Annotated in this window: 46 protein-coding genes, 3 tRNA genes and 3 pseudogenes (1 of these 52 running past the window's edge); 31 read left to right on the plus strand and 21 right to left on the minus strand. The window is 55.1% G+C overall.

The features are described from left to right. From dnaA to gyrB, 5 genes are all read left to right on the plus strand, one after another. Positions 1 to 1,680, plus strand: coding sequence for a chromosomal replication initiator protein DnaA (dnaA, locus tag ACXM2N_RS00005; RefSeq protein ID WP_458488836.1), 1,680 nt, complete (start codon positions 1 to 3; stop codon positions 1,678 to 1,680). A 791-nt stretch (positions 1,681 to 2,471) separates the two neighbouring features. Next, on the plus strand, positions 2,472 to 3,659 hold the full coding sequence (dnaN, locus tag ACXM2N_RS00010; RefSeq protein WP_458488838.1) for a DNA polymerase III subunit beta: 1,188 nt from the start codon (positions 2,472 to 2,474) through the stop codon (positions 3,657 to 3,659). Positions 3,660 to 3,696: 37 nt separating this feature from the next. Next, positions 3,697 to 4,902, plus strand: a complete 1,206-nt coding sequence (recF, locus tag ACXM2N_RS00015; RefSeq protein WP_458488840.1) for a DNA replication/repair protein RecF — start codon at positions 3,697 to 3,699, stop codon at positions 4,900 to 4,902. A 75-nt stretch (positions 4,903 to 4,977) separates the two neighbouring features. Then, positions 4,978 to 5,475 carry a DciA family protein gene (locus ACXM2N_RS00020; RefSeq protein WP_458491160.1) on the plus strand — a complete coding sequence of 166 codons (498 nt, stop codon included), beginning with the start codon at positions 4,978 to 4,980 and terminating at the stop codon, positions 5,473 to 5,475. A gap of 144 nt (positions 5,476 to 5,619) precedes the next feature. After that, a complete protein-coding gene (gene gyrB, locus ACXM2N_RS00025; RefSeq protein ID WP_458488842.1) occupies positions 5,620 to 7,677 on the plus strand; it encodes a DNA topoisomerase (ATP-hydrolyzing) subunit B in 2,058 nt (685 codons plus the stop codon). A gap of 59 nt (positions 7,678 to 7,736) precedes the next feature. Here the strand turns inward: gyrB and ACXM2N_RS00030 are convergent, their stop codons facing one another. After that, the gene (locus tag ACXM2N_RS00030; RefSeq protein WP_458488844.1) at positions 7,737 to 8,177 is read right to left on the minus strand and encodes a DUF6918 family protein; all 441 of its coding nucleotides are present in this window, start codon (positions 8,175 to 8,177) and stop codon (positions 7,737 to 7,739) included. Between the two features lie 674 nt (positions 8,178 to 8,851). Between ACXM2N_RS00030 and ACXM2N_RS00035 the strand changes: the two genes are divergently transcribed. Continuing rightward, entirely contained in the window at positions 8,852 to 9,022 is a 171-nt protein-coding gene (locus ACXM2N_RS00035; RefSeq protein WP_458488846.1) for a hypothetical protein, read from the plus strand. A gap of 140 nt (positions 9,023 to 9,162) precedes the next feature. Here ACXM2N_RS00035 and ACXM2N_RS00040 read toward each other — a convergent pair whose 3' ends face one another. Beyond that, positions 9,163 to 9,375 carry a CopG family transcriptional regulator gene (locus ACXM2N_RS00040; protein WP_458488848.1) on the minus strand — a complete coding sequence of 71 codons (213 nt, stop codon included), beginning with the start codon at positions 9,373 to 9,375 and terminating at the stop codon, positions 9,163 to 9,165. A 188-nt stretch (positions 9,376 to 9,563) separates the two neighbouring features. Between ACXM2N_RS00040 and gyrA the strand changes: the two genes are divergently transcribed. The 10 genes from gyrA (at position 9,564) to ACXM2N_RS00090 (ending at position 18,756) form a co-directional block, all read left to right on the plus strand. Beyond that, a complete protein-coding gene (gene gyrA / locus ACXM2N_RS00045) occupies positions 9,564 to 12,149 on the plus strand; it encodes a DNA gyrase subunit A (protein ID WP_458488850.1) in 2,586 nt (861 codons plus the stop codon). Continuing rightward, complete coding sequence (locus ACXM2N_RS00050; RefSeq protein ID WP_458488852.1) at positions 12,149 to 12,493, plus strand: DUF3566 domain-containing protein; 345 nt, start codon at positions 12,149 to 12,151, stop codon at positions 12,491 to 12,493. Before gyrA ends, ACXM2N_RS00050 begins: the two co-directional genes overlap by 1 nt. Positions 12,494 to 12,636: 143 nt before the next feature. Next, positions 12,637 to 12,710: transfer RNA gene (locus tag ACXM2N_RS00055), tRNA-Ile, on the plus strand. A gap of 10 nt (positions 12,711 to 12,720) precedes the next feature. After that, positions 12,721 to 12,793: transfer RNA gene (locus tag ACXM2N_RS00060), tRNA-Ala, on the plus strand. Positions 12,794 to 13,207: 414 nt separating this feature from the next. Then, entirely contained in the window at positions 13,208 to 13,363 is a 156-nt protein-coding gene (locus tag ACXM2N_RS00065) for a hypothetical protein (RefSeq protein ID WP_458488854.1), read from the plus strand. Positions 13,364 to 13,436: 73 nt separating this feature from the next. Next, a complete protein-coding gene (locus tag ACXM2N_RS00070; RefSeq protein ID WP_458488856.1) occupies positions 13,437 to 13,604 on the plus strand; it encodes a hypothetical protein in 168 nt (55 codons plus the stop codon). 421 nt (positions 13,605 to 14,025) lie between these two features. Continuing rightward, positions 14,026 to 14,098: transfer RNA gene (locus ACXM2N_RS00075), tRNA-Ala, on the plus strand. Between the two features lie 224 nt (positions 14,099 to 14,322). Next, positions 14,323 to 16,437, plus strand: a complete 2,115-nt coding sequence (locus ACXM2N_RS00080) for an oxidoreductase (protein ID WP_458488858.1) — start codon at positions 14,323 to 14,325, stop codon at positions 16,435 to 16,437. Between the two features lie 318 nt (positions 16,438 to 16,755). Next, positions 16,756 to 17,013 carry a hypothetical protein gene (locus ACXM2N_RS00085; protein WP_458488860.1) on the plus strand — a complete coding sequence of 86 codons (258 nt, stop codon included), beginning with the start codon at positions 16,756 to 16,758 and terminating at the stop codon, positions 17,011 to 17,013. A gap of 351 nt (positions 17,014 to 17,364) precedes the next feature. Further along, positions 17,365 to 18,756: an NAD-dependent succinate-semialdehyde dehydrogenase gene (locus tag ACXM2N_RS00090; RefSeq protein ID WP_458488862.1), complete on the plus strand. Its 1,392-nt coding sequence runs from the start codon at positions 17,365 to 17,367 to the stop codon at positions 18,754 to 18,756. A 202-nt stretch (positions 18,757 to 18,958) separates the two neighbouring features. Here the strand turns inward: ACXM2N_RS00090 and nadC are convergent, their stop codons facing one another. Continuing rightward, positions 18,959 to 19,840 carry a carboxylating nicotinate-nucleotide diphosphorylase gene (gene nadC, locus ACXM2N_RS00095; RefSeq protein ID WP_458488864.1) on the minus strand — a complete coding sequence of 294 codons (882 nt, stop codon included), beginning with the start codon at positions 19,838 to 19,840 and terminating at the stop codon, positions 18,959 to 18,961. Next, positions 19,840 to 20,808 carry a quinolinate synthase NadA gene (gene nadA, locus ACXM2N_RS00100; RefSeq protein ID WP_458488866.1) on the minus strand — a complete coding sequence of 323 codons (969 nt, stop codon included), beginning with the start codon at positions 20,806 to 20,808 and terminating at the stop codon, positions 19,840 to 19,842. The genes nadC and nadA overlap by 1 nt, the downstream gene beginning before the upstream one ends. Before the next feature lie 183 nt (positions 20,809 to 20,991). Here nadA and ACXM2N_RS00105 point away from each other — a divergent pair, with 183 nt between their 5' ends. The 4 genes from ACXM2N_RS00105 (at position 20,992) to ACXM2N_RS00120 (ending at position 25,870) form a co-directional block, all read left to right on the plus strand. Further along, on the plus strand, positions 20,992 to 22,446 hold the full coding sequence (locus tag ACXM2N_RS00105) for an L-aspartate oxidase (protein WP_458488868.1): 1,455 nt from the start codon (positions 20,992 to 20,994) through the stop codon (positions 22,444 to 22,446). 204 nt (positions 22,447 to 22,650) lie between these two features. Beyond that, positions 22,651 to 23,601, plus strand: coding sequence for an adenosylcobinamide-phosphate synthase CbiB (gene cbiB / locus ACXM2N_RS00110; protein WP_458488870.1), 951 nt, complete (start codon positions 22,651 to 22,653; stop codon positions 23,599 to 23,601). Positions 23,602 to 23,611: 10 nt separating this feature from the next. After that, a complete protein-coding gene (gene cobC / locus ACXM2N_RS00115) occupies positions 23,612 to 24,676 on the plus strand; it encodes an Rv2231c family pyridoxal phosphate-dependent protein CobC (RefSeq protein ID WP_458488872.1) in 1,065 nt (354 codons plus the stop codon). A 483-nt stretch (positions 24,677 to 25,159) separates the two neighbouring features. After that, positions 25,160 to 25,870, plus strand: coding sequence for an IS6 family transposase (locus ACXM2N_RS00120; RefSeq protein ID WP_458488874.1), 711 nt, complete (start codon positions 25,160 to 25,162; stop codon positions 25,868 to 25,870). A 78-nt stretch (positions 25,871 to 25,948) separates the two neighbouring features. On the opposite strand, the pseudogene ACXM2N_RS00125 reads toward ACXM2N_RS00120, so the two are convergent. The 5 genes and pseudogenes from ACXM2N_RS00125 to ACXM2N_RS00145 form a co-directional block, all read right to left on the minus strand. Then, positions 25,949 to 26,602 (minus strand): annotated as a pseudogene (locus tag ACXM2N_RS00125) (IS91-like element ISCR2 family transposase); the annotation flags it as partial. Between the two features lie 105 nt (positions 26,603 to 26,707). After that, positions 26,708 to 27,544, minus strand: coding sequence for an aminoglycoside O-phosphotransferase APH(6)-Id (locus ACXM2N_RS00130; RefSeq protein WP_000480968.1), 837 nt, complete (start codon positions 27,542 to 27,544; stop codon positions 26,708 to 26,710). Next, the gene (gene aph(3'')-Ib, locus ACXM2N_RS00135) at positions 27,544 to 28,347 is read right to left on the minus strand and encodes an aminoglycoside O-phosphotransferase APH(3'')-Ib (RefSeq protein ID WP_001082319.1); all 804 of its coding nucleotides are present in this window, start codon (positions 28,345 to 28,347) and stop codon (positions 27,544 to 27,546) included. Before aph(3'')-Ib ends, ACXM2N_RS00130 begins: the two co-directional genes overlap by 1 nt. Positions 28,348 to 28,446: 99 nt before the next feature. Then, a protein-coding gene (locus ACXM2N_RS00140) for an IS3 family transposase (protein WP_223672967.1) occupies positions 28,447 to 29,579 on the minus strand; the annotation gives its coding sequence in 2 pieces (ribosomal slippage) (positions 28,447 to 29,327 and positions 29,327 to 29,579; 1,134 coding nt in all). 118 nt (positions 29,580 to 29,697) lie between these two features. Continuing rightward, on the minus strand, positions 29,698 to 30,312 hold the full coding sequence (locus ACXM2N_RS00145) for a recombinase family protein (protein WP_000904906.1): 615 nt from the start codon (positions 30,310 to 30,312) through the stop codon (positions 29,698 to 29,700). Between the two features lie 125 nt (positions 30,313 to 30,437). On the opposite strand from ACXM2N_RS00145, the pseudogene ACXM2N_RS00150 reads away from it, so the two are divergent. Next, positions 30,438 to 33,322: pseudogene (locus tag ACXM2N_RS00150) on the plus strand (Tn3 family transposase). A gap of 33 nt (positions 33,323 to 33,355) precedes the next feature. On the opposite strand, the pseudogene ACXM2N_RS00155 reads toward ACXM2N_RS00150, so the two are convergent. Then, positions 33,356 to 33,913 (minus strand): annotated as a pseudogene (locus ACXM2N_RS00155) (transposase zinc-binding domain-containing protein); the annotation flags it as partial. A gap of 318 nt (positions 33,914 to 34,231) precedes the next feature. Here ACXM2N_RS00155 and ACXM2N_RS00160 point away from each other — a divergent pair. From ACXM2N_RS00160 to ACXM2N_RS00170, 3 genes are all read left to right on the plus strand, one after another. Further along, positions 34,232 to 34,885, plus strand: coding sequence for a S1 family peptidase (locus ACXM2N_RS00160; RefSeq protein WP_011117027.1), 654 nt, complete (start codon positions 34,232 to 34,234; stop codon positions 34,883 to 34,885). Between the two features lie 100 nt (positions 34,886 to 34,985). Next, the gene (locus ACXM2N_RS00165; RefSeq protein ID WP_458488877.1) at positions 34,986 to 35,255 is read left to right on the plus strand and encodes a hypothetical protein; all 270 of its coding nucleotides are present in this window, start codon (positions 34,986 to 34,988) and stop codon (positions 35,253 to 35,255) included. 8 nt (positions 35,256 to 35,263) lie between these two features. After that, positions 35,264 to 35,974: an IS6 family transposase gene (locus ACXM2N_RS00170; protein WP_458488874.1), complete on the plus strand. Its 711-nt coding sequence runs from the start codon at positions 35,264 to 35,266 to the stop codon at positions 35,972 to 35,974. A 783-nt stretch (positions 35,975 to 36,757) separates the two neighbouring features. Here ACXM2N_RS00170 and erm(56) read toward each other — a convergent pair. After that, the gene (erm(56), locus tag ACXM2N_RS00175; RefSeq protein WP_129546809.1) at positions 36,758 to 37,558 is read right to left on the minus strand and encodes a 23S rRNA (adenine(2058)-N(6))-methyltransferase Erm(56); all 801 of its coding nucleotides are present in this window, start codon (positions 37,556 to 37,558) and stop codon (positions 36,758 to 36,760) included. A 270-nt stretch (positions 37,559 to 37,828) separates the two neighbouring features. Then, a complete protein-coding gene (locus tag ACXM2N_RS00180) occupies positions 37,829 to 37,972 on the minus strand; it encodes a hypothetical protein (RefSeq protein WP_458488879.1) in 144 nt (47 codons plus the stop codon). Here ACXM2N_RS00180 and ACXM2N_RS00185 point away from each other — a divergent pair. Further along, positions 37,949 to 38,659 carry an IS6 family transposase gene (locus ACXM2N_RS00185; RefSeq protein WP_458488874.1) on the plus strand — a complete coding sequence of 237 codons (711 nt, stop codon included), beginning with the start codon at positions 37,949 to 37,951 and terminating at the stop codon, positions 38,657 to 38,659. The two genes, ACXM2N_RS00180 and ACXM2N_RS00185, sit on opposite strands and share 24 nt — an antisense overlap. Positions 38,660 to 38,793: 134 nt before the next feature. Here ACXM2N_RS00185 and ACXM2N_RS00190 read toward each other — a convergent pair whose 3' ends face one another. The 4 genes from ACXM2N_RS00190 to ACXM2N_RS00205 form a co-directional block, all read right to left on the minus strand. Next, the gene (locus tag ACXM2N_RS00190; protein WP_458488881.1) at positions 38,794 to 39,543 is read right to left on the minus strand and encodes an ABC transporter ATP-binding protein; all 750 of its coding nucleotides are present in this window, start codon (positions 39,541 to 39,543) and stop codon (positions 38,794 to 38,796) included. Then, the gene (locus tag ACXM2N_RS00195; protein ID WP_458488883.1) at positions 39,536 to 40,615 is read right to left on the minus strand and encodes a FecCD family ABC transporter permease; all 1,080 of its coding nucleotides are present in this window, start codon (positions 40,613 to 40,615) and stop codon (positions 39,536 to 39,538) included. Before ACXM2N_RS00195 ends, ACXM2N_RS00190 begins: the two co-directional genes overlap by 8 nt. Positions 40,616 to 40,682: 67 nt before the next feature. Further along, the gene (locus tag ACXM2N_RS00200) at positions 40,683 to 41,774 is read right to left on the minus strand and encodes an ABC transporter substrate-binding protein (protein ID WP_458488886.1); all 1,092 of its coding nucleotides are present in this window, start codon (positions 41,772 to 41,774) and stop codon (positions 40,683 to 40,685) included. A gap of 109 nt (positions 41,775 to 41,883) precedes the next feature. Continuing rightward, positions 41,884 to 42,594, minus strand: a complete 711-nt coding sequence (locus ACXM2N_RS00205) for an IS6 family transposase (RefSeq protein WP_458488874.1) — start codon at positions 42,592 to 42,594, stop codon at positions 41,884 to 41,886. A gap of 68 nt (positions 42,595 to 42,662) precedes the next feature. Between ACXM2N_RS00205 and ACXM2N_RS00210 the strand changes: the two genes are divergently transcribed. Further along, a complete protein-coding gene (locus tag ACXM2N_RS00210; RefSeq protein WP_458488888.1) occupies positions 42,663 to 43,220 on the plus strand; it encodes a hypothetical protein in 558 nt (185 codons plus the stop codon). An 8-nt stretch (positions 43,221 to 43,228) separates the two neighbouring features. After that, positions 43,229 to 43,900: a hypothetical protein gene (locus ACXM2N_RS00215; RefSeq protein ID WP_458488890.1), complete on the plus strand. Its 672-nt coding sequence runs from the start codon at positions 43,229 to 43,231 to the stop codon at positions 43,898 to 43,900. Positions 43,901 to 43,912: 12 nt separating this feature from the next. Here the strand turns inward: ACXM2N_RS00215 and katG are convergent, their stop codons facing one another. Continuing rightward, positions 43,913 to 46,138: a catalase/peroxidase HPI gene (gene katG / locus ACXM2N_RS00220; RefSeq protein WP_458488892.1), complete on the minus strand. Its 2,226-nt coding sequence runs from the start codon at positions 46,136 to 46,138 to the stop codon at positions 43,913 to 43,915. A gap of 663 nt (positions 46,139 to 46,801) precedes the next feature. Here katG and ACXM2N_RS00225 point away from each other — a divergent pair. Continuing rightward, positions 46,802 to 47,899 (plus strand): glutathione S-transferase C-terminal domain-containing protein, encoded by a 1,098-nt coding sequence (locus tag ACXM2N_RS00225; protein ID WP_458488894.1) that lies wholly within the window; start codon positions 46,802 to 46,804, stop codon positions 47,897 to 47,899. A 60-nt stretch (positions 47,900 to 47,959) separates the two neighbouring features. Here ACXM2N_RS00225 and ACXM2N_RS00230 read toward each other — a convergent pair whose 3' ends face one another. After that, positions 47,960 to 48,949 (minus strand): bile acid:sodium symporter family protein, encoded by a 990-nt coding sequence (locus tag ACXM2N_RS00230; protein ID WP_458488896.1) that lies wholly within the window; start codon positions 48,947 to 48,949, stop codon positions 47,960 to 47,962. A gap of 203 nt (positions 48,950 to 49,152) precedes the next feature. Here ACXM2N_RS00230 and ACXM2N_RS00235 point away from each other — a divergent pair, with 203 nt between their 5' ends. The 3 genes from ACXM2N_RS00235 to ACXM2N_RS00245 all read left to right on the plus strand — a co-directional run bounded on the left by ACXM2N_RS00235 (position 49,153) and on the right by ACXM2N_RS00245 (position 52,562). Next, the gene (locus ACXM2N_RS00235) at positions 49,153 to 50,319 is read left to right on the plus strand and encodes a glucose-1-phosphate adenylyltransferase family protein (RefSeq protein WP_458488898.1); all 1,167 of its coding nucleotides are present in this window, start codon (positions 49,153 to 49,155) and stop codon (positions 50,317 to 50,319) included. A 79-nt stretch (positions 50,320 to 50,398) separates the two neighbouring features. Continuing rightward, the gene (locus tag ACXM2N_RS00240) at positions 50,399 to 51,937 is read left to right on the plus strand and encodes a cryptochrome/photolyase family protein (protein ID WP_458488900.1); all 1,539 of its coding nucleotides are present in this window, start codon (positions 50,399 to 50,401) and stop codon (positions 51,935 to 51,937) included. 67 nt (positions 51,938 to 52,004) lie between these two features. Further along, the gene (locus ACXM2N_RS00245; RefSeq protein WP_458488902.1) at positions 52,005 to 52,562 is read left to right on the plus strand and encodes a GNAT family N-acetyltransferase; all 558 of its coding nucleotides are present in this window, start codon (positions 52,005 to 52,007) and stop codon (positions 52,560 to 52,562) included. Positions 52,563 to 52,632: 70 nt separating this feature from the next. On the opposite strand, the gene ACXM2N_RS00250 is transcribed toward ACXM2N_RS00245, so the two are convergent. The 3 genes from ACXM2N_RS00250 to ACXM2N_RS00260 all read right to left on the minus strand — a co-directional run. Next, the gene (locus ACXM2N_RS00250; RefSeq protein ID WP_458488904.1) at positions 52,633 to 53,109 is read right to left on the minus strand and encodes a cupin domain-containing protein; all 477 of its coding nucleotides are present in this window, start codon (positions 53,107 to 53,109) and stop codon (positions 52,633 to 52,635) included. A 512-nt stretch (positions 53,110 to 53,621) separates the two neighbouring features. Then, positions 53,622 to 57,389 carry a phosphoribosylformylglycinamidine synthase gene (locus ACXM2N_RS00255; protein WP_458488906.1) on the minus strand — a complete coding sequence of 1,256 codons (3,768 nt, stop codon included), beginning with the start codon at positions 57,387 to 57,389 and terminating at the stop codon, positions 53,622 to 53,624. A gap of 253 nt (positions 57,390 to 57,642) precedes the next feature. After that, on the minus strand, positions 57,643 to 57,671 hold the 3' end of the coding sequence (locus ACXM2N_RS00260; RefSeq protein ID WP_458488908.1) for a hypothetical protein. 469 nt of this gene lie beyond the right edge of the window; the window shows 29 of its 498 coding nt (coding positions 470–498); the start codon falls outside the window, past its right edge; its stop codon occupies positions 57,643 to 57,645.

Consider the following 57,671-nt stretch of genomic DNA (forward strand, 5'->3'; position numbering starts at 1 on the left):
GTGTCTGAATATCAACCACCGCTTCACGAAACCTGGCGAAAGGTCGTCGATGAGCTCGTGAAACTTACGCAGGCACCGGATAGCAATCTCGATTCACTGTCACACCAGGAGCGGGCATATCTGAATTTGGCAAAACCTGTCGCGCTCGTGGAGGGTGTCGCGGTTCTTGCTGTTCCTCACGCAAAATCGAAGGAATTTATCGAAACCAAGCTGGGTGAAGCTATCAAGTCTGCTCTCGGCCAGCGTATGGGCCGTTCCATTACTCTTGCGGTTACTGTCGATGCCTCTGCAGCAAACCAGCTGGAACCAGAGCCCGCACCACCAGCACAACCCATTCAATCACCGCATGTGCAGCAACCAAACCAGCCATATTCGCAGGCATACCAGCAGCCTTTCCAGGAAGTGCACACTCAGCACGATCAACCCTCTCAGCATGCCGCTCCTGCTCCGCAACCTCAGCAACCGAACATTCATCCGCGCACTGCGGCCGAGTTTGCGCATGCTGAAACCACAGTTCAGCAGCCACATGTAGACAATAATCAGGGATGGCAGACCACTCATCACCACGCTGATGTTGAGGTGGGTTTCAAGCGTAATCAGTCCAACCCTGCAACACGTGGTCAGGGAAATTCTGATCTGGTCAGCACCCTAAATCCGTCGCATACATTCGACAACTACGTGGTTTCGGATTCCAACAAACTTCCAGCCTCCGCTGCTATTGCGGTGGCAGAGCGTCCGGCTCGAGCATATAATCCTTTGTTCATTTGGGGTGACTCCGGCTTGGGCAAAACACACCTCATGCACGCGATCGGTAATTACGCCCATCAGCTGCATCCACAGATGAAGATCAAGTACGTCTCTAGTGAGGAATTCACTAATGACTACATCAATTCCGTTCGTGATGACCGCCAAGAATCCTTCAAGCGCCGGTACCGCGATGTGGACATTTTGATGGTGGATGACATTCAGTTTCTGCAGGGTAAAGAAGGTACTCAGGAAGAGTTCTTCCACACTTTCAATGCTCTGGAGCAGGGTGGCAAGCAGATTGTCTTGAGCTCAGACCGTCCGCCAAAACAGCTCACCACGTTGGAGGATCGTCTACGCACTCGTTTCCAAGCTGGCTTGATCGCGGACATTTATCCGCCTGACTTGGAAACTCGTATCGCTATCTTGTCTAAGAAAGCCAAAGAGGAGCATGTGGAGATTTCTCCGGAAATCTTGGCCATGATCGCCAGCCGTTTTGATACGTCCATCCGCGAGCTTGAGGGTGCCTTCATTTCTGTAATTGCGCACGTTTCCCTCAATAACCTTGAACCGGAGCCACATGTAGTGGAGGAAGCCTTGCGCAAGCTGGGTTCTAATTCAACAGATGTGGAGTTCACACCAGAGGCTATCCTGAACTGCACCGCTGATCATTTCCAGGTTAAGGCTAAGGACCTCAAGGGAACGAGCAAGACTCGAAACATCGCTCACGCACGGCAAATTGCGATGTACCTGTGCCGTGAACTGACTACCTTGTCTTATCCAAAGATCGGCGAAAGCTTCGGCGGTAAGGACCACACCACGGTTATGTACGCCGAACGCAAGATTCGTAAGGAAATGAAGGAAAAGCACGATACGTTCGATGAGATCCAGCAGATCACGAATCAGCTGAAGACCAAAGGTCAGTCTGGTTCTTAACGACGTTCACAGGTCCCAGTGCCTCACCGTTTCACGGTGAGGCACTTTTTGTTGCCTCGGCACTCAGGGGGATAAATGACATGTTTTCTACACAGCCGAAAAACCTGTTATTTGCTGCCGCGGCTTCTCAGCCACACGCCCACAAGCTGGGGATTGGGGATAGCTTCAAAGTAGTCCACAGAGTTATTCACAGCTGTGTAATTACATCTTTGTAATTTGGTGATCTCTGTCACTCATGGGTGAAATGGTGAGCATTCAACGAGGCTGTGAGTAATTACAAGAAATCTGTGCACAAATTGAGGCTGTCCTGGGGAAGAATTGTGAGTAATTCAGGAGGGTTGAAATTTATCCACAGAACCTAAAAGTTATCCACAAGAATCCAACAGCTGCACGCACAGCCCAAAAATATGTCATTACCGTGAGAAATGGGGCCTTTTCCACAGTTCTCACAGGACTTATTGTTGTTACCATCTTTTAACTAAAGAAAATAGTTAGTAGAAATAGGGGGCTGGGGAATAACAAGAATTCGAAGGCTTGGGTGACAAGCCAAGCCGCTGATTTATGAACCTTTGGAACTCGTCGTGAGTTTCCAATGTCGCTCCTTCGCGGTACGTTAGGTTTTGTAATTTCAAGAAGTTGCCGAACTTTCCACGCCTGACATGAATTCATGTAATTCATGGACGGACTTCGGTACCTTCAAGGCAAGAAGTAACCCATTGCTATGTGCTTTGGCTCCCCAGCCCAAAGTGCGAGGATATGTAATTTCACAAACCAAGGAGCTGGATTTGAGCATGGATTCCGTAGGAGTGTCTTTCCAGGTAGCAAAAGAAGACCTGGCAAGCGCAGTGAGCTGGGTGGCTCGTAACCTTTCTTCGAAGCCAACCCAACCAGTTCTGCGAGCAATGCTGATCACCGCAGACGATGATGGCTTGGAGTTCGCAGGATTCGACTACGAGGTATCCACCAAGGTTCGTGTCTCCGCAGAGGTAACCCAGCCCGGCCGCATTGCGGTAGCTGGCAAACTGATCGCAGACATCACGTCCACTCTGCCAAACAAGCCAGTAGAGGTTTTCGTAGAGGGCTCCCAAGTTCAGCTCAAGTGCGGAACTTCTCGATTCGAGCTCCCCACAATTCCGCTCGATGACTACCCAACCCTGCCAACGCTGCCGGCACCTACTGGCTCCATCAACCCTGCACTCTTCGTCGATGCAGTCACCCAAGTTGCTGTAGCAGCTGGTAAGGATGATGCTCTCGCCATGCTTACTGGCGTCCACATGGAGATTGACGGAGAAGAAGTCACCCTGACCGCAACGGACCGATTCCGCCTAGCACTGCGTAAGTTCAACTGGGCACCATCGGTAGCTGATGCTGAAGCAAAGCTTCTCATTCCGGCCAAGAATCTTTTAGAAAATGCTCGTACGCTGGACACTCACTCCCAGGATCCAGTAGAGATCGCTGTTGGTGCAGGTGAAAACATTGGCGCAGAAGGCCTGTTTGGCATTCACGTGAATGACCGTCAGACCACCACTCGCATGTTGGAAGCTGATTTCCCTAACGTGGCTCCACTTCTGCCAAAGACGCATAAAGCAATGGCAAGCGTAGAGATTGCTCCTTTGTTAGACGCGATTCGCCGTGTGAGCCTTGTTGCTGAACGTAATGCTCAGATCCGCATGGCTTTCTCCGAGGGCAATCTGCAGCTTTCTGCTGGTGGTACGGACTCTGGTCATGCTGAGGAATCAATTCCGTGTGCCTACAGTGGCGCTAGCGAACTGGTTATCGCATTCAATCCGACCTACCTGCGTGATGGCCTCAATGTCGTTCGTACAGATCGTGTAGTTTTCGGCTTCAACGAGCCATCTCGCCCTGCAATCATGATTCCGGAACCAGCGGAAATGCCGGTAGCTGATGAAGATGGAAACTTCCCAACGCCAGAAACCGACTTCACCTACCTGCTGATGCCGGTGCGCCTGCCGGGTTAAACATTTATTGGATCGAGTACTCGTGGGAAGGATGTAGTTGTTCATTCGCGAACTGGACCTGAGGGATTTTCGCTCATGGCCCGAACTGTCAGTCAGCCTTGAACCAGGTGTGACAGTGTTCGTTGGACGCAATGGCTTCGGCAAGACAAACATTGTCGAGGCCATAGGCTACGTCGCGCACCTCTCGTCCCACCGTGTTAGTACGGATGCACCGCTGATTAGACAGGGCCAAAAATCTGCACGTGTATCCGTAACTGCAGTCAACAATGACAGAGAGCTGACAGCTCACCTGCTTATTAAAGCTCAAGGCAGCAATCAGGCTCAGATTAATCGCACTCGGTTAAATTCCCCTCGGGAGCTTTTAGGTGTAGTGCGTACAGTACTGTTTTCCCCAGAAGACCTGGCACTTGTTCGTGGCGAACCAGAGCAACGCAGAAAGTTTATTGATAACTTATTGGCTACTCGTTACCCGCGAATGGCTGGTGTCAAGGCAGATTATGACAAGGTTTTGAGGCAACGGAACTCCCTGTTGAAGACAGCCGGAGCATCTCTGCGTAAGGGTTACGGGCATGGTGAATCAGCAGAGTCAGCGCTTGCAACGCTTGATGTCTGGGACGGGCAGTTAGCTAATTATGGAGCTCAACTCATCGCTGCTCGTCTTGGCTTAGTCGCTGAGATCAACCCAGTTATTCATGATTCTTATGCGCGCATCGCTCCGGAATCTCGGCCAGCATCGGTTGAGTACAAATCAACTGTCAACCTCGACGTACTTTCTGCTCTGGATGATAATTCAACGCAGAAACAACTGATTGAGGTTCTTGAAGCATCCATGCTGATGGAGCTCGGCCATGTAAGGCAGAAGGAGATAGATCGCGGTGTCAGTCTGGTTGGTCCACACCGTGATGATTTAGATGTCATTCTGGGTAATTACCCTGCGAAAGGTTTCGCAAGCCACGGCGAGACCTGGTCAATGGCGTTGGCGATGCGTCTGGCAGAGTACACCCTTCTCAAAAGCGATGGCACCGACCCGATCCTGATACTCGATGACGTCTTTGCTGAGCTTGATGCAAAGCGTCGTGAAAAACTCGTGGGTATTGCTGCGGAAGCTGAGCAGGTCATTATCACAGCCGCAGTTGATGGTGATCTCCCTGAAAATCTTGAAGATGCGGTGGTAGTCCGGCATGTCGTTACCGTCAGAGATACTGATGAAGGACGGATTTCTCTCCTAGATGAGGAGGCTTAGGTGGCCGAAGATAATCCTCAGAACGAGAAGAATACGCAGCCAGAATTAGACCCGGTAGCTCAAGCTTTTGCAGCAATGCGGACGGAGGCGATGAAGCGTAACGGGCGAGTACCGGATCTAAGCCGGCAGTTATCGCGATCTCGCGCTCCAAAAAAGAATAAGGGACCATGCACTCTTGGACGACCTACTGGGCCTGATGGGCGGAGATTACCTCCTCGGGACCGAGTAGAAGGTCTGGGGTCTGTCCTGGGCGCTGAGATATCGCGTCGTGGCTGGAAAAAAGACATTTCTGGTGGCTGGATCATGGCCAATTGGAGTGCTCTGGTAGGTGAGAAGATCGCTGCACACACGAAGATTGAAATGCTTAAAGATAAGAAGCTTTTCATTACCTGTGATTCCACTGCGTGGGCTACAAATCTACGCATGATGCAACGCGATATTCTCCAGACGATCGCAAGTAAAGTCGGGCCTGACGTGGTGGAGCAACTACGTATCTTTGGCCCCAAGGCTCCAAGCTGGCGTCATGGCCCCCTTCACGTCAAGGGACGTGGGCCTAGAGACACATACGGATAGGCCAAAAAAGCGTCGTTTTTCCGAGATTGTGTAAATATCGCTCCTGTGGCCCGCTAAAGCCTCGAGTCTAAGGGGTTAGTAGGGGGCTAGGCAGTGTAGAATGGAAAAGTCTTAGACCATTTCAAGCAAGGAGTGCTAGTTCACGTGGCAACCGCTGAACACGAATACGGCGCCTCATCGATCACGATCCTCGAAGGCCTCGAGGCAGTTCGTAAGCGTCCAGGTATGTACATCGGCTCTACCGGTGAGCGCGGCCTGCACCACCTCGTGTGGGAGGTCGTCGACAACTCTGTCGACGAAGCAATGGCAGGTTACGCGTCCAAGGTTGAGGTCACAATCTTGGAAGACGGCGGCATCGAGGTAATCGATGATGGTCGTGGTATCCCAGTAGAAATGCACCCAAGTGGTGCACCAACCGTCCAGGTTGTCATGACTCAGCTGCACGCCGGCGGTAAGTTTGACTCTGATTCATACGCCGTTTCTGGTGGCCTTCACGGTGTGGGTATTTCTGTGGTGAACGCGCTGTCCACTCGAGTTGAAGCAGACATCAAGCGTGATGGAAAGCACTGGTACCAGAATTTCACCAACGCTAATCCTGATGAACTCGTCGAGGGTGGGAATGCCCGAGGTACGGGTACTACCATCCGTTTCTGGCCAGATCCAGAGATCTTTGAAACCACTGAGTTCAAGTTTGAGACTATTGCGCGACGTTTGCAGGAGATGGCATTCCTGAATAAGGGATTGACTATCACCCTTACCGATAAGCGTGCGACGGTCGAAGAGGTCGAGCTAGACGAGCTTGCAGAGTCCGCCGACGCTGCCGAGGTAGCATCCACGGAAACTACTTCTCTTGATGCTGTCGATGAAATGGTCGACTCTGATGACAGCAAGGCTAAGACTAAGACGGAAAAGAAGAAGACCTTCTACTACCCAAATGGTCTTGTTGATTACGTCACTCACTTGAACAAATCCAAGACTCCAATTCACCCTTCCACCATCTCTTTCGATGCCAAGGGTGATGACCACGAGGTTGAGGTAGCACTTCAGTGGAATTCCGGTTACGCCCAGAGTGTTCACACGTTTGCTAACACCATCAATACCTTCGAAGGTGGCACGCATGAGGAGGGCTTCCGCGCTGCTCTTACTACCTTGATGAACAGCTATGCCAAAGAGCACAAGCTGATCAAGGAGAAAGATGGCCGTTTGACTGGCGACGACTGTCGCGAGGGCCTCGCAGCTGTCATCTCGGTTCGAGTTGGTGATCCTCAGTTCGAAGGTCAGACGAAGACCAAGCTCGGCAACACCGAGGTTAAGGGTTTCGTTCAACGCATGGTGAACGAACATGTCACCGAATGGTTCGATGCAAACCCTGCTGAAGCTAAAGCGATTGTAGGTAAGGCTGTTTCTTCTGCGCACGCACGTGTTGCAGCTCGTAAGGCGCGTGACCTAGTTCGCCGTAAGTCCGCGACTGACCTTGGCGGTTTGCCGGGCAAGCTTGCTGATTGCCGTTCCAAGGATCCAGTAAAGTCTGAGCTTTACATCGTGGAGGGTGACTCCGCAGGTGGTTCCGCAAAGGCTGGCCGCGACTCGATGTACCAGGCAATCCTTCCGCTACGAGGCAAGATCCTCAATGTTGAGAAAGCACGCTTGGATAAGGTCCTGAAGAATGCTGAAGTCCAAGCCATCATTACCGCCTTGGGCACAGGCATCCATGACGAGTTCGATATCAACAAGCTGCGCTACCACAAGGTAGTTTTGATGGCCGACGCCGATGTCGATGGCCAGCACATCGCAACTTTGCTTCTGACCCTGCTGTTCCGTTTCATGCCACAGCTGATCGAAGAAGGCCACGTTTTCTTGGCTCAACCACCTTTGTACAAGCTTAAGTGGCAGGGCAAGGGCGAACCTGGATTTGCTTACTCCGACGCGGAACGTGACAAGCTCCTTGAAGAAGGTCTAGCTCAGGGCCGCAAGATCAATAAGGATGACGGTATCCAGCGCTACAAGGGTCTGGGCGAGATGAATGCATCCGAGCTATGGGAAACAACTTTGGATCCAGATTTCCGCACTCTGCGTCGCGTTGATATTCAAGACGCGCAGCGCGCTGATGAATTGTTCTCGATTCTGATGGGCGATGACGTCGCTGCACGACGATCCTTCATTACCCGCAAGGCGAAGGACGTTCGATTCCTGGACGTCTAACATGCGTAATAAATACCCGCTACCTCATTACTTAAGGTAGCGGGTATTTTTTGGCCTAATTACGCCGTCATGTGCTTCTGGATGATGTTTCCGATGGCAGGAATCTGAGGCTTTATCATTCCTGCAGCCTTGCCACGCAGAGTCTTATATGTCTTCGCTAGAGCTGGAACACTGATTGCTTCAGCGTTACGGTCAGCTACTACAAGGATGGAGTCTGCAACTTCATCCTGGCGACCGCTGAGGAAAGCACCGAAATCCGTCTCACCGGAGGTCTGGAAAGCTTCCCACTGTGGGCTCAGCGCCTCAATGAGCTCAGGAAGCATCGTGTTGATGCCCTTAGTCACAATCTGGGCGTCAATTTTTTCGGCAGTTGCTACAGCACCCTTGAGTGCGATGCCCGTCAAGCCTTTCTGAGATGAGATGGTGGTGTTTATGATTTGCTCTACATCAGCTACAACAGCTGGGCGTGGTTGTCCAAGTAAGTCTTGAAGGTTAGCCATTTTCTCTATCTTTTCTGTACAGATTCCTTTTGCCTTCACCTAAGTTTATCGTTTTCCCGATTTCGTCTTTCTCTAAATAGGAGATAGAAAGGCGGCGTTGAAGTGTAAGAGGCAATTGATAGAGCAGCGGAAGCTGAAGGAGATGAATCAAGCAATTTGCGTCACGTTACGATTTAATCTCTACCTGATAATCGGAATATTTAATATCAAAGTAGAGTTTTTCTCTTGACCCAAGAAATGCTGACCTAAGAAGAAATGTCATAAAAAAGATAAAGCGATCCCCATTGTTGAGTACACCCAAGATAAATGTATTCAACGACGAAGATCGCTATGTTGCTACTCTTCCACCGCAGTAAAACCGAAATTAGGGACAGAGTGTTACCTCTGGAGTCACTGCAGTAACAACATTGGCAACTTTACCTGAGCGGAAAAGTGCAACGCAAAAAACTTTGAAAAGTTTTCTTACATTTGAGTGTCGCTGATCCTGCGAAAATAGTCAATAGGTTATGTGCAAGCTAACTAGATTGCTTAAAAACTACGAATGACCAGCGGAAATGTAAAGTCAAACCCTCAAGTAAAGCATGAGTGTTTGGGGGCATTAATGGGGTAATTGAGTCGACTGATTACTAAAGAGAATTTTGTTAACTATTGGGGTAGGTAACCTGCAAAAAAATTTGCAAGAACGTGTATCAGCGGAGGTAGTCAGCGTTCAGTGTGAGGAGGGTCTGCTTAATGGTGGCCGCAAGGATATCGTTGCGGCTGACAAGCGGTTCAAGGCTGATGACAGCGTCATAGGCGGATTGCGCCTGACTCTCGGGGTCCTGGTGTACGGGAACGCCATGTAGACGCGCAGTGCTAGTGGCAGCTACAGCACACAGTGCTGAGAAACTGCGAATTCTGTCCGGAAACCGTAAGCAAAGCTCATCTGCAATGAGCAGGACTTGTTCGGCTGATAATCCCCGAAGCTGATGTTGTTTAGTTTTCATTAGCTATTGCCACGTTCGAGCCGACTCTGCATAACTAAATAATCATCAAGAACCTCGGTGGCGATCTCGCGGACTTGGTTGTCGGCAAGGGTACGGGCCGCAGTAGACACAATGGCGCGTATAGCCGCTTCTTGTTTGCTAGATCCTTGGGCTTGGGCGAGTAGCGTCAACGCGCGGTCCTGCTCGGCTGTGAGTCTGAGTGTCATGGCCATGATAAAAATCCTAATACTGGTATCAATTTGATACCAAGGAAGGGTAAAAGACTTGCTGAGGGGTCTTATAGGGCTTTATCAGAGTAGGATGGCAAGCGTTGGTGCGCCTATAGGCCTGAAGTGAGAATCTTTAGGCTCCCGCCGGAAGGCAGATGGGCGCGATATTTACGAGTAACTAAAGGTGACACATGAGTGACGATCTCTTGAGCGGAGATGGCTACGACCGCATTCGCCCGATTGACCTTAATGAGGAGATGCAGACCTCCTACATCGATTACGCAATGAGCGTCATCGTTGGTCGTGCTCTCCCGGAGGTGCGTGACGGGCTGAAGCCGGTTCACCGCCGAATCCTGTACGCGATGTACGATTCCGGCTACCGCCCAGACCGTGGCTACGTAAAGTCTGCGCGTCCAGTATCTGACACGATGGGTCAGTTCCACCCTCACGGCGATTCCGCTATTTATGACACTCTGGTTCGCTTGGCCCAGGACTGGAATATGCGCTACCCGCTTGTCGATGGCCAAGGTAACTTTGGATCGCGCGGCAACGATGGTCCAGCAGCTATGCGTTACACCGAGTGTCGTCTCACGCCGCTGGCGATGGAGATGGTTCGTGATATCCGTGAAAATACGGTCAACTTCTCGCCAAACTACGATGGCAAGACCCAAGAGCCGGATGTTCTGCCATCCCGCGTCCCAAACCTACTGATGAATGGCTCCAACGGTATCGCCGTTGGTATGGCTACTAACATTCCTCCTCACAACCTCAATGAGCTTGCAGAAGCTATCTACTGGCTGCTCGATAATCCAGAAGCCGATGAGGCTTCTGCTCTTGAGGCTTGCATGGAGCGTGTTAAGGGACCTGACTTCCCAACGGCCGGATTGATCGTCGGCACGCAGGGAATTAAGGATGCCTACACCACGGGCCGTGGTTCCATCCGCATGCGTGGCGTCACTTCCATTGAGGAAGAAGGTTCTCGCCAAACGATCGTTATTACTGAGCTGCCTTACCAGGTAAACCCAGATAACCTGATCTCCAATATTGCGGAGCAGGTTCGTGACGGCAAGCTGGCGGGCATTTCCAAGATCGAGGATGAGTCCTCTGACCGTGTAGGTATGCGCATTGTTGTCACGCTGAAGCGAGATGCGGTGCCGCGTGTTGTTTTGAACAACTTGTACAAGCACTCCCAGCTGCAGACGAACTTCGGTGCCAACATGCTTTCCATCGTTGATGGCGTGCCACGTACCTTGCGCCTGGATCAGATGCTGGCGAATTACGTTGCACACCAGATTGAAGTTATCGTTCGTCGTACCCAGTTCCGCCTGGATGAGGCTGAGAAGCGTGCCCATATCCTGCGTGGCTTGGTTAAGGCACTCGATATGCTGGATGAGGTCATTGCGCTGATTCGTTCGTCCGCGACCGTGGATATCGCGCGTGAAGGCCTGAAGGATCTGCTGGACATCGATGATGTCCAGGCGGATGCAATTCTTGCGATGCAGCTCCGTCGCCTGGCAGCCCTAGAGCGTCAGAAGATCATCGACGAGTTGGCTGAGATTGAGGAGATCATTGCAGATCTGCAAGACATCTTGGCCAAGCCTGAGCGTCAGCGCGAGATTGTAAAGAATGAGCTCATGGAGATCGTCGAGAAGTACGGCGACGAGCGACGTTCCAAGATCGTTGCGGCAACCGGCGATGTCACTGAAGAAGACCTCATTGCTCGCGAGAACGTAGTAGTAACTATCACCTCCACTGGATACGCAAAGCGCACCAAGGTAGATGCATACAAGTCTCAGAAGCGTGGTGGCAAGGGTGTTCGTGGAGCGGAGCTGAAGCAGGACGATGTTGTCCGTCACTTCTTCGTATCCTCCACACACGATTGGATCCTGTTCTTCACGAACTTCGGTCGCGTATATCGACTGAAGGCATATGAACTCCCAGAGGCGGGCCGTACCGCGCGTGGCCAGCATGTGGCTAACCTCCTGGAGTTCCAACCGGAAGAGCGTATCGCGCAGGTTATCAAGATTCAGTCCTACGAGGATGCGCCTTACCTCGTGCTGGCAACCCAGCAGGGTCGCGTGAAGAAGTCTCGCCTGTCTGACTACGAGTCCAATCGCTCTGGTGGCCTCATCGCAATCAACCTCAATGAGGGCGATAAGCTCATTGGTGCCGCACTGTGCAGCAACGATGATGATCTCCTCCTCGTCTCGGAGGAAGGCCAGTCCATCCGCTTTAGCGCCGACGACGACCAACTTCGACCAATGGGCCGCTCCACCGCCGGCGTGAAGGGCATGCGCTTCCGCGGCGAAGACAAGCTGCTGTCGATGTGTGTTGTCCGTGACGGTGATTACCTACTGGTAGCCACCTCCGGTGGCTACGGCAAGCGCACCTCCATGGATGAGTACTCCACTCAGGGACGTGGCGGTCTTGGCGTTGTGACATTCAAGTACACGCCAAAGCGCGGCAAGCTCATTGCTGCTCTCGCCGTGGATGAAGACGATCAAATCTTCGCTATTACTTCCGCCGGCGGAGTAATTCGCACCGAACTCAACCAGATCCGCCCAAGCTCTCGTGCAACCATGGGTGTTCGCCTGGTTAACCTGGAAGATGGCGTTGAACTTCTCGCAATCGACCGCAACGTTGAAGGTGAAGGCGAGGAAGAAGCTGAAGCAGTAGCAACTGGTGCAGCTCAGGGGCCAGCCGACAAGGCTGCCGCCAAGCAGGAGACCTTGGATGACATCGTTGGCGTAGAAGACACCGATGGTGAGGAGAGCTAATGGCTATTCGTGAGGTTGCAATCACCCGAATCTCGCCAATGTCTGCATTTCGCACTGCTATGTCGCTCTCGTTGGTCGGGCTTGCAGCATGGGTTATGTGCGTAGTGTTGTTGTACTTCGGACTCGACTCCGCTGGGGTCTGGGCCAAAATGAATGACATCATTGGCGGCATCGGTGGCGATCAACAGATCGACTTTGGTCTGGTACTCGCTGTCGCCAGCCTCCTCGGTGCCATTGTGGCAATCATCGTCTCGATTCTTGCCCCTCTGTTTGCCATTATCTACAACTCGATTGTGGATCTATTTGGCGGAATCAAGGTTCGTCTCCGTGAGGACCTTGATTAGCTAATAGTTAGCGCAAATCATGAGCCCTTAAGACAACACCAGACAGTGTTGTTTTAAGGGCTCTTATTGTGTTAGAAAAACATGCTCTAAACAGGCGATTTGCTAACTTTCATCATTCTATGTAAAGTTCTATTTCGTTCCCAGGGCCTATAGCTCAGTCGGTTAGAGCGCATCGCTGATAACGATGAGGTCGCAAGTTCGATTCTTGCTAGGCCCACAGGAACAATGGGGCATTAGCTCAATTGGTAGAGCACCTGCTTTGCAAGCAGGAGGTCAGGAGTTCGATTCTCCTATGCTCCACAGTCAAGACCCAGTCCGCAAGGGCTGGGTCTTCTTCGTTTTCCTTGGTGCCACTTTCTTAAAAGGCCAATTAGGGTTATACGACAAAATGTGTGGGATCTTCGGTGTGTCGTTTAATCCAAGAATTCGGGCTCCTGTCTATTCCGCTCAGCATGGCGTTAATTCTGTCTGCAGTTGAATCTCCCGCAAATGCCCAGTCATCTATGTCATCAGTGCCCCAGACCTTAGGGGCAACTTCGAGTCTCGGGATTCCCGGTGATGAAGTTGAACAGCTGCTAACTGCAATTGACTCCATCCCAGACGAAGTACTTGCTGAAGGTGACGAAGCCACAGCCGAATGGGGTCAAGAAAATCTAGCTTCCAAAGAGATTGTGCCCTATATCATACTGAAGTAGCATGTGTAGGGGCCATTTTGTGGGCAATTGGATCCACTTTGCTGCCCGTCAGATCATCAAAATTAAGAACTCCATCAAAGCTTTAGGTGGTGTAAAAGCTGCTGTTTCTCAGCTAGCACAAAAGGGATTCAACGGGCCCAGCATTCAACAGGCCAAGGAGCGCTTCGTGACTTAGGTGCTGAACTAATCGGCGTGGCCGGGGTTTCTGAATACTGTTTCAACTAAAATACGGTAAAGGGGAGTCATGAATGGATGCAAATAAGCTATACATCATAGCTTCAGTGATTATGGCAATTGCGGCAATCGTCGTGCTTTTTAGCCGAAATTATCTTGCAGCCAGCGCTATGCTTATCGCTTCAGGGTTAGCCGCTGACATTTACCGCTTGAGGAAAAATATGAGTGGAAAGCAAGGGTAATTTCAGAAGACTTGCCTACACCTTTAGCTAGCGACCACCAATGGTGGTCGCTAGCTTTTTGATGCATCTAGTCAGGCCGATCCGTGACCTCCTCAGCAACCGATAAACAGACGTTTACGTCCTCAAGCTCCGTCGACACCCTTACGGATGCCGACGGCTCCATATAGACACAGACACGACGCAAGTTACATCGATGTGAGATACACCGGCGTGGCAAAAGGACCACCCTAGCTTGGTGGCTAAGGGTCTAGGATTTCGTCCGCATCCCCTTTTGTCGTTTAACCCGCAGTGCGCGGCTTGCCCTTCCTAATGGAAGTGATGAGTTTTCGCGTTCCTTCATGCGATTAAGAGGGCGGTTCTAGGCCATGAACTGCGTGATTTTTACTTCTGTGACTGGTGTTGTAAAGTAGAGGAGTCTTAAGGGGCATTAGCTCAATTGGTAGAGCACCTGCTTTGCAAGCAGGAGGTCAGGAGTTCGATTCTCCTATGCTCCACAGTCAAGACCCAGTCCGCAAGGGCTGGGTCTTTTTTTCGTGTCCAAGGCCTGCTTGGATTCTAGGGGTCGTTGCAACTACGACGGTTAATTGGGTTTGATACTACCTGTTTGCCCGCGCGAAATAGGGGAGTGTCAGGAGCGTTTTTAGACGCAGCTTCTGCCAAGAAATTCAATGCTATTGGTGCATTTGTACCCCTATAGTTGGTGGCTTAATCTCAGTTCATGAGCACAAAGTCATACGAGCATTTGCTGGCTGCAGGCCGCATCGGTCCGATGGAGACCCCCAACCGAATTGTCCTCCCTGCAATGGATATGAACGTATCCGAGCATGGGGAAATCGAGCAGTCGGAAATTGATCACTACGTAGCTCGTGCCAAGGGTGGTGCTGGTCTAATCATCACAGGTGCTTGCGCGATTGCATTCCCATACGGCGCGGCCTCCATGAAGGAGCCAGGCCTGTCTGATGACAAATTCATTCCAGGTATGAAGGCATTGGCCGATGCCGTCCATGCAGCTGGGTCCAAGCTGTGCATCCAGTCAACCCACCATGGCAAAGTTGCCCGTGTGGATACGGCGAATGATCGCCCAGTGCTCGCGCCAAACCAACCTGACTACGCCTACGATATGTCAGCTCTGGCTGACTCCACGCCTGAAGAACTGGGCAAGATGGGCAAGGCCACTGCCGGCAAGCAGATTTCCTACAAGGAAATGACCAAAGACGATATTCAGTGGCTTATCTCCACGTGGGCAGACGCGGCTGATCGCGTTGCTCGCGCGGGCGCTGACGCCATCGAAATCCACGTTGCCCACGGGTACATCCTTGGCGTATTCCTCAACCGCCGAGATAACAATCGAACCGATGAGTACGGTGGTTCGCTGGAGAACCGTGCACGCCTCGCGTGTGAAGTGATCTCAGCTGTCAAGGAACGTGTTGGCGATCGACTTGCCGTGCTTGTCCGTGTCTCCGGTGAAGAGTACGGGCAGGAAGGCGGCCTCGAACTCCATGAGTCCATTGAGGCGTCGAAGTTGTTTGAAAAGGCTGGTGCGGACGCTATTCACGTCACCGGCTGGGGCCGTAACCCATTCGACAACTTCACCGATGGTCCGCTGCCAAACACCGTTGGTGCCTACTTGGACAATGCGGCTGCAGTGAAGAAGGAAGTCAATGTCCCAGTTATTGCTGTGGGCCGTATGCTTCCAGACATCGCGGAGGAGGCTATCGCTGAGGGCCGTGTTGACTTCGCCGCCATGGGACGACAGCTTCTCGCTGACCCAGAGCTGCCTAACAAGCTGAAGGCTGGTACGCCGGAGCTGGTGAAGCCATGTATTAACTGCTACCTGTGCGTTACCGAGAACTTCTTTGATGACACTCCGTTCTGTGCCGTCAACCCAGTTTTGGGCAACGAAAAGCTCCTGCCGCTGACCCCAGCACCGAAGCGTCAGCATGTCCTGATTGTCGGTGCCGGCCCGTCTGGTTTGGAGTCTGCTATCGTGCTCACCGAACGCGGTCACCGCGTTACCGTCGTGGATAAGGCTGACCGCCTTGGTGGCACCTTGTGGTTCTCCACTATGACTACCCCGGACAACGAGCGCCTGATTAAGTACTTCAAGGCCAAGATCAAGGAACTAAACATCGATGTTCGCCTGAACACCGAAGCTACGCCTGAGCTCGTTAAGTCCATGAATGTTGATCGTGTCATCTTGGCAACAGGCGCAAAGCGCCCAGCGCCTGAAATTCCAGGCGCTGATCTGCCACACGTTCACACCGGCGACACCTTGCGCAACACTCTCTTGGGTAGCGCTACCAAGGAGGACGCTGGATGGTTCCTACGCACCGTCGGCAAGCTGGGCAAGCTTACTGGCATCACTAAGAATGCTGGCCTGATTCGTTGGGGCACCAAGATCGTCTTGCCTGTGGGCAAGGACATTGTGATCATTGGTGGTTCCCTGGTTGGCCTCGAACTTGCTGGGTTCTTTGGCGACCGTAAGCGCAACGTCACCCTGCTGCATGCTTCCCAGCAACTTGGTCTGCCACTGGCAATGCCTCGCCGCTGGACCGCGGTTCGACACGCCAAGCATGCTGGTGTTGACATTCACCGCAACGTTGAAGTTACCAAGATCACCAAGGATGAGGTGTTCTGGAAAGACGCTGAAGGTAACTCCAACTCGGCGCCGGCTGACATGGTTGTTTATGCTGATGGCACCATGGCTGCTGCACCACTCGCCGACGCCCTCAAGGCCGCTGGCATCGAATGCGAAGTCATTGGCGACGCGGCCAAGGTTGGCTACATTCACGGCGCCATCCACGCCGCGTGGGGTGCTGTTGCCCAGGGCTAACTAAACAACCTCTGACCGCGACGGGCCGGCTCCTTGGATCCCAAGGAGCCGGCCCGACGTCGTGAAGCGTCAAGGTTTCACGTGAAACCGTAGCGGTCGTCACAGAGTGGATCGCCCCTCTGCGAGTACGCCGGTGCTTGCGTGGCGCGCCTACAACGCTGGCAAGCAAACCACTTCACCCCGCAGGGGCTGCGGGATGATGCTCTATCCCTTATGCTGCTAGTTAATCCATACATAAGCGGATGCAAGTAATTTATTAAGCCCAAGCAAAAAACAATGCTGTAGCTAAGTTCAGCAACCGCATTGGAAGGAGCAACCATGGCTAAGTGGTGGAATCAAGCGCAGGAAATTCAGAAACTCCAAGCTGAACTCAAGCGCCAGGCGGAGACAATCAAGCAGTTGACTTCTCAACTTGAACAAGCGGGCATCGAAGCAATCAACCCACAGGGTGTCAGTGATGAGGAAAAGCAACTGGTCAAGGATGGTAAGGCCGTTGCCGCCATCAAGGCATACCGCGAGCGCACCGGTGCCGATCTGCTCACAGCCAAGAATGCGATCGATTCCGTAAGCAAGTAACACGAAGCTCTTTCGGGACCAACCACACAGTCAAGAGTGAAGTAATTAGGGCCGATTTGCTCATGATTGGGGAATCGGCCTTCACTCATTTCCGACACCTCTAAGTCCCCGTTCCCCTTTTTATGCATGCTCTAAGGCTGCATAAGTCTCGTGCTCGAATTGATGGCCTGCGCTTGCAATTTCCGGTCTCCTTACGCAGAAACAAAAGTTATAACCACAGCCCTAAAAACCCGAATTACTAAAGATCTGTAGGATCTTGGAAGAGCGTTTAACAAGTGTGAAAAGGATTGCGATCCCATCCCTGCGTGTTGAACGCTCACGATCGTAAAAGCGAAAAAGAGGAGGCCACTAGTGGGCTACCAAACTACCAATCCATACACCGGCGAAGTTCTCAAGACCTTTGATACTGCCACCGAGGCGGACATTACCAAGGCAATCGATACTGCGGATGCGGCATTCCAAGAGTGGTCACGTAAACCCGTTGAGGAGCGCGTTGCCGTTTTAGCTAAGGCTGCTGAAATCCTTGCCGCCAATAAGCGCGAGTACGCAGAGATTCTCACCTTGGAGATGGGCAAGTTGCTCGTTGAGGCCGAGCTTGAGGTTGATCTCTGTGTGAAGATGCTCGAGTACTACGTGAAGTTTGGCAAGGAGCACTTGGCTCCTCGATACTTGCAGGCGGAAGGCTTTGGCGACCAGGACATCGCTTTGGTTAATGAGCCACTGGGTGTTCTGTACGCAGTTGAGCCGTGGAACTTCCCGTTCTACCAGGTCATCCGCATCGGTGCGCCTCAGTTTACTGCCGGCAACACCATCGTTTTGAAGCACGCGGGCAACGTTCCGCAGTCTGCGTTGAAGATGGTTGAGCTGTTCCGCGAGGCTGGCGCGCCGGAAGGCCTGCTGGTTAATGTTTTTGCTTCCCACGACGCTAGCGAGCAGATCCTTGCTGACCCACGAGTTCGCGGTGTTGCCCTGACCGGCTCTGAGGGAGCAGGTTCCGCTGTCGCATCCGTTGCAGCGAAGAATTTGAAGAAGTCCACTCTGGAGCTGGGTGGCGCTGACGCGTTCATCGTTCTAGAGGATGCGGACCTAGACAAGGTTGTTGAGTGGGCAGCCTTTGGCCGCCACTGGAACGCGGGTCAGGTCTGCGTTTCCTCCAAGCGCATGATCATCGCGGATAGCCTTTACGATGAATTCCTGGAGAAGTACACGGCTCGCGTAAAGCAGTTCGTTGCCGGCGACCCAATGGATGCCAACACTACATTGGCTCCGCTGTCCTCTAAGGAGGCTGCTGAGGGACTAGCCGAGCAGGTTGCAGTGGCAAAGGATGAAGGTTGCACCGTAACCGAGGTTGGTATCGATCTCCCTGAGCAGGGCGCATTCTTCCAGCCAACAATCATCACCGACATCCCTGCAGGCTCCAAGACCGCGCACACCGAGTTCTTCGGCCCAGTGTCCTCCATTTACCGTGCTAAGGACGATGAGGACGCAATCCGCATTGCTAACGACACTCCTTTCGGCTTGGGTGGATCCATCTTCACCAAGGACATTGAGCGCGCCCGTAAGATGGCACGCCGCATTGACACCGGCATGGTGTACATCAACCAGCCAACCGGCGTGAAGGCAGATATCCCATTCGGAGGCACCAAGCGCTCCGGTTACGGCCGTGAGCTCATTGACTGGGGCATCCTAGAGTTCGTCAACCAGAAGGCGGTTGTAGTCACCGACATCGACGGCGAGTTCTAAGAAACTAAAAGAACCAAAGACGGCCAGGCACCAAGGAACTGTTGGTGCCTGGCTTTTCTCTTTGGCGTTTACTGCCATTGGAGAAATCGCTCATCCGCAAGCTGCGTACTGCTTTAAAATGCTGCTACCGCCGCAAAGCCTGTGCGTGACCATGTATGACCACACTCGTGCTGGAAATCTTAGAGTTACGTTGTGCTGAGTTTTAGTGGAGGTCAAACCCCAAGTCCAACACTTTTGATGAATGGGTCAGTGCACCCACAGCGATGTAATCCACACCGGTAGCAGCATATTCTTGTGCGCTTTCAAGTGTGATGCCGCCAGAGGCTTCCGTGGAGACACCCGCTGGTTGGGTGTAGGTCAAAGCGTCACGGATGGTATCGGGCGACATGTTATCCAGCAGGATGAGGCTAGTACCCGCATCGATGGCCTCACGAACTTGGTCCACAGTGTCGCATTCCACCTCAAGCGGAATAGAGGGGTCGAAAGAACGCACGGCGTTAACAGCCGCGGTAATGGATCCGGCGGCAGCTACATGATTGTCTTTGATCAGGGCGGCGTCACCAAGCCCCATGCGGTGGTTGACACCACCGCCGCAACGCACGGCGTACTTCTGCAGCTCACGCAGCCCGGGGACGGTCTTTCGAGTGTCACGAACTTTGGCGTGCGAACCCTCCAATGCGGCAACCCATGTGGCGGTGTGGGTGGCAACGCCTGAGAGCTGCGAGATGAGGTTAAGCATCGTCCGTTCAGCGGTGAGCAGGGTTCTAAATGGTCCCTCAACAGTAATGATGTCATCACCTCGTTCAACCCGCGAGGAATCCTTAAGGTGAATATCTACCGTGACACGCACTCCAGTTTCTTCAGCCAGGATAAGCGGAACGAGGGCAGCAATAGGCACACCGGCAAGCGTTCCGGCTTCGCGGGCCACGATGCTGGCGTGGCCCGTTTGCTGTGCGGGGATGGTGGCAATGGTGGTTACATCTGGGCCGTAAGCTAAGTCCTCCGCCAGAGTGGCGCGGATTAAGCTGGTCACTGCTGCGGGATCGAGTCCGCCTGCCTCAAGGTCAGTGTAAAAGCTGTTCATTATTCGCCACTTCCTGGGTTACCAATGGAGATCATGGCCTCCAAGGCTCCTCGTGCGCGTTGAGCAACCTCGGGATCCACGTCTACCTCGTCGGTGCCGTCTCTTAAGCAACGCAGCAGTTTTTCTGGGGTGATCATCTTCATGAAAGGGCACGAGGCCTGTGGGTTCACAGGCTCGAACTCCGTAGTTGGATTTGCCATCCTGAGCTGGTGCAGCATGCCTACTTCCGTGGCAACCAGCACGCGGTGTGCGGTGGTGGCGCGGGCCTCATCGAGCATGCCGCCAGTGGATAGGATGTGGGTACGCTGAGCAGGTAGTTCTCCAGACTCGGCCATCCACAGTGCGGAGGTAGTGCAGCCACATTCTGGGTGGACGAACAGTTCGGCGTTGGGATTATCCCGCACCGTATCCACCAATTGCGTTGGGGAAATATCAGCGTGCACGTGGCATTCTCCAGCCCATACATGGATGTTTTCGCGGCCCGTTTCACGGCGAACGTGCGCGCCCAAGAATTGGTCAGGGCAGAATAAAACCTCAGTGCCTGGATCAATGGAATTGACCACATCAACTGCGTTGGAGGATGTGCAGCAGACGTCCGTTAGGGCTTTGACCTCGGCTGTAGTGTTAACGTAGCTGACCAGCACCGCGCCGGGGTGCTCTTCTTTCCATGCGCGGGCCTGTTCAGCGTTGATGCAGTCAGCCAACGAGCAACCAGCCTGTGCATCGGGAATTAGAACTGTCTTGTTGGGGGAGAGAATCTTGGCTGTTTCTGCCATGAAATGAACGCCACAGAACACGATGCGCTCCGCGTCTGTGTTAGCAGCAATGCGGGATAGAGCTAACGAGTCGCCTACATGGTCAGCAACATCTTGAATCTCAGGAAGCTGATAATTGTGGGCCAAGATAACGGAGTTGGTCTCGTGCGCAAGACGGCGGACTTCCGCGGCCCAGTCAGTGGTGGTGGACATGGAAAAGGAGCTCCTTTTGGGTAAGTTTTCGTTTGACAGTCGAAAACAGAACAGCTCGTAGCATACCTCTGGATTGGAATTCTCGAGGAAAAACGCGGTTTAATCTCAATTTTATTCAATCTGGAGAGGCTTTAGACCTCGCAGCCTTTCAGTTATTGCCTTGTAGGCGTAAACTGCCGTGCCATGAAATACGATCTTGTCATCATCGGTGGTGGGGTAGCTGGCCTCTCTGCGGCGATCCGCGCCCACGAACTAAAACTGCGCGTACTGGTGATTGACGGATCCGGTCCAGGATTTACTCAAGCTGCAACTCATCTGGCCCAGGGTGGCCTTGCTGTCACAGGTCTTCCCGATGCCCCAGCAGGCACGGACGACAAGCCAGATTCAGTAGACCTCCACACCGCCGATACTATCGCGGCTGGCTGTTTTCATAACGACATCGCCCACACTCGCGACCTCATCGGTGCTGCCGCCGAGGCGGTCACCTGGCTCATCTCCCACGGTGCTCAATTCGATGTCGCTGACACCGCCACGGGTGTCTATCACCGCGCCCTCGAGGGCGGGCACTCCCGCCACCGCATTGTCCACGCGGCGGACCATACCGGCGCCGAGATCGAGCGTGCACTCATTTCTGCTGCTGAGCGCGCTGGTATTCCGGTGCTCACCGCATATGCTCAAGCGATCACTCCTAGCGGCGTCCTCACCACGGAAGGGGAGGTAGACGCCGAGAGTGTTTTAATTGCCACGGGTGGCGTTGGGCAACTCTATTCCTCCACCACCGCACCTGCGGGTGCCCGCGGTACCGGAATCGCTCTGGCCGTGGACGCTGGTGCCGATGTCAGTGACATGGAATTCATCCAGTTTCACCCCACAGTCCTGTACTTGCCTGGGGTTACTGGGCAAAAGCCACTGCTCACAGAGGCTCTCCGCGGTGCGGGTGCACGCATTGTTCATGCTGACGGTTCCGATGCCGTCACCGACAACCTCGCCCCACGTGATGTTGTGGCCCGCGAAATTGCCTCGCTTGACCAGGTGTTCCTTGATGCCCGTGCCATTCCAGGCGTCGACACTCTCTTCCCCGGCGTTGCCCACTCTGTGGCCATTCACGGCTTCGACCTCACCAGTGACCTGATTCCGATTGCGCCCGCCGCACACTACACGTGTGGCGGCATTACTACTGACGCCCACGGGCGCACGTCCGTTCCCGGCCTGTACGCCGCCGGTGAGTGCGCCCGCACCGGTTTGCACGGCGCTAACCGCCTAGCCTCAAACTCGTTAATGGAAGGCGTTGTGGTCGGTCGCCGCGTGGCTGAAGACGTTGCCCGCCACCATGCCATGACAACCAACCAAGGTGAGCATGTGTTCGCATCACGCAAAGCTGGTCTAGTGCGCCCGCAGCTCACGGCGACACAGTTGCGCGCGCTGCAGGCTGAGATGATCGCTCACGCAGGACTTCTACGCTCGCATGAGAACCTTGCTGCAGCACGCGCGTTCCTCAACACCCTGCCGCCTGCGCCGGAGACTCTAGTTGCCGGTCTTATTGTTGACGCGGCGACGGCGCGCAAGGAGACACTGGGGTGTCACACCATGGGTATCGTTCCACCGCCCAAACCGGCTGCTGTGGCACACTTCGTGTAAAGGTGCATGGGTTAGGTGCCCTGTGTGGATGACTCCCTGTCAGGCGTGAAAGCCTCATCCATCACGCTTGGCCCCAGGCTTCGGATTCGCTGTTGGTGTCCGCTGCTCTAGCGCCAATGCTACGAAGCTCTACCACGTGTCCTCATGTTGAGATTCGTCAAAATCGGGCGTGTTCACAGTGGTAGTAGTGATACGGTGTGGTTTATGAAAAAGCATGGCGTAGCTGGCTCAATGCCGGCCATGTGGGCGGGAGTTGCTGCAGACGCGTTCTTTCGTGATCCTCCCACCAACTTCCACCCCGTGGCATGGTTTGGCCGGTATGCCGGTGCGGTGGAAAAGAAGATGTATGCGCCCAGCAAGGTTCGGGGCGCGGTGTTCGTGGGCGCCGTGTGCACCCCAGTTGTTGCTGGCGCCGTGATTACCCACCGCAAGTTCCCGTGCACAAGCTTGGCGCTGGCACTGTATGCGTCGTTAGGCGGGGCCACCTTGAGGCGGGTGGGCCGTGACATGCATGCGGCGTTGGACGCTGAAGACCTTGACGCGGCGCGCGCCCTCGTGCCGTGGTTATGCTCACGGGACCCAGAGTTACTTGATTACCCTGGTGTAGTGCGCGCCACGGTGGAATCCCTTGCGGAGAATACTTCCGACGCCATCATCGCACCCTTGTTCTTTTCCATCTTTGGCGCGCCGGGCGTGGTCACGCACCGTTTGGTGAACACGCTGGATGCCATGGTGGGGTACAAGAATGAGCGGTATCAGGAGTTTGGGTGGGCCGCCGCCAAGCTTGATGATGTTCTGGCGTATATTCCAGCACGGCTGACCACCATAATTCACGTGGGTGTGGGCGTAGCTAATAAGGCAAGGTTTTCTGAATTCGCCCGTGCGCTTCGCACCCAAGCTCACCGTCATCCGAGTCCTAATGCTGGCCCAGTGGAGACCAGCGCTGCTGTTGCATTGGGTGTGCGTTTGGGCGGGCCCACACAGTACTACCATGGATTGGAAAATCGACCTGAGCTGGGATTTGGTGATCGCCCTGAGGTGCACCACATCAAAGAAGCGGTAAGGCTGTCAGGTACAACGCAGCTCAGTGCAGCCGGCGTAATGTCCCTCGTTATTCGCGCAATTAGCGCCATGAAGCCTGCGGCCAAGGACTAGGATTATTCGGGTGAACGACCAGTACACGCCCGACCATTTTCACGGCGATATTGATGCACGCGACGCAGTTCTCGATTTTGCGGTTAACGTAGTTTCGCCCACGCCACCACGCTTCCTTGCTAGCGCCCTGCGTGCTGGGGTTGACCGGCTAGGCGCCTACCCGGATGCCCGCGAACTAGCGCAGGTGGAGGCGATGATCGCGGCTCATCACAACATCCCTTCTGATCATGTGATGCTGCTGGCTGGGGCTTCTGAGGGTTTTGCTATGCTGCCAAAGCTATTGCATGCCCGCGGTCAGGCGGCAGCTACCGTGGTCCAACCCGGCTTTAGTGAGCCGGAGATCATGCTGGCGGAGGCTGGGATCAGGATTCATCATCATGTGCTTACCCCGCCTTTTGCGGATCCACGCCTGAGTGATGTGTCCACCCCAGTACTGGTTATAGGCAACCCGTGTAACCCCACGGGCGTGATCACACCCGCCACCACGTTACGTGATTGGGCAACAGCGGGTTCTGAGAGGTTGCTCGTAGTTGATGAGGCTTTTATCGACGCGACCCCCTCAGGCGAGGAAGCCTCCATGGTCCGCGCCTTACGCGGCCAGAACTTCCCCGAGAGCATTGTTGTCCTGCGCAGCCTCACCAAGACCTGGTCCTTGGCTGGTCTTCGCGTGGGTTATGCGATCGCATCGCCGCAAAACCTTGCGTACATGCGCCACGGTCGTGCTCACTGGCCACTGTCTACGCTGCAGATTCTGGCTGCGCGCACTGTGATGGAGCACCTCGATGTTCTACCTAAGATGGTGGACACCATCACCGCCCAGCGCACTGCGATGCGCCAGGCGCTGCTGGACGCAGGCTTCCACATCGAAACAGACTCTCAAGCTCCCTACCTGCTGGTTCGTCCCCCTGGGCCGAACCCGGAAGCTTTACGACGCTCCCTGCTCGCCGCAGGCATCGCCGTGCGCCGGTGCGACACGTTCCCAGGGCTCGGTGAGGACTACTGGCGGCTTGCGGTGCGGGACCAGGAGAAAGTTGCAGCACTCATTGATGCCGTCGTTCAGCATGCCCAGAATTAGGCAGCAAGGTGGCATCACCACCATGGACCTCATGTGGTTTTAAAGCAGTGGGAATCCATCATGAAAGCCAGTCGGCATTCAGAAGTTCTCCCTTTACAAGCGTGTGATGTTTTAACTGGCTAGTGGGCCAAGACGCAGGATGGCTGGGGTGGATGAGAGTCCCCACTGGTCAGGTCCTTGCTGGGCGATCAACCGTATTGCGCGCACATCCTATACATACGTGTGGTTAACGGTTCTTTCGCGTCTATACATGGCGCAGACTTGCCGGCGGTGGATTATTTTTACACAGTAATGTGCTAAAAATAGAACGACTGGTTAAGGGTGGTTTTTATGGGAAATATCACTTTTAGTAAGGTTGGCCTAATTTAGGCTTTGCTAACCTTACTTTAACGTTTAGTATGCATTGATGTTGCACAACATACTTCCTAGGGTGCTGTTGCAAAGTTGGGGCAGTAGGAAGATCGGCGTGAAATAATCAGAGCCATGGGTATCTTCTCCGGTCGTCATTTCCCCCGTGAAATCATTCTGTGGGCGGTGCGGTGGTACTGCCGCTACGGGGTGAGCTACCGCGATCTCGAAGAGATGATGACTGAACGTGGCGTGCCGGTCGATCACACCACCATCTACCGCTGGGTCCAGAAATACGGCCCTGAGCTGGATAAGCACACTCGGTGGTACCGGCAGGTTCCTGACTGGCAGGCCCGGTCCTGGCGGGTGGATGAGACCTACATCCGGGTCGGGGGAAAGTGGTGCTACCTCTATCGGGCTATTACCGCTGGTGGGCAGACCCTGGACTTTTATCTCTCACCAAAACGGAATGTGGCTGCGGCCAAGCGTTTCCTGGCCAAGACCCTGCGGTCGAACGCGTCAGCCGGGTTCCCGCGGGTGATTAATACAGATAAGGCACCCTCCCTGGCCAAGGCGATCTCCGAGCTCAAGGAAGAAGGCATCTGCCCACCGACAGTGGAGCACCGTCAGGTGAAATACCTGAACAACGTTCTCGAGGGAGATCATGGGCGGCTGAAAAGGATCCTGGGGCCGAAGGGTGCATTTAAGAACAGGACATCTGCATATCGGACGCTGAAGGGGATGGAAGCGATGCACTCCTTGCGGAAAGGTCAGGGGACGATGTTTGCTTACGGGCAACCGAACCCGGACGCGGTGATCGTCAGCCGGGTCTTCGAGACGGCCTGAGAACGCTGAGTCGCAGAGACCATGGAGAAATGAAACTCGGGCGTTCGTGGCCCCTCCACCCGACTTTGCAACAGCACCTGCCGGCGTGACCAACGCCCGGTGCCGACTGTTGGGTGCGAACACCCCGTGGAAGCGGGTTAGGTTGACTCTGGGCTTCGGTACCAGGGCGGCCAGCCTTGCAATGAAATCCAATGGTTCGAAAATGACGTGCGTGGTGCCGTCCCGGTACGGCGTCTTGAGCTGGTAGCGCACGTTGCCGCCTCGTGTTAACGACAGCCGCTTCTCGGATACCGCCGGGCGGCTGATGTACCGGCACAGCCGTTCGAGCTTCTTGCGTTCATCGGCCCTGGCCGCCACGCCGGCGTGCAGGCTGGACCCGGCTACCTTGCCAATCCCGTCACCGAACGGATCACCACTGGTCGGCAGAGTTTGCAAAGTGAACACCTTTCGCCCCGCCTGTGAACCGACAGCGATACGGTAAGTGATCGAGTGCCCCAGCAGGGGTGTCATCGGGTCGTCATCCACCGCATCCGAGGCCAGATAGCTGTTTTCGACATCCCGTTCCAGCAGGCCTTGCCGTTCCAGATAGCGACCCACCCGGTGGGCGATGGTGTGCGTCAGCTGGGTGAGCTCTGGGCTGGTCGGCGCCTTGACCCAGCGGAAACGCGCTGAGCCGTGGGATTGCTCGACATACACACCGTCGAGAAACAGCATGTGGAAGTGAACATTCAGGGGTCGTTTGCGGGAGAGGGCGAAATCCTACGCTAAGGCTTTGGCCAACGATATTCTCCGGTAAGATTGATGTGTTCCCAGGGGATAGGAGAAGTCGCTTGATATCTAGTATGACGTCTGTCGCACCTGCTTGATCGCGGCCGCGATAGCTAGATCGCGTTGCTCCTCTTCTCCATCCGCGTTCCAAGCTGCGGAAAGGCACCCATAAGCGTACGCCTGGTCGAGCAGGCGACGCGGATCGACGTCCAGCGCACGAGAGAATGCGTCCGCCATCTGTGCAATGCGTCTAGGATCGAGACAAAGGTCGTCTCTGTCAGCCGGATCGTAGAACATATTGGCGGCGCCAAAGCCCACTTCACCGACCAGACCGACGGGATCTATCACCAGCCAGCCGCGACTGGAGAACATGATGTTTTCATGATGCAGATCGCCATGTAGCCCACGCAGTTCCGAGGCATTGCTCATCATTTGATCGGCTATAATCGCCGCGTGGACGTAGTCAGTTTGACAACCTGCGTTTTGATCATCGCGCGCCCGCTGAAACAAAGCTGCAAAGCGATCCCGGATCGGGAGAAGGGCAGAAGGCAGGGGTTCCTCAGATGCGGCATACAGCTTCGCCATTAGTTCCGCTGCAATTTCGGTCGCCTGGTAGTCGCCGTGCTCGGCAACGATGTGAGAGAGCATTCGCTCCCCGGCATATTCGAGCAACATCAGATTGTTCTCACGACCGAGCAACCGGACTGCTCCCCTCCCATTGCGCCATACCAGATAGTCGGCCCCGCGCAGTTCATCAGCAATGTCTTCTATAGGTTTCAATCCCTTGACGATTGCAGGAGTCCCGTCTGGCAATGAAACTTTCCAAACGAGGCTGGAAAAGGTGTCCGCAATGAGAACAGGTTGCGAAACGTGCCAATGAGCAGGAAAAACAGGCGGCATGAACATCAACCCCAAGTCAGAGGGTCCAATCGCAGATAGAAGGCAAGGCGTTCGCGGTCGGGGGCTTCGATCCCCAATACATTGAATAGGACAGCGAAGGCGCGCTCTGCTTCATCTGGCGCTGCCCAGTTCTCTTCGGCGTTAGCAATCATGAGTGCCAAATCGGCATAGCGATCTGCTGTTCCGAGCCGCCCAAGGTCGATCAGACCCGTGCATTGAAGAGTTTTAGGGTCCACCATGAAGTTCGGCATGCAGGGATCACCATGGCAAACAACCATATCGGTGCGCTCTTGGTCGAGCCGCACCGGTAGCTCTCGTTCGACACGAGCCAAAAGATCGAGCTGCGGCGTACTCTTGTCCTCGTCCGGTAAGAAGTCGGGATTGACGGCATTGCGGGACACCACATCAACGGCGCGTCCGAACATTCGCGACAGCCTGCGCTCAAACGGACATTGATCAACCGATAGGCTGTGAACAGCGCCAAGTTGCTGCCCCATTGACGGCCACGCTTTGAGCAAATCCGCTCCAGACAGATCAGCCGCCGGTACTCCCGGAATTGCCGTTATCACCAAGCATGCACCCTCCTGTTCCTCCTGCCAGTTGATCACCTCGGGGCAAGCCACACCTCGACCTTTGAGCCAAATGAGGCGGTCACGCTCTCCAGCGAGCTCACCGCGGCGGGAAGCAGGTGCGATTTTCGCGAAGGCATGCCCGTCACCACGTCGAAAAACAAAATCACCAGATTCTCCGCCTCTGACAGGCAACCAGTCAGAATGCGATTCACCAAAAAAAATATTAGTTCGATTCAATGGAGGTTCCTTCAGTTTTCTGATGAAGCGCGGAGGTGAGAGGTGGTCCCACTTGTTTGAACAACTAAAAGCTTATTTATAAGTGATACTCTGCTCTAGTTAAGCTACCTTATTTTGTTGTGGTAGCTGGTCATAGTAAAACTCATCTGGAGTCATTTTGTCCAGACTCGAATGAGGTCGTTTCAAATTATAAAATTCAAAATATGCGTTTAATTGCTTCTTCGCATCCAAAACATTGCTGTAGGCTTTGAGATACACCTCTTCATATTTAACGCTCCGCCATAATCGTTCAACCATCACATTATCAACCCATCGACCTTTACCATCCATACTGATTTGAATGCCATTTGATTTCAATACATCAATAAATGCATCACTGGTAAACTGACTGCCTTGGTCTGTATTAAAGACTTCAGGTCGGCCATATTTTTCAATAGCTTCATTTAATGTTTCTATGCAAAATGTAACCTCCATACTAATCGATACTCTATGCGCAAGTACCTTGCGGCTATGCCAATCAATCACAGCACATAAATAAACAAAGCCTTTTGCCATAGGGATATACGTTATATCCGTAGACCACACTTGATTACTGCGCTGAATAGCCAATCCTTTGAGCAGATATGGATATTTACGGTGAGCTTGATTGGCCTGACTTAGATTTGGTTTACGATATAACGCATTAATGCCCATTTTCTTCATTAAAGTACGTGTATGACGTCGTCCTATATGATGTCCTTGACGATTCAATAAATCACGCATCATACGGCTACCTGCAAAAGGGTATTGCATATGTAACTCATCCATACAGCGCATCAGCTTCAGATCTGATTCACTCACAGGTTTTGGGCGATAGTAATAACAACCACGGGAGACTTTCAGCAGCTTAGCTTGCTTAGATACTGAAATCTGAAGTGAGTCATCGATTAACTTTTGTGGTTGAAGCGACCCAGTTTCTTCAACACACCTTCTAAAAAATCAATTTCTAATGCCTGCTCACCGATTTTTGCATGTAGTTTTTTTAGATCGATGGGTGGTTCTGTTGGAGCTTTTGATTGATCGAAAGCTTGCGAGGAAGCTGAAATCAGTTGATTTTTCCAGTCAATAATTTGGTTTTGATGAACATCAAATTCAGCACTCAATTCAGCAAGTGTTTTTTCTGCTTTAATCGCAGCAAGTGCTACCTTAGCTTTAAAGTCATTTGAATGATTTCTTCTTGGTCTACGTGTCATAAAATACTCCATATATTGATGTTTATAACATCATTTGGGGAGCAAAATATCACTTATAAGTGTTGTTCAAATTTCCTGATCCACCTCTGTGGCTCAACCTGCGAAAAGAAACGAGTTGCTACGTAAGTCCGAGAACATGCTTTCCATGGTCTCTGAGCTCGCCTTTGGGACCGACATATCGGTAGAGAGTGACGCGCTCGATGCCGAGTTCCTTGCAGAGATCGGAAACTGAAGTATCGCGCTGGGCCATGGCGGCTTGCGCGAGACGCACCTGAGCTTTGGTGAGCGCGAATTTTCGTCCGCCCTTGCGACCGCGCGCTCTCGCGGAGGCGAGACCCGCCATGGTGCGCTCTCGGATCAGATCCCGCTCGAACTCGGCCAAGGTGGCGAAGATTCCGAACACCATGCGACCGGACGCAGTCGTGGTGTCGATCTGAGCGCCCTTTCCAGTCAGAACCCGCAGGCCGATCTTGCGGTCTGACAGCTCCTTCACCGTGTTGACCAGATGGGCAAGCGATCGTCCGAGGCGATCGAGCTTCCAGACCACCAGCACATCGCCGTCACGCAATGACTTGAGGCAGGCAGTCAAGCCAGGGCGATCATCACGACCGCCGGAAGCAAGATCATCATAGATATTGTCCCGTTCGACACCTGCGGCGCGCAAGGCGTCGTGCTGCAGGTCGAGAGACTGCGAGCCATCGGCTTTGGAGACGCGGGCATATCCGATCAGCATGTATCACAAACGTTGGTTTGAGGCGGCGCTTCGGCCACGATTGCATTGACCTCTGGAAATGTATCTCAACCAGCTTCATAAACAAAGCGTCTTGAACGCTATCAGATTTTGAAAAAGGAACATGTATGCCGCGTCGCGTCACTCTAACCGATCGGCAGAAAGACGCGCTGTTGCGCTTGCCGACTTCACAGACGGATTTGCTCAAGCACTATACGCTGAGTGATGAAGACCTTGGGCATATCAGGCTGCGTCGGCGCGCTCACAACAGGTTCGGCTTCGCCCTGCAATTGTGTGTCCTGCGCTATCCCGGCCGGGTGCTGGCTCCAGGCGAACTGATCCCTGCAGAGGTCATCGAATTTATCGGAGCGCAGCTTGGCCTGGGTGCCGACGATCTCGTAGACTATGCTGCCCGCGAGGAAACACGGCACGAGCATCTTGCCGAGTTACGGGGGCTCTACGGCTTCCGCACCTTCTCCGGACGTGGTGCGAGCGAGCTGAAGGAATGGTTGTTCCGAGAAGCCGAGATGGCGGTGTCGAACGAGGATATCGCCCGTCGCTTCGTAGCCGAGTGCCGACGCACCCGCACTGTCCTTCCCGCGACATCCACGATCGAGCGGCTTTGTGCCGCGGCTCTCGTCGATGCCGAGCGACGCATCGAGACGAGGATCGCCAGTCGGCTGCCTATGTCGATCCGAGAACAGTTGCTGGCATTGCTCGAGGAGACGGCTGATGATCGGGTGACCCGTTTTGTGTGGCTGCGCCAGTTCGAGCCTGGCTCGAACTCTTCGTCGGCCAACCGGCTGCTCGACCGGCTCGAATATCTGCAACGCATCGATCTCCCCGAGGATCTGCTTGCCGGCGTTCCTGCCCATCGGGTGACTCGTCTGCGCAGGCAGGGTGAACGGTATTATGCCGACGGCATGCGCGATCTCCCGGAGGACAGGCGGCTTGCGATCTTGGCTGTTTGCGTCTCGGAATGGCAGGCGATGTTGGCCGACGCAGTGGTCGAAACCCACGACCGGATCGTCGGCCGTCTCTACCGTGCTTCGGAGCGTATTTGCCATGCAAAGGTCGCAGACGAAGCGGGGGTGGTGCGTGACACCCTGAAATCCTTCGCCGAGATCGGGGGCGCCCTGGTCGATGCACAGGATGATGGCCAGCCGCTGGGCGATGTCATCGCGAGTGGGTCAGGGTGGGACGGCTTAAAAACCCTTGTTGCAATGGCAACCAGGCTGACCGCCACCATGGCCGACGATCCGCTCAATCATGTGCTCGACGGTTATCACCGCTTCCGCCGATACGCTCCACGCATGTTGCGCCTGCTCGATCTGCGAGCTGCGCCCGTTGCACTGCCGCTTCTGGAAGCGGTGACGGCCCTTCGTACCGGTTTGAACGATGCCGCGATGACCAGCTTCTTGCGGCCCAGCTCGAAATGGCATCGCCACCTTCGGGCCCAGAGGGCTGGCGACGCTCGCCTATGGGAGATCGCGGTGCTGTTCCATCTGCGCGATGCGTTCCGCTCCGGAGATGTCTGGCTTACTAGGTCCCGGCGCTATGGCGATCTGAAACACGCACTCGTTCCGGCACAATCCATCGCGGAAGGCGGTCGTCTCGCTGTGCCATTGCGGCCGGAGGAATGGCTGGCAGACCGGCAAGCTCGCCTCGACATGCGGTTGCGCGAGCTTGGCCGTGCCGCTCGCGCAGGCACGATCCCGGGCGGGTCGATTGAAAACGGCGTTCTGCATATCGAGAAACTCGAAGCCGCCGCGCCGACAGGCGCCGAAGATCTGGTGCTCGATCTCTACAAGCAGATCCCGCCCACGCGCATCACCGATCTCCTGCTGGAGGTGGATGCGGCGACCGGCTTCACCGAAGCGTTCACCCATCTGCGCACAGGAGCACCCTGCGCTGACCGGATCGGGCTAATGAACGTTATCTTGGCGGAAGGGATCAACCTCGGCTTGCGCAAAATGGCGGATGCGACAAACACCCACACCTTCTGGGAATTGATCCGCATTGGACGGTGGCATGTCGAGGGCGAAGCCTATGACCGGGCGCTGGCCATGGTGGTCGAGGCACAGGCAGCGTTACCCATGGCCCGGTTCTGGGGCATGGGCACGTCGGCTTCGAGCGACGGACAGTTCTTCGTCGCTACAGAGCAAGGTGAGGCCATGAACCTGGTCAACGCGAAATATGGCAATACCCCGGGCCTGAAAGCCTATAGCCACGTCTCCGACCAATATGCGCCGTTCGCAACCCAGGTGATTCCTGCAACGGCAAGCGAAGCGCCTTACATCCTCGATGGCCTGCTGATGAACGATGCTGGACGCCATATCCGCGAGCAGTTCACCGACACGGGCGGCTTCACCGATCACGTCTTTGCCGCATGTGCCATTCTCGGCTACCGGTTCGCTCCGCGCATCCGCGACCTGCCATCCAAACGGCTCTACGCGTTCAATCCGTCGGCCGCCCCGGCGCACCTGCGAGCGTTGATCGGCGGAAAGGTCAACCAAGCCATGATCGAGCGCAATTGGCCCGACATCCTGCGCATCGCCGCCACCATTGCTGCCGGGACCGTCGGCCAAGCCAGATTCTGCGGAAACTCGCCTCCTATCCGCGGCAGAACGAGCTCGCGACAGCCCTGCGGGAAGTCGGTCGCGTCGAGCGCACCCTGTTCATGATCGACTGGATTCTGGATGCCGAACTCCAACGGCGTGCCCAGATCGGGCTCAACAAAGGCGAAGCTCATCATGCGCTGAAGCGGGCAATCAGCTTCCACCGCCGCGGTGAAATCCGCGACCGTTCCGCCGAAGGCCAGCATTACCGCATCGCCGGCATGAATCTGCTCGCCGCCATCATCATCTTCTGGAACACCATGAAGCTCGGCGAGGTCGTTGCAAACCAGAAACGCGATGGAAAGCTGCTATCGCCCGATCTCTTGGCCCATGTTTCGCCGCTCGGATGGGAACACATCAATCTCACCGGAGAATATCGCTGGCCAAAGCCTTAGCGTAGGATTCCGCCCCCTCCCGCAAACGACCCCATTCAGATTGAGCGCCGATCCAAAACGCTGGATCAGGGTGACCGCGCCCGTCTTGGCCACTTGGTGGGTATGGCCCGCTTTCTTGACCAGGTGCGTGGCAATGACGCGGTAAACGATGCCCAGCACCCACCCCATGATCTCGGGCCGGCTGGCAAACAGGAAACGCAGCTGAAACGGGAAGCTCAACACCCACTGACGCATGGGTTGTTCAGGCAGTACTTCATCAACCAGCAAGGCGGCACTTTCGGCCATCCGCCGCGCCCCACAGCTCGGGCAGAAACCGCGACGCTTACAGCTGAAAGCGACCAGGTGCTCGGCGTGGCAAGACTCGCAGCGAACCCGTAGAAAGCCATGCTCCAGCCGCCCGCATTGGAGAAATTCTTCAAATTCCCGTTGCACATAGCCCGGCAATTCCTTTCCCTGCTCTGCCATAAGCGCAGCGAATGCCGGGTAATACTCGTCAACGATCTGATAGAGAAGGGTTTGCTCGGGTCGGTGGCTCTGGTAACGACCAGTATCCCGATCCCGGCTGGCCGTCCTGGCCGCCACATGAGGCATGTTCCGCGTCCTTGCAATACTGTGTTTACATACAGTCTATCGCTTAGCGGAAAGTTCTTTTACCCTCAGCCGAAATGCCTGCCGTTGCTAGACATTGCCAGCCAGTGCCCGTCACTCCTGGCCAGTTATGCGTTGGGTACGACCGCTGCAAATGCTCGTGCCCTGGATAGCACAGAAGAACGAATACAAGACTATCGGCGTGAGCAGCGCATATTGTCCGACAATTCAATCAGCGGCCAGAGCGTCCAGCGCGGCACACTGCCACCCGATACCAGACCCTACCTTGCACCGGATTGGCCAACACTGGCTGAAAATACAATGCCGTCTGTTATTGCTTTGTCAGCAATCGAGCAGCCCTACGGCTTTGCTGAAAACAGTCCGGCCTGGCTTATTCCTGGCGTTCAACAAAACGCTGCCACAGCAGCATTGACGCACTACCGCGCCTGGCAAAAAGGCTGGGCAAAACAAGACGCAAAGCGACAGCATCAAACTATATGCGGCGGTTTCGTCATCGAAGGCAACCGAGTGCTAACAGCGGCGCATTGTGTGGACAGGCAAGAAGCCTTGCGAATCCGTACAGCGGGCGGTGAATGGCGGGCGGCTCATGTTGTCGGTGCTGATGTAACGCAGGACGTTGCTTTGCTTGAGTTTGAAGGCGACCCATTGCCACCGATTAAGGTGGCCAACACTCTACCCAGGCCGGGCCAGGACGTTATGGCCATAGGCTCGCCGTCCGGTTACGGCTTTGCTGTCGGTGTCGGCATTGTTGCCTGGCACGGCCTCGATGCAAAGATGCTATCCCCTAATGATTTCATGCTTGTAACGGCTTCAGTCGTGGGCGGTAATTCCGGCGGCGTGGTCGTGAATACGCACGGTGAAGCGGTTTCATTGGTTAGCTATGGCAGCGGCAGTTATACGCAAACAGTGCCGATTGACCGAGCTTTAACCGTTGCTGGCCAGCTGGCCAAGTAACGCTACCCCAAGGCCGGGCAAATTTTGCCCAGGTCAATTACCAAGCGCCGAAGGGCGGCGCATGAAGAAAAAAAACATTAAAAAACTGGAGTAAATCACTATGAAAATTCGCAATGTATTTTGTTCACTGGTTGTTGCCTTTGCTGTTGTGTCTGTTTCACAGGCAGCGACTGCCACTGATTTGGACGTTGTGCATACTGCGTATGAAGCCTACGAAGGAGCTGCAAAGGCTTTAGAGCGCAGCATTGACGTTGTGCATAGCAAACTGAACACCGCAGGTTTAACGCCAGAAGAAATGCAAAAGCTGCAACTACAGCTTGATGCGGTGCTGTTGCAAAGTTGGGGCAGTAGGAAGATCGGCGTGAAATAATCAGAGCCATGGGTATCTTCTCCGGTCGTCATTTCCCCCGTGAAATCATTCTGTGGGCGGTGCGGTGGTACTGCCGCTACGGGGTGAGCTACCGCGATCTCGAAGAGATGATGACTGAACGTGGCGTGCCGGTCGATCACACCACCATCTACCGCTGGGTCCAGAAATACGGCCCTGAGCTGGATAAGCACACTCGGTGGTACCGGCAGGTTCCTGACTGGCAGGCCCGGTCCTGGCGGGTGGATGAGACCTACATCCGGGTCGGGGGAAAGTGGTGCTACCTCTATCGGGCTATTACCGCTGGTGGGCAGACCCTGGACTTTTATCTCTCACCAAAACGGAATGTGGCTGCGGCCAAGCGTTTCCTGGCCAAGACCCTGCGGTCGAACGCGTCAGCCGGGTTCCCGCGGGTGATTAATACAGATAAGGCACCCTCCCTGGCCAAGGCGATCTCCGAGCTCAAGGAAGAAGGCATCTGCCCACCGACAGTGGAGCACCGTCAGGTGAAATACCTGAACAACGTTCTCGAGGGAGATCATGGGCGGCTGAAAAGGATTCTGGGGCCGAAGGGTGCATTTAAGAACAGGACATCTGCATATCGGACGCTGAAGGGGATGGAAGCGATGCACTCCTTGCGGAAAGGTCAGGGGACGATGTTTGCTTACGGGCAACCGAACCCGGACGCGGTGATCGTCAGCCGGGTCTTCGAGACGGCCTGAGAACGCTGAGTCGCAGAGACCATGGAGAAATGAAACTCGGGCGTTCGTGGCCCCTCCACCCGACTTTGCAACAGCACCTTGCTGCGCACGATCAAGCCGAGCATTTTCATGCTGCCTGTTCCGCCTAATAATTGGTTCATGATGAGCACAACGGTTACGTAGTTTGTAGACCACATCAACCTCACGCTTGAAATCAGTCAAAGAAGGAACGAAGATGCCAGCCCCACCCTCATCCGTGGCGGAAACCGGCGTGGCCACAAGACTATTACGAACTAGTGGCCAAATCGTCGACGCGTACGTATTGGTAAAAAGATACGCCCAGAAATCGAAGCTCAACTCAGCAATCACCCGTCCCGATGGTGGCACCTGACCTCGGCTAATTCCCGCCCGCCGTTCCGCCTTCTGAATAGACTTCTTCGCCTGCCGATCAAAAGGAATAGCCGGGTGGACATACCACCGCTGCCCATACCTTGGAGACACAGCAGTATCGACACAGTTACGCAAGAGCACCTCGACATGCTGAATATCTTCCAGGAAGGACTTGGTCACGCGAGTATTCCACAGGTAGAGAGCGTCGGGATCCGAGTGGAAGCTGTAGGTTTTCATCCGCTCGGATGAAAACCAAGCCTCAAGATCACTAACCGGATTATTCTTGGATGACATACGTACCAGTGTTACACTTGGAACCGAAGGCCCCGGAGCGATCCCTGCGTTTTAGACGCACATCACCGGGGTTATTGATTTTTCTTGGCCCGCCTCCCCAGAGGAATTCTCCTCTCGGAACTATTTCCTCTGTTTGCGGCGTCGCGGCGGAACTGCCCCACGGCTTTCGAAGAGGCTGACCATCTGAGCAACAGACAGGTCAGAGGGCAGCTGATGCGAATGCACACCGGACCGCTCGGCCCATTTCCGCGCCGCCTGTCGAGAGGGAAATATCTTCGCTTGGGTGACGATATCGACGATCCCACGACCCTTCCCCGTATAGACGGCGTGCACTAGAGCTTGGAACGCCTTTCGCTTTCCAACTGGTACCAACATTTTAGGACGGCGTCGGATGTGCAAAACGCCACCATCCACACTAGGACGAGGGGTAAACGCCTCCCGGCTAACACGTTCTCCAAGCTCAAAAGTGAACCACGGAGCCCACTGGGCGGTCATCATGGTTGACGCACCGACGCCAGCACGTCGGCGGGCAACCTCCCACTGCATAAGCAGCACAGCGTCGGTCCAGCCTGGGGCGCGAAGAAGGCGCCGCAAGATGGATGTGGTGATATGAAACGGGATGTTACCAACAATCACATGAGGGTGGGCTGGCAGACGGTATCTCAGAAAATCTTCGTTGATGACAGTCACAGCATCGTCAAGTTCCCGCCGCAGCGCACCTGCCAGCGCGGGGTCAATTTCAACAGCTGTGAGAGATCGTCCCGTACAAGACAACGGATGAGTCAGCGCTCCTTGGCCGGGACCAATCTCAATCAAGGGGCCGCTAGTGCTTCCCACACGCTCCAAGAGAGAGGCGATAACGCGGGAGTCAGTGAGAAAGTTCTGGCCGTTTTCGTGACGACCACGAGAATATGCAGACATGGGATGCTCCGAAAAGAAGAGTTTTGGAGCCGGGCATGGCAAAATGACAGCCCGGCTTAGTGACCGGAGCGGTGACCACTACTGGAAGGTCAACCGCTGTTAGCGGTTGCGGCGCAACCGCATCGAAGCAGTTCCCAAAATCAACATGTTCTCGACATTAGCATCCGTTGTATTCAGGGTCAAGTCCGACGGAGTGGTGTTTCTGCCTTTCGTTGAAACAAGCAGTGTGATGGCGTCAGGGACCGGCACGTGCTTGGTGCTGTGACTGGTTCATGCGACCTCCTTGGTGGTGGTGTCGGCGTCGATGATGCTGGCGGTGATCATTGCTTTGGTCTGGGTGCTGTTGCAAAGTTGGGGCAGTAGGAAGATCGGCGTGAAATAATCAGAGCCATGGGTATCTTCTCCGGTCGTCATTTCCCCCGTGAAATCATTCTGTGGGCGGTGCGGTGGTACTGCCGCTACGGGGTGAGCTACCGCGATCTCGAAGAGATGATGACTGAACGTGGCGTGCCGGTCGATCACACCACCATCTACCGCTGGGTCCAGAAATACGGCCCTGAGCTGGATAAGCACACTCGGTGGTACCGGCAGGTTCCTGACTGGCAGGCCCGGTCCTGGCGGGTGGATGAGACCTACATCCGGGTCGGGGGAAAGTGGTGCTACCTCTATCGGGCTATTACCGCTGGTGGGCAGACCCTGGACTTTTATCTCTCACCAAAACGGAATGTGGCTGCGGCCAAGCGTTTCCTGGCCAAGACCCTGCGGTCGAACGCGTCAGCCGGGTTCCCGCGGGTGATTAATACAGATAAGGCACCCTCCCTGGCCAAGGCGATCTCCGAGCTCAAGGAAGAAGGCATCTGCCCACCGACAGTGGAGCACCGTCAGGTGAAATACCTGAACAACGTTCTCGAGGGAGATCATGGGCGGCTGAAAAGGATCCTGGGGCCGAAGGGTGCATTTAAGAACAGGACATCTGCATATCGGACGCTGAAGGGGATGGAAGCGATGCACTCCTTGCGGAAAGGTCAGGGGACGATGTTTGCTTACGGGCAACCGAACCCGGACGCGGTGATCGTCAGCCGGGTCTTCGAGACGGCCTGAGAACGCTGAGTCGCAGAGACCATGGAGAAATGAAACTCGGGCGTTCGTGGCCCCTCCACCCGACTTTGCAACAGCACCATCTGTTGTAGGGCTCTGTGAACCCATCACGAACTGAATAATACGTGCCATTAGTGTTAGAGCCTTTCCCCATCTGAGTAGTCTGGCACCACGATGCGTCGCACGCTGTCTGCGAAGCTCACATCTGGAGTTTTGATGGAAATTTGATAGAGATCTGACAGCTTGGATTCCGTGAGCTGATACAACGTATCGCCGCAGCTGATTGTCTTATCCATCAGCAAAGTGCGATCCGCAACGTGCAAGGCATGGGTTGGGTCATGCGTAGTGAACACCACGCCAATTCCCTCATTGCACAGCTGACGCATGATGCACAATGTTCTGGATTGGTTTCGCATATCCAACGCGGACGTAGGCTCATCAAGGATCAGGAAGAGCGGGTCAGAGGCCAACGCACGCGCGATCAAAACAAGTTGGCGCTGACCGCCAGACATGCCGGAGAAGATCTTGTGCGCATGCTCCAGAAGCCCCACGCGCTTCAGCGCGCGCTGAGCCTTGTCCTCATCCTCTTTGCTTGGCGACGACCACGGTGAACGGTTGCGCGCCGTACCCATGAGCACCATGTCGAAGGCAGTAAATCCGAGGTTGGAATCATTGTTCTGAGGGACGTACCCTACCGAGCCACTAGCTTGGACCATTCCTTCACGCGGGGTACGAACTCCCGCCAAACACGTCAGCAGCGTGGTTTTTCCGCGCGCATTAGGGCCAAGAATGGCAACACACTCACCTGGTTTCACGCTCAGATCGACGTCGCGGAACAACCAGTTTCCGCCTACGTACCAATGGCCAACGCCTTGTGCTTTAAGCAATGCTGCCTCCTTGCCGCGCTTTGTTAATGAGCACAGAGATGAAAACTGGTGCACCAATCAGCGCGGTCAAGATACCAATAGGAATCTCAACCTCGGAGACAGAGCGCGCGATCGTATCAATAATCAGGGTGTAGATTCCTCCCAAGAGGAACGATGCCGGGATGACAATTCGATTGTCGTGACCCAATACCAGACGGATAAGGTGAGGAACCACCAAGCCAACCCAGCCGACAATGCCGGCACTCGCCACCGTTGCCGCAGTAAGAAGCGCTACCGCAACGATCAATATGAAGCGCATACGGCCTGGATGAACCCCCAGCGATGCTGCGTCTTCATCACCCAGAGAAAGAATGTTGATGCGCCAACGCAGCAGGTAGACAGTCACAAGGCCGATAAGAACCGGCACTAGAATCATGAGAACCTTGGACCACGTAGCGGCAGAAAATGAACCCATCAGCCAGAAAGTGATCGATGGCAGCGTAGTGTACGGATCCGCCAGGTATGTAACGAGGGATACCAGCGCATTGAAAAATGCGCTCACAACGATGCCACCTAATACGATCGTCAAAACTGGGTTAGACGTTCTGATCTTGCCAATAACCATCACAATGATTGCCGCCAACAAACCCGATGCAAACGCACCGGCCATGATGGTCGCGGCAGACATGGACAGCAGGATCATCAAAACGCCACCAAAAGCAGCGCCCGAGGAAACACCAATCACATCAGGGGAAACCAACGGATTTCTAAACAATGCCTGCAGCGCAGCGCCAGACACCGCTAGAGATCCACCCACCAGCACCGCCAACAAAATGCGTGGAGCTCTAACGAGCAGCACCGCGGAATTCTCTCCCGCCGTCCATTCCGGGGACAGAGTCCCGCCGATGCCAAGGCGTAGGGCCAGTTCATTGCCAATGATTTCTGCCACTCTGAGTGGGGAAATAGCCAAGGAGCCGATTCCGATGGCAACTACCATCGACACAATAAGCGTGATGAAAAGACCCGAAATGACGACAACTCGAAGCATTTTTGACGAACGGAGGTCAAACGGCTTTTCGGGTTCTGCCTCCACAAAGCAAGGTCCGTTTTCTTGGCCTATCGGGCACGTCTCGGCGACTGGGCAATTACTTGGCGCCTGCTTACTGGACTCGATCATAATTGGCCGATCCGTTGTTGATGTCTGTACGCAGAGTTAGATCAATGTCTTCCTGAGTCACGTCATAGTTGTAAAGGTAAGAGATCTGCTCTCGCATCATGTCAGGAAGGTCAACTTCCAGCTCTGGATGAACTAGTGCTGCTGCCCAGTTCCAGAACAATGGCGACTCAGCACATGGAACCTGCCACCTGTAAACGCCCAGTGGGGTTCGGTAGACCTTCTTATTCTTCACTGCAGATACATCTGCGAAGCGTGGATCGTTGTAGAGATCCTCTGGAACCGCGGTGTCAAAGGCTGAGAGGAAGATGACTTCAGGGTCCCAGTTGATGAGTTGTTCAGGGCTGATACCCGCATCATCAACCACCGCATCGGCCGCTACATTTTCTGCGTTAATCAGATCGAAAACGTGCTGTGCGTAGTCCTTTTTGGTAGCTACGGACAGTTTGGAATCAGAGTAGGACAGCTGAACAACACGAGGCTTAGTATCAAATTTGGCGGTCTTTTCACGAAGCTCTTCTGCTTCCTTGCCCATGTTGTTAATGATCTCTTCAGCGCGGTCTTGCTTGCCCACCATGGTGCCAAATAGGTCAATCCATGTTTCCAAGTCTTCCTGCGTGCCATACTGCAAACCGACTACTGGAATACCTGTGGACTCAATAGGCGCGACTACGTCATTTCCCCTGTCTCCCCACTGAACAACCACATCAGGATTGAGACTCAAAATCTCTTCCATGTTTGGAACAAAGTCATCGCCGGCGATTACTTTGAGCTCATTTGCTTTATCAAAAATCTTCGGCGTGATACCTTCCGCGGCAGCTTCTGACCAGGAGGAGTTCACGCCCACGATGCGGTCCCAGGAACCATCAACCGCTGCCAGAATTGCCGGAGCTGGAATGACCGTAAAGGCTATTTGATCCGCCGGTCCGCTAAGTTCAACGCTTTTCCCTCGCTGGTCTGTCAGAGCGATCGCTCCTGAAGTTTCTTCACTACTGGAGGATTGCATGGTGGTCGTGCCTTGACCACACCCAGTGAGAAGGAGGCTGGCCGCCACAATTGTTCCAGCCAGTGCTGACATGCACTTACGCATTGATGTCCTTTCTAGGAAGGGTGCTGTTGCAAAGTCGGGTGGAGGGGCCACGAACGCCCGAGTTTCATTTCTCCATGGTCTCTGCGACTCAGCGTTCTCAGGCCGTCTCGAAGACCCGGCTGACGATCACCGCGTCCGGGTTCGGTTGCCCGTAAGCAAACATCGTCCCCTGACCTTTCCGCAAGGAGTGCATCGCTTCCATCCCCTTCAGCGTCCGATATGCAGATGTCCTGTTCTTAAATGCACCCTTCGGCCCCAGGATCCTTTTCAGCCGCCCATGATCTCCCTCGAGAACGTTGTTCAGGTATTTCACCTGACGGTGCTCCACTGTCGGTGGGCAGATGCCTTCTTCCTTGAGCTCGGAGATCGCCTTGGCCAGGGAGGGTGCCTTATCTGTATTAATCACCCGCGGGAACCCGGCTGACGCGTTCGACCGCAGGGTCTTGGCCAGGAAACGCTTGGCCGCAGCCACATTCCGTTTTGGTGAGAGATAAAAGTCCAGGGTCTGCCCACCAGCGGTAATAGCCCGATAGAGGTAGCACCACTTTCCCCCGACCCGGATGTAGGTCTCATCCACCCGCCAGGACCGGGCCTGCCAGTCAGGAACCTGCCGGTACCACCGAGTGTGCTTATCCAGCTCAGGGCCGTATTTCTGGACCCAGCGGTAGATGGTGGTGTGATCGACCGGCACGCCACGTTCAGTCATCATCTCTTCGAGATCGCGGTAGCTCACCCCGTAGCGGCAGTACCACCGCACCGCCCACAGAATGATTTCACGGGGGAAATGACGACCGGAGAAGATACCCATGGCTCTGATTATTTCACGCCGATCTTCCTACTGCCCCAACTTTGCAACAGCACCCAACAGATGACCGTGTGGACAAAGTAGACATCTACCAGTTCCCGTCAATTGATCTCACCAAGTACAAGGGCATGATCATTGGGTCAGCCTGTGATCTGGTGTTTTTGGAACAACGAAGTGAGATCATCTCGCAGTGGGTGCGAGCTGGTGGACGGCTTCTGTACTCAGGTCACCCGCACCTTCGAGTAGTTGAGGGGCTTCCTAGCACCCGAAAGATGGAGTTCCACAATCCCGAAGACATTTGGCTCAGTGCTGTGGAATCGCACCCCATCTTCGAAGGGGTGGATCACAAAGACCTGCTCTTTAGAACCGGTGTCCCAGGTAATCACTCTTTTGAGGAACTGCGGGAGATCGGAGTAGCTGGCTTCTACGGGCGCAGTTACCTCACCAACCTTCCTGATGGTGCCCGCGTTCTCACTGGTATTGGTCCGCGTCAGCTGCCACTGGATGTGAGCTACCCGTTAGGTGAGGGCGAAGTAATAGTCCACGCCGGTAACGATATCGAGTCTTTTGCTTATGAGGGGACCTCTACCGAGGGGCTCCGTGACGCAATCTATACGTACCTAGGGTGATAGACACCATGACAAAAATTGCTTTCATTCATTCTGGTTCATTCTTCCATTTAGCAGATCTGAAAGATCCCGCCGTCAAGGCATTTGACCCAGTTGCCCTCTATGCTCCCTCCATGACAGCGGACTCACTTGAGGGATGTGACGCCGTTTTCCTAGCTGCTCGTCAGCACCCTGATGTGATGAAGCGGATCGCGCCGTTTATTGTTGATTTTCTCTCCCTTGACGGAGTCAGGGTCTACATTGATGGTGAAAACCACGTGGGGGACTGGCTTCCTGGTACTGAGGAGATCCATCGTGGTACCAACTTCTGGGCATGGCGTGTTGGTGAGGACGTGGGTAGGCGATCAGTTAATACCGACCATCCTTTGTGGTCCTACCTCAGTGAACAATCAGTTCACTGGCACTATCACGGTGTCCTCGCACCACCGGCACACGCAACCAGCTTAGTTGAGCTTATTGAACTGGAGGATCACAAGGATGCTGATCACACAGACCCGTGGGGTGGGCATTACCTTGCGGTGCCGGACCATCCGAATGTGTTGCTCTACCATGATGCGCAAACGTTCAACGGCGAAGTTGTGGTTTCCACGATGGACTGCGCATACCACCACGGTGCTGGATTTATGCCGGGTGCTACCCAGCTTCTCTACCGTATGCTGCGTTGGCTATCGGACTCCTAATCACGACAATCCTTAGAAAAGACAAAGGGGCCCGATGCGAAAAAGGGTATCGTCCCGCAGGATCCCTGCGGGACGATACCCTCTTTGCCTCACTGGGCACGTGACGAACTTCTCCTGGGCGTCATCGGATGCGTACGCCTCAGCTACTGCACGCAGCTCGGAGTTAGCACCGAAGACCAAGTCAGCGCGGGTGCCGGTGAAGGACTTGCCGTTGTTAGGGTTGGTGCCGTTGTAACGGGTGCCCTTCTCATCAGCCTTCTCCCAGACGTTGTCAATGTCCAGCATGTTGACCAGGAAGTCGTTGGTCAGCTGACCAACGCGCTCGGTGAGAACGCCATCCTGGGAGCCATCCCAGTTGGTGCCCAGAACGCGCATACCTGCAAGCAGAACGGTGAGCTCTGGTGCGGTCAGGCCCATGAGGTTGCCGCGGTCGATCAGCAGGTGCTCTGCTGGCAGGACGTGCTGGCCGTCAGAGTAGTTACGGAACGCATCAGCGTGTGGCTTCAGGTAGCCGAAGGACTCAACATCGGTCCACTCCTGGGTAGCGTCGCCACGACCTGGGGTGAATGGAACGGTGACAGGGGTGCCTGCAGCAGCGGCAGCCTGCTCAACGCCAACGCCACCAGCCAGAACGATCAGGTCAGCGATGGAAGCGTTGATACCGGTGTTGGCCTTGATCTCCTCGAGCTTGCCCAGAACCTTATCCAGCTGAGCTGGGTTGTTTACTTCCCAGCTGCGCTGTGGCTCAAGACGGATGTGGGCACCGTTAGCGCCACCACGGAAGTCAGAGTTGCGGTAGGTGGATGCGGAAGCCCAAGCGGTGGACACCAGCTCACCAACGGTGAGACCGGAGTCAGCGATAGCCTTCTTCAGGGTCTCAATCTCAGCCTCGTTTGGTACGTACTCAGGAGCTGGGATTGGATCCTGCCACAGCAGATCCTCTTCTGGAGCCTCAGCACCGATGTAGCGGGTCTTTGGTCCTAGGTCACGGTGAATCAGCTTGAACCATGCGCGGGAGTAAGCCTCAGAGAATTCTGCGAAGTTGTCCTTGAAACGACGGGAGATCTTGTCGTACTCAGGGTCGAATCGCAGAGCGAGGTCAGAGGTGAGCATGCGTGGCTCGCGGCGCTCATCAGAGTGAGCCATTGGAACCATGTCAGCGCCAGCACCATCCTTTGGACGCCACTGCTTAGCACCAGCTGGGGACTCCATGAGCTCCCACTCGTAAGCGTAGAGGATGTGGAAGAACTCGTTGTCCCAGCGGTCTGGGTGGTAGGTCCAGGTAACTTCTGGGCCGCCGCCCAGGGTCTTGTCACCGATTGGGCCCTTCCAGCCGATGCCCTGATCCTCAAGATCGGTTTCCTCAGGAAGTGGGCCGATCTCATCTGGGGAAGACGCACCGTGAGTCTTACCGAAGGTGTGGCCACCAGCGATCAGAGCTACGGTCTCTTCATCATTCATACCCATGCGCTTGAAGGTATCGCGGATATCGCGAGCAGAAGCTACTGGATCTGGGTTGCCGTCTGGACCCTCAGGGTTCACGTAGATCAGACCCATCTGAACCGCTGCCAGTGGGTTATCAAGCTTGCGGTCGCCTTCGTAGCGCTCGTTAGCTAGCCACTCGGTCTCAGGACCCCAGTACACTTCCTCTGGCTCCCACGCATCAACGCGGCCACCGGAGAAACCGAAGGTCTTGAAGCCCATGTGCTCCATAGCAACGTTGCCGGCCAGAACCATCAGGTCTGCCCAGGACAGGGACTTGCCGTACTTCTTCTTAACTGGCCACAGGGTACGACGTGCGCGGTCAAGCAGCACGTTGTCTGGCCAAGAGTTCAGCGGAGCGAAACGCTGCTGGCCGGTGGAAGCGCCACCGCGGCCGTCGTAAACGCGGTAGGTACCGGCGGAGTGCCATGCCATACGGATGTAAGCGCCGCCGTAGGTGCCGAAGTCAGCTGGGTACCAGTCCTTGGAGTTGAGCATGCACTCAACGATGTCCTGCTTAACCTCATCAAGGTTGAGGGACTCGAATGCTGCTGCGTAGTCGAAGTCAGCACCGTAAGGGTTGCGCTCTGGGGAGTTCCACGCGAGCAGGGATACGTTCAGGCGCTCTGGGAACCAGCGTTGGTTCTGGTTACCGGCGGTAGGTGGGGTGGTGTTGTCGTGTCCAAAAGGGCACTTTGGCTCAGCACCGGAGTTAGCTGGATCGCCAGCTGGGACCTTCTCAGTAAGATCAGTCATTCAAAGACCTCCACAAGTGTCAGAGAAAATGGCAGATAAGGAAAAATTGTTAATGGCAGGCGATCAAGTGCCGTGCCCTATGAATCACAATAGCATTAAAACCCCACCGCGCAATGCTGAAAACACGCACATTACGGTGGCTTCTGCTTTTGTCATTTTACCTGCTCATACGCAACTTGTGGGCGTTTATAGTGAAACCCTCATCCAGCTCGGAATCTGTAGGTGTGAACCTGCGCGCTGAGAACCTCGGTTTCTGCTGATTTTCCACTCGCCGGATCCCCGTGCGCGATGACTGCACCTTATAAATATTGTGGTCCGTCTTGGGTCGGTTTGTGGCATAGGAGGCGTGGTACGCGCCGGGTGATGGGGCCACCGGAATGTGGGGATAGGCGCTGAAGCTAGCCAGGCCGTAGGCGGCCGCGGTGGTTTCGGGGTTAGGGCGCACTCTTTTGCCGCTTTCCGACGCCGGAAGGTAGTGCGCGGCTAGGGTGCCCGGTGCTTCGGCGTCGCACGTCCTTGGAGTTCATGTGGCCGCGAGGCTTCACTCGCGGCGTTTTAGAGTGCGGTGGAGTAAGTGAGGTAGGGCGCCGCCTCATCTGCGGATTTCGTTTTAGGGATGTACACTTTAATTATTGTTGACACATCTACAAAATGGAGTCGAAAATGTCTGACAAGAATAATGACTACGCTGGCGATCCGCAGAACGCTAGTAAATCGGGTGAATACGTGCGCGACGTAAATTACATCAACGATCGCATTAGTTCGTCTGTTAGTGAAGTAACCAAGGCAGAAGACGGTACGTATCTGTGGCCAATGGAATCTGGCCGCTACCGCCTCGCCGCTGCCCGTGCATGCCCGTGGGCTCATCGCTCCGTCATTACTCGTCGCTTGCTGGGCCTTGAGGATCACATTTCCCTCGCTCTAGCAGGGCCAACCCATGACGTCCGCTCCTGGAAATTTGATCTAGACCCAGGCCAGGTTGATCCGGTACTGGAGATTCCTCGACTGCAAGATGCCTATTTCAATCGCTTCCCTGACTACCCTCGCGGCATCACGGTTCCTGCGATCGTGGAGGTTGAGAGCAAGAAGGTTGTCACCAACAACTACAACAGCTTGGTGCGCGACTTCATCTTGGAATGGAAGGACTTCCACCGCGAAGGCGCCCCAGATCTCTACCCGCTAGAGCACGCTGAAGAGATGGAAGAAGTAAACGAGAAGATCTTCCGTGCCATCAACAACGGTGTCTACCGCTGTGGGTTCACTCCTAGCCAGGAAAAGTACGAGGAGGCCTACCGTGAGTTTTGGGAGGTACTTGACTGGGTGGAGGAGCGTCTAGGTAAGCAGCGCTACATGATCGGTGATCACATCACTGAAACGGACATCCGCCTCTTTGTCACCCTCATCCGCTTTGATCCTGTGTACTACGGACACTTCAAGGTATCGCGGCATAAGACCTCCGAGCTGCCAAACATTCGCGGTTACATGCAGGAGCTGTTTAAGATTCCTGGATTTGGTGACACCACTGACTTCACCGAGATCAAACAGCACTACTACATGGTTCACAAGGAAGTGAACCCAATGCAGACGGTCCCTGTGGGGCCGGACATGTCCTGGCTGGCTGAGCCCCATGACCGCGATCGCTTTGGTGGATCACCATTTGCGGATGGGCAATCAGCGCCTTCTGGCCCACTACCTGAGGGGGAGCATATTAAGAATCCAGAGAACTTCCAGTTATCCCTCTTTCCTTACTGCGCAGGTTAAGAACCAACACTAAAGGCGATGGTCATACAAGACCATCGCCTTTGGCGTGTGAGCAATGAGTCAGTAGTGAACCTCAGCCGGTAGTGACTGCTTCACACCCAGGTCTTGGGGAGAGGAGAGCTTGCGCATCACGGCGGAGAAAATGGCACCGGTGATGTTGTGCAGTACTGCGGCCACCGCTCCCGGCAATGCTGCCTCCGCGGAGAGGAACTTCGCCGCCATGCCGGAGGATAGTCCAGCTGATTGGGTACCGATTTCCACGGCCATGGTGCGGTTGTAGGATTCCGGCATCTTGAGCACCTTGCCGGTGACGTAGCCGAGCAGGTAACCAAACGCGTTGTGGAGCAATACGGCCACAAACACGATCGTTCCTACGGAGGCCAGCAGCTCCGTGTTGTTAGCGACGGTGGGGAACACCACGCCACCAATGCCCACGATGGAAATCCACGGCAGAATAGGCGTGATCTTGGTGATGAAGGAGTCAAACAACACTCGAATGATCAGTCCGCCAATAACCGGTGCCAGCACTGTCTGGACAAGAGTGAGGGCCATGCCGGCAGCATCGACATCGGTGCGCGCATCAGCAAGCCACAGCATCAACAGTGGCGTCACGATAGGGCTCACCAGCGTGGATACGGACGTCATGGCAACCGAGAGCGCCACATCACCCTTGGCTAAGTAGGTGATCACGTTGGATGAAGTACCGCCAGGAACGGAGCCCAGCATGAGCAGGCCTACCGCCAGGGCTGGATTGAGGTTGAGCATCTTGGCAACCACAATGGCCATTGCGGGCATGATCACGAACTGGGCAATAACGCCAATCAGGATCGGCCACGGGCGACGGGCGATTTCCTTGAAGTCTGGGATGGTGAGGGTGAGGCCCATGCCGAACATGATGACCATGAGGAACTGGGAAATGTACGCACTGAACGGCGCAAACGGCTGAGGAAAAATGAATGCTACAACCGCGCCCGCAAGAATAAACAGTGGGAAAGCCATCACTGCAATGGCTGCGGAGCGATCCTCATTGGCATCTGCCTTGGTGTTCATACCTTGATCCTTTGAATGGCGGGCAATGTATAAGGGATAAGGGTACACATCTGATGTCTTCCTGTGCCCTAATTCACTCACTTTTATTCAATGGGAGGAATAGTATTGGTGCGCTCTGATGGATGATCTCGCCTGCTGAGTAGCGGTTCATTTCTCCTGCTAAACCCAAAAAAGCCTTCACCTCTTGCGTATGCTTTTAAGGTATGCGTCTTCCAAAAATTCTCGCCATCATCCTCGCCGGCGGTAAAGGTAGCCGACTGGGCGAGCTCACCGAACACCGCGCCAAGCCCTCTCTTCCTATTGGCGGTACCTACCGGTTAGTGGATATTTCACTATCTAACCTTGCCCATTCGAACATCAAAGACGTGCTCTTGGCGGTACAGTACCTGCCGCACACCATTACCCAGGAACTTCAGGGTGGGCGCCCTTGGGACTTGGATGCCAGCCACGGCGGCTTGGAATTGGCGTTCCCTTTCCAGGGTCAAGAGGGGGAGGGGTTCAACGATGGCAATTCCGCCACACTGTTCTCCCAGATTCCTCTGATTGAGCGGTATGATCCTGACCTCGTCTTGGTCTTGTCCGCCGATCACTTGTATTTGGTGAACTATCTTGAGGTGCTCAACACTCACCAGCAGATGCGTGCTGATCTGACCATGGTGTCCACCGAGGTTACTGAGCATCCGGGGCGGTATTCGGTAATCAAGTCTCACGACGGGCTTGTTACTGCGTTTGACTATAAACCGGACGAACCGGAAGGCAACGTGGTGGGTTGTGAAATCTTCTTATTTGAGAAAGAGAAGTTGGTCAGTGCCTTGCGGGAGTTGGAGAAAGACGGCCTTGAGGATTACGGGCATGACCTTCTGCCGTACTTTGTAGAAAACCACCGCGTGGCGGATCACCGGCACAAGGGGTACTGGCTGGACCTGGGAACCATCCAGAGTTACTGGACGGCGCACATGCAGATTCTGAACGATGAGGGTATTCGCCTTGATGACCCACAGTGGCCCATCTGGTCCGCGCAGCCGCAGCGTGTTCCTGCACGGGTGACAGGCAGCGCCACGTTGGATAATGCTTCGGTGTGTGCTGGTTCGAAGGTGTCTGGCACAGTGATCAACTCCGTGATTGGCGTTCAAGCCGTGGTGGAGGAGGGCGCTGTGGTGGAAAATAGCGTGGTACTTGATGGGGCGCGCATCAAATCTGGTGCGGTAGTCAAGAACGCTATTGTCAGCATTGACGCTGAGGTGTCCGGCCGCCGTGGCAGTGATGAGGTAGTAACGCTGATTGGTGTTGACGGTTGTGTGGCCGAGCGCCAACCCTTTGACTACGAGGCCGAACTGCCGAGCTTTGCCAAAAAAGAAAACAAGAAATAGGGGTCTGTGCCATAGGCAATAGGCGTGAGCGGATCACTCGCTACTGTGCTGCCGCGATCTTATTGGTAGATTGTGCACTATGAAATTTTCTCCTGAACTGCAGGCCCAGCTCGATCTAATAACGTGTGACGGTGGACAGGGCGCTTGCGCCCTCATGTGGTTCAGGGATGACCTTCGGCTATCACATAATGAGGCCTTGTTTCAGGTGTGCGATCACGCGCGCCCTGCAGGTAATGATGAGCAGCCTCCGGTGGTGGCGGTTTTCGTACATGAAACCAATGAGGGTTTCCGTCCCCTGGGTGGTGCAACTCGGTGGTGGCTGCACCACAGCCTAACCTCTCTGGCGCAGTCGCTCGCGGAGAGGGGAATTCCCCTGATAGTTGCGGGCGGTGACTCTGAAGAGCTTATTCCCGCGCTGGTTGACTACCTTCAAGCGGGTTATGTGGCGTGGTCGCGGAGGTACCATCGCCCCTTCAGGGAGGCTGATGCGCGTATTAAGGAGGCATTGAAGGGCGCTGGGGTGCAGGCGGAAAGCTTTGAGGGGTACGTGCTCACTGAGCCGTGGACCATTGTCACTGCTAAGAACGAACCCTACAAGGTGTTCACGCCTTACTCGAAGCAGGCCTTCGCTGTTCTTGCTGAGGAGATGGCCGTTCCTCCGAGCACTTTTGCCCACAGGGAGTGGGGTGCTGAGATCCCGGCTGATCACCTCGCAACAACATTGCGCGCAATAGAAGAACTGAAGTTACTTCCGCAAAAGTCTGAACCTGATTGGACCGCAGGCCTGGAGGAAACGTGGACGCCCGGTGAACGTGGTGCTCACCAAAGGCTCACCGAGTTCCTTGACCACCTGGAACGCGGCGACGTTGCCAACTACACCGATGGCCGCGACTTCCCAGCTCAGCCGGCCACCAGTAACCTCTCCCCGCACCTTCGCTTTGGTGAAATCTCACCTCACTACCTCTGGCGCGCCGCGGGCAATGTTCACGCCGACAACCCTGAGGACATCACAGTCTTCCGCAAGGAGCTTCTGTGGCGTGACTTTGCCTGGAATAGGCTCTACCATCGCCCCGACCTACCAACCGTGAGTGTCAAGGAAGAATTCCGTGCCTTCCCTTGGGCATGGGACCCTGGCGCCGCCGTGCAACGCCACACCGATGGCCGAAAGTGTGCGTCGGCAAGCGAAGAACTGCGCGCATGGCGCGCCGGGGAAACAGGAATTCCGCTTGTCGACGCCGGCATGAAGCAGCTCTGGGTCACCGGAACCATGCACAACCGAGTGCGCATGGTGGTGGGGTCCCTGCTCACTAAGAACCTTATGACCCACTGGCGCCACGGCGAGGAGTGGTTCTGGGACCAGCTGGTAGACGCTGACCACGCCAGCAATGCCTTCAACTGGCAGTGGGTTGCTGGATGCGGTGACGACGCTGCACCGTACTTCCGCATCTTCAACCCGGAAACGCAGGCAAAGAGGTTTGATCCGGAGGGGGAGTACATCGCACGCTGGGCGCCAGAATCACTGCTTCCTGGTTATATTCAGCCCATCGTTGATCTCAAGGATTCCCGCGAGGAAGCCCTTAGCGCCTATCAGCAGGTTCGCGCAACCAAGCAGGCATAAGTTCGGGTGGGCTACTGTGGGTGTAACGGTAAGCAGAGTGCTCACACGACATGAAAGGCTCACTGCCATGCAGCATGATCTGGTCTTAACCCACGGCGACATAACTCTTCGCCCGCTCGACATTTCCGATGCTCCAACACTGTTTGACCTAGTTGATGCGGACATGTGGAAGGGGATGTCTCCACCTGTGCCCGGCAGCGTGGAGGATATGGAAGAGGGCATCCGCTCATTAATCTCGATGGATCATGCCTACGCCTTTGCGGTGGAGTACCACGGGAAAGTGGTGGGGCGAACGATGTTCTTTGATTACACCCCAGCACTTCGCGTGATGATTGGCTACACGTTCTACGGCCGCGATTACTGGGGAACGGCCGTGAATCCCACGGCCAAGTATCTGCTGCTCAGGCATGCATTTGAGGAATTCGGCGTGGAGCGTGTGGCCCTAAGGTGCGATACGCGCAACAAGCATTCGTGGGCTGCCATTGAAAAGCTCGGCTGCACCTACGAAGGAACCTCTCGCAGGTTCCGCCGTGCGGCAGACGGTGGAATGGCGGATGTTGCGAATTTCAGCATCATTAAAGATGAATGGCCACGCGTGAAAGAAGCATTGCAGAAGAGGATCTAAATCCACAAAAGTCTAGGGCCCGTCCGCACGATGTGTGGGGACGGGCCCTGGTATGAGTCAGGTGTGACCTTTAGGCGTGGCCGTCTTCCTTGCCGGAACCAGGCTGTACGGTCCACTCTGGTGGGACGTCCTTACCGGACTCTTCATCGGCCTCCGCATCTGCTGCGGTTGCCTGAACGATGCCGTGTGCGTGGTGAACTGGGGCGTAAATGGTGTAGAGCTTCAGTGGCTTATCGCCGGTGTTGATGATGTCGTGCCACTTGCCGGCAGGGACGAAGATTGCCCAATCATCCTCAACGTTCTGCTCGAACGTGAGCTCCTCAGCGGAATCACCCATGACGCACTTACCGGTGCCATCCTCGATGCGGATGAACTGATCGGTCTCTGGGTGAGTTTCCAAACCAATGGACTCGCCGACGGGAATGCTCATAACGGTAGTCTGCAGGTACTTACCCGTCCACACCGTGGTGCGGTAGTTGCTGTTGTCCTTGGTAACGTCCTCGATGTTGATCGTTTGTGGTTCTGGGCCGATGTCCTTGATGCTCATGGGGTCTCCTTCGGTGGGTGAATGTTTTCTGTGCTTTCCAGCGTAGTGAATTCCGCCAAGACGCGTGTTTCACGTGAAACGTACAGCGGATGATTGATTGCTAAAAGCTTGCTTAACCAGCGCGTATGGTGGCTATTGCCGGCGAACGTGTGCCTGCACATGAGATGCGGAATTACCTTTCACTCGCTGAAGGCGTCCTCTGTGGCGTGGTCCACGCATGAGGCATCCCCACACCACCGAGCATGTGTACCCACCATTCTCAGGCCCTAATAGATCCTCTGGCAAGGGAAGCGGACTCGTGCCCGTGCTGGGGGCTTGACCCATCACCTTAGGTTGCTCCGGCTGCATTCTGTGATGCGCTACCGCAAGATTGCAGTCACAATTTACGGGCATGTCCCCGATGAAGTATCGGGGACATGCCCGTGAAAAGGAACTAGCCGCCTAGGGCTAATTCGGCCCGATTACCGGTCTCAGTTGGGTGGCTGTTAATAGCGCTCCTTCAGGGGGCGCTATTAGGCTTTACCTTTCACGTAGTTCACGGCGTTGGCAAAGATGTCCTGGACCTCGATGCCTGGAATGTTCTTCATCAATCCCTCGCGGAAGCGCTCAGGGTGGCCCATCTTGCCCAAAATGCGCCCGCACGGGGAGATGATGCCCTCAATGCCGTAGGAGGAACCATTGGGGTTTGCCGGTGCCTCCATGGTGGGGGTGCCCTCAGCGTCAACGTACTGGAATGCAACCTGCCCATTGGCGAATAGGGTCTTGGCTTCCGCCTCGCTCACCACAAAGCGACCCTCGCCGTGCGAAACAGGGACGAACTGGCGCTGGCCAGCGGTGAAAGTGGACAGCCACGGTGACTTGTCCGCGGTGGTAGCTACGCGGGTCTGAGCAATGCGAGAGATGTGGCGCAGCTGGCGGTTGTGGGCCAAGGTAGGGGAGTCCTCCGTCTGCTTGGCTGGATCACCGTATGGCAGGAAGCCGGACTTTACCAGTGCCTGGAAGCCGTTGCAGATGCCCAGAACCAGACCATCGCGCGCGGTGAAGTTCTTGATTGCCTCTGTCACCTCAGGCGACTTCAGGAACGCGGCGATGAACTTTGCGGAACCGTCTGGCTCATCGCCAAGGGAGAAGCCGCCAGAGAACGCCAAGATATTGGTTTCATTGTGTGCAAGCTTTTCAATGAAGGTCCTGGTGTCTTCCTTCAGCAACTCAGGGGTGAGGTTGCGGATGACGTGGAATTCAGTGGTAGCACCCGCAGCCTCAAACGCCTCCGCCATGTCGTACTCAGAGTTGGTGCCTGGGAAGACAGGTAAAAGAACGTGTGCGGTGCTCTTCGCTTCGCTTCGAGCAGCGCTGGCTGCGCCGGAGTCTGCTGGCAGCTGAGTAGCGAACTCAGGGAGGACCTCGCCTGCGTCCTCGTAATTCTCGGAGTTGTTGAGTGGGTAGACCTTGCGGTAGCCGGACTCCAGTGCATCCAGTGCCTCAGCAATGGTGAAGGACTCCTCGCCGAAGGTGAGGGTGCCGGAGGTGTTGGTGGAACCGATCTTGGTGCCACCTGCAACCTCGGTGCCAGGCGCAACAGCGACCACGATGGAGCCGATGGCGGCGTCGTCAAGGTGAGTGACAGTGGTGCTTACACCAACCTCATTACCCAGAGCCATATTGACAATGGCAGGCGCAAGGCCGGACTCGGTGATGGCCTGAGCAGCGGCGATCCGCTGCTCGGTGGCGAGCGTGTGGATGGTGCCGAAGTTGGCATTGAGCTGCTCGTAATTAGGATCGCCCGCCTCCAGTGGGGTGTGGGCCAGGAGGTGGAGATCAAACTCTCCCTCAGGGATCGCGGCAGAAATGGTTTCACTTGCGTCCATTGCGGCGACGGCGAAAGTGACCAAGGTTGGTGGGACGTGCAAGTTCTCGCCGTAGGTTCCTGACATGGAGTCCTTACCGCCAATGGCAGCAACCTGGAACGCATCCTGCGCCTCCAACAGGCCCAAAAGGGCCTGGGTGACCTCGCCCCACTTCTCCTCATTCTGATCGAGACGCTGGAAGTACTCCTGCACACTCAACCACGCACCGGTTGGGTCAGCTCCAGCAGCAGTGAGCTTAGCCATCGCCTCAACTACGGAGAACGCGCCCATCAGGAATGGGGAAGCATCTGCCATCTGTGGGGAATAACCCCACGTCATCACCGAAGCGGTGGAGGAGCCACCAGGCACAGGCAATGTCTGCACGGATGCCTGCTCATCAGTCTTCTGGGTCTTGCCACCGTAAGGCATCAGCACGGTGGAGCGGCCGACAGTGGCATCAAACTGTTCAATCATGCCCTCCTGCGAACCCGCAGGGTAAGACTTAAGAGACTCAAGGACGCTCGTTGCCGCCGTGGTGGTGTGCGCTGGCTTTTCAGGCGCAACCAAGCGCACGTCCTGCGCACGATGAGCACCATTGGTCTCAATGAACTCACGAGACAGGTCAAGGACGATCTCCTCACCCATGAACATGCGCAAGCGACCGGAGTCAGTGATCTCCGCCAGCTGCACAGCCTCGATGTTTTCCTTCTCCGCCGCGGCAATGAACGCCGCAGCATCAGCTGGGCGAACGACCACCGCCATGCGCTCCTGCGACTCAGAAATCGCAATCTCACGGGCGTTCAGCCCCGCGTACTTCAGCGGCACGCGATCCAAATGGATGTCGATGCTGTCGGCAAGCTCACCCACGGCAACGGAGACGCCACCAGCGCCGAAATCGTTACAGCGAACGATCATCTGAGCCACCTCAGGCTTGCGGAACAAACGCTGAATCTTGCGCTCATTCACCGGGTTGCCTTTCTGCACCTCCGCGCCCGCAGACTGCAAGGACTCCTCATCGTGCGCCTTAGAAGAACCGGTGGCGCCACCCACACCATCACGGCCGGTACGGCCACCCAGGTAAATCACAACGTCGCCCGCCTCGGGCTCCAAACGCTTCACATTCTCCACTGGGGCCGCGGCAACAACCGCGCCTAGCTCGAAGCGCTTAGCGACGTACCCAGGGTGCATGAGCTCACGCACACCAGTGGTGGCAAGGCCGATCTGGTTACCGTAGGAAGAATAACCGTGCGCCGCGCGAGTGGAAATATCCGCCTGCGGCAACTTGCCCTCAAGAGTCTCAGAGCGCGGAGTATTAATATCGCCAGAACCAGACACACGCATCGCCTGGTACACCCACGCACGGCCCGAAAGCGGATCACGAATAGCGCCACCCAAACACGTAGAGGCGCCACCAAAAGGCTCAATCTCCGTCGGGTGATTGTGAGTCTCGTTCTTAAACATGAGCAGCCACGGCTCAGTCGTTTCTTCCGAACCAAGCTCCTGATGGCCATTCTTCTTCACGTCCACATACACGGAACAGGCATTGATTTCCTCAGAAACCTCCTGATCATCCATCACACCAGTGCGGCGCAACTCACGTCCCATGATCGTGCCCATGTCCATCAAGGTGCGCGGCTTGTTCGTGCGGCCGTTAGCTTCACGCAGCTCCTCATAACGAGCCAACGCGCGGTCCAGCAGCGGGCCAAACGTAGGCTCAGCATTATCAATGCTGGTCAGCTCAGTGTTGAAGGTGGTGTGGCGGCAGTGATCGGACCAGTACGTGTCCAGCGCAGACAACTCGACCTCGGTAGGGGTGCGGCCTTCGTTCTTAAAGTAACGTTGCGTTACTTTAAGATCTTCCAAGTTCATGGCCATGCCCACATCTTTGAGCATGCGGGCGAGGCCGTCGTCATCTAGCTCGAGGAAATCGTCATAGGTTTTCAGTGGCTCCTTCTCACCCATTGCTGGCTGACGAAGGATGCTTAAGTCCTTCTTGCCGGCCTCGACTGGGTTGATGAGGAAGTCTTCAATGGCGGCTTGAGCCGCAGCGTCGAGGTCGTGTTGGAAAAGGAAGACCTCGGCGGAAAAGATGCGCGCCGTGGTTGCTGGCTGTAGTAGGCGAAGCGCCTGCTCGGCGGCGTCGGCGCGCTGGTCGTACTGGCCTGGCAGCGGTTCTACGCCTAGGTGCCACGGCGCACTGCTGAGTGCGGTCTTGAGTTCGTCGTCGGAAATAATGTCATCGACGCGCTCATCGGCAACGATGCTTGCCCTGAGGGCGGCCACGTCGGCCTCGGTGGCGCCGAATACGTCATAGACATTAATGATGGTGACGCCTTCAATTGCGACACCATCAAGGTTATTCAGGGTTTCACGCAACGCTGATTCTTCGTTGCGGAATTGTGGTTTACGGCGAACTGCAAGACGTGCGTCCATTACCTTTTTCAGGCCTTCCTCACGCGGGGACTTTTACCACCCAATAGACTACTGCCCTCAAGGAGTTAAGGGAACTCCTTTACACCCACTCTTTGCCCACGTTTGCAAAGGTCATAACCAGTTTTGGTGGAGTTTGAGGCTGTTTTTAGGGCGTGGGGAAACTAGTGCCCCCACCGCGCGCGGGTTCACCAACACGCGGTGGGGGTATGAGCGGCCCCTTGAGGGGTTCTGCCACTCTGCGCACGTGGCGCGGTTAGCGCCTGTTGTGACAGACGGCCACGG

It is taken from the genome of Corynebacterium sp. ZY180755, assembly GCF_054331495.1.

Excerpts from the sequence above, each read along its gene's own strand:
- dnaN (WP_458488838.1), top strand. The coding sequence starts at position 2,472 with ATGGATTCCGTAGGAGTGTCTTTCCAGGTAGCAAAAGAAGACCTGGCA.
- ACXM2N_RS00020 (WP_458491160.1), top strand. The coding sequence starts at position 4,978 with ATGCGGACGGAGGCGATGAAGCGTAACGGGCGAGTACCGGATCTAAGC.
- ACXM2N_RS00030 (WP_458488844.1), bottom strand. The coding sequence starts at position 8,177 with ATGGCTAACCTTCAAGACTTACTTGGACAACCACGCCCAGCTGTTGTA.
- ACXM2N_RS00040 (WP_458488848.1), bottom strand. The coding sequence starts at position 9,375 with ATGGCCATGACACTCAGACTCACAGCCGAGCAGGACCGCGCGTTGACG.
- gyrA (WP_458488850.1), top strand. The coding sequence starts at position 9,564 with ATGAGTGACGATCTCTTGAGCGGAGATGGCTACGACCGCATTCGCCCG.
- ACXM2N_RS00050 (WP_458488852.1), top strand. The coding sequence starts at position 12,149 with ATGGCTATTCGTGAGGTTGCAATCACCCGAATCTCGCCAATGTCTGCA.
- ACXM2N_RS00070 (WP_458488856.1), top strand. The coding sequence starts at position 13,437 with ATGGATGCAAATAAGCTATACATCATAGCTTCAGTGATTATGGCAATT.
- ACXM2N_RS00080 (WP_458488858.1), top strand. The coding sequence starts at position 14,323 with ATGAGCACAAAGTCATACGAGCATTTGCTGGCTGCAGGCCGCATCGGT.
- ACXM2N_RS00085 (WP_458488860.1), top strand. The coding sequence starts at position 16,756 with ATGGCTAAGTGGTGGAATCAAGCGCAGGAAATTCAGAAACTCCAAGCT.
- nadC (WP_458488864.1), bottom strand. The coding sequence starts at position 19,840 with ATGAACAGCTTTTACACTGACCTTGAGGCAGGCGGACTCGATCCCGCA.
- nadA (WP_458488866.1), bottom strand. The coding sequence starts at position 20,808 with ATGTCCACCACCACTGACTGGGCCGCGGAAGTCCGCCGTCTTGCGCAC.
- ACXM2N_RS00105 (WP_458488868.1), top strand. The coding sequence starts at position 20,992 with ATGAAATACGATCTTGTCATCATCGGTGGTGGGGTAGCTGGCCTCTCT.
- cbiB (WP_458488870.1), top strand. The coding sequence starts at position 22,651 with ATGAAAAAGCATGGCGTAGCTGGCTCAATGCCGGCCATGTGGGCGGGA.
- ACXM2N_RS00120 (WP_458488874.1), top strand. The coding sequence starts at position 25,160 with ATGGGTATCTTCTCCGGTCGTCATTTCCCCCGTGAAATCATTCTGTGG.
- ACXM2N_RS00130 (WP_000480968.1), bottom strand. The coding sequence starts at position 27,544 with ATGTTCATGCCGCCTGTTTTTCCTGCTCATTGGCACGTTTCGCAACCT.
- ACXM2N_RS00145 (WP_000904906.1), bottom strand. The coding sequence starts at position 30,312 with ATGCTGATCGGATATGCCCGCGTCTCCAAAGCCGATGGCTCGCAGTCT.
- ACXM2N_RS00160 (WP_011117027.1), top strand. The coding sequence starts at position 34,232 with ATGCCGTCTGTTATTGCTTTGTCAGCAATCGAGCAGCCCTACGGCTTT.
- ACXM2N_RS00165 (WP_458488877.1), top strand. The coding sequence starts at position 34,986 with ATGAAAATTCGCAATGTATTTTGTTCACTGGTTGTTGCCTTTGCTGTT.
- ACXM2N_RS00170 (WP_458488874.1), top strand. The coding sequence starts at position 35,264 with ATGGGTATCTTCTCCGGTCGTCATTTCCCCCGTGAAATCATTCTGTGG.
- ACXM2N_RS00185 (WP_458488874.1), top strand. The coding sequence starts at position 37,949 with ATGGGTATCTTCTCCGGTCGTCATTTCCCCCGTGAAATCATTCTGTGG.
- ACXM2N_RS00180 (WP_458488879.1), bottom strand. The coding sequence starts at position 37,972 with ATGACGACCGGAGAAGATACCCATGGCTCTGATTATTTCACGCCGATC.
- ACXM2N_RS00200 (WP_458488886.1), bottom strand. The coding sequence starts at position 41,774 with ATGTCAGCACTGGCTGGAACAATTGTGGCGGCCAGCCTCCTTCTCACT.
- ACXM2N_RS00205 (WP_458488874.1), bottom strand. The coding sequence starts at position 42,594 with ATGGGTATCTTCTCCGGTCGTCATTTCCCCCGTGAAATCATTCTGTGG.
- ACXM2N_RS00215 (WP_458488890.1), top strand. The coding sequence starts at position 43,229 with ATGACAAAAATTGCTTTCATTCATTCTGGTTCATTCTTCCATTTAGCA.
- katG (WP_458488892.1), bottom strand. The coding sequence starts at position 46,138 with ATGACTGATCTTACTGAGAAGGTCCCAGCTGGCGATCCAGCTAACTCC.
- ACXM2N_RS00225 (WP_458488894.1), top strand. The coding sequence starts at position 46,802 with ATGTCTGACAAGAATAATGACTACGCTGGCGATCCGCAGAACGCTAGT.
- ACXM2N_RS00230 (WP_458488896.1), bottom strand. The coding sequence starts at position 48,949 with ATGAACACCAAGGCAGATGCCAATGAGGATCGCTCCGCAGCCATTGCA.
- ACXM2N_RS00235 (WP_458488898.1), top strand. The coding sequence starts at position 49,153 with ATGCGTCTTCCAAAAATTCTCGCCATCATCCTCGCCGGCGGTAAAGGT.
- ACXM2N_RS00240 (WP_458488900.1), top strand. The coding sequence starts at position 50,399 with ATGAAATTTTCTCCTGAACTGCAGGCCCAGCTCGATCTAATAACGTGT.
- ACXM2N_RS00245 (WP_458488902.1), top strand. The coding sequence starts at position 52,005 with ATGCAGCATGATCTGGTCTTAACCCACGGCGACATAACTCTTCGCCCG.
- ACXM2N_RS00250 (WP_458488904.1), bottom strand. The coding sequence starts at position 53,109 with ATGAGCATCAAGGACATCGGCCCAGAACCACAAACGATCAACATCGAG.
- ACXM2N_RS00255 (WP_458488906.1), bottom strand. The coding sequence starts at position 57,389 with ATGGACGCACGTCTTGCAGTTCGCCGTAAACCACAATTCCGCAACGAA.